The sequence below is a fragment of the Streptomyces sp. NPDC008139 genome, assembly GCF_042957025.1.
Classification (GTDB): domain Bacteria; phylum Actinomycetota; class Actinomycetes; order Streptomycetales; family Streptomycetaceae; genus Actinacidiphila.
On the sequence record NZ_JBIBHM010000007.1, the window covers coordinates 464820 to 507348 of the forward strand.

40 protein-coding genes (1 of these 40 running past the window's edge) are annotated in these 42529 nt (G+C 71.3%); 34 read left to right on the plus strand and 6 right to left on the minus strand.

Annotated features, from left to right (window positions below):
* From ACFZBB_RS17695 to ACFZBB_RS17710, 4 genes are all read left to right on the plus strand, one after another.
* Positions 1–255, plus strand: partial view of an acylphosphatase gene (locus tag ACFZBB_RS17695; RefSeq protein ID WP_391123091.1) — the 3' portion only. 27 nt of this gene lie to the left of the window's left edge; only the last 255 of its 282 coding nucleotides appear in the window; its start codon lies off the left edge, out of view; it ends in the stop codon at positions 253–255.
* 296 nt (positions 256–551) lie between these two features.
* Complete coding sequence (locus ACFZBB_RS17700) at positions 552–755, plus strand: hypothetical protein (protein ID WP_188281861.1); 204 nt, start codon at positions 552–554, stop codon at positions 753–755.
* A 211-nt stretch (positions 756–966) separates the two neighbouring features.
* Positions 967–4839, plus strand: a complete 3873-nt coding sequence (locus tag ACFZBB_RS17705; RefSeq protein ID WP_391123094.1) for an AAA family ATPase — start codon at positions 967–969, stop codon at positions 4837–4839.
* Positions 4840–4947: 108 nt separating this feature from the next.
* On the plus strand, positions 4948–6363 hold the full coding sequence (locus tag ACFZBB_RS17710) for a sugar porter family MFS transporter (RefSeq protein WP_391123097.1): 1416 nt from the start codon (positions 4948–4950) through the stop codon (positions 6361–6363).
* 97 nt (positions 6364–6460) lie between these two features.
* Here ACFZBB_RS17710 and ACFZBB_RS17715 read toward each other — a convergent pair whose 3' ends face one another.
* Positions 6461–7447, minus strand: coding sequence for an LLM class flavin-dependent oxidoreductase (locus ACFZBB_RS17715; RefSeq protein ID WP_391123100.1), 987 nt, complete (start codon positions 7445–7447; stop codon positions 6461–6463).
* 293 nt (positions 7448–7740) lie between these two features.
* Here ACFZBB_RS17715 and ftsY point away from each other — a divergent pair, with 293 nt between their 5' ends.
* Complete coding sequence (gene ftsY / locus ACFZBB_RS17720) at positions 7741–8949, plus strand: signal recognition particle-docking protein FtsY (RefSeq protein ID WP_391123103.1); 1209 nt, start codon at positions 7741–7743, stop codon at positions 8947–8949.
* Between the two features lie 140 nt (positions 8950–9089).
* Here the strand turns inward: ftsY and ACFZBB_RS17725 are convergent, their stop codons facing one another.
* Positions 9090–9788, minus strand: a complete 699-nt coding sequence (locus ACFZBB_RS17725; protein ID WP_391123106.1) for a bifunctional DNA primase/polymerase — start codon at positions 9786–9788, stop codon at positions 9090–9092.
* A gap of 310 nt (positions 9789–10098) precedes the next feature.
* Here ACFZBB_RS17725 and ACFZBB_RS17730 point away from each other — a divergent pair, with 310 nt between their 5' ends.
* From ACFZBB_RS17730 to ACFZBB_RS17755, 6 genes are all read left to right on the plus strand, one after another.
* The gene (locus tag ACFZBB_RS17730; RefSeq protein ID WP_391123110.1) at positions 10099–11583 is read left to right on the plus strand and encodes a hypothetical protein; all 1485 of its coding nucleotides are present in this window, start codon (positions 10099–10101) and stop codon (positions 11581–11583) included.
* A 393-nt stretch (positions 11584–11976) separates the two neighbouring features.
* Entirely contained in the window at positions 11977–13314 is a 1338-nt protein-coding gene (locus ACFZBB_RS17735) for an ammonium transporter (protein ID WP_391050352.1), read from the plus strand.
* Positions 13311–13649 carry a P-II family nitrogen regulator gene (locus ACFZBB_RS17740; RefSeq protein ID WP_355346362.1) on the plus strand — a complete coding sequence of 113 codons (339 nt, stop codon included), beginning with the start codon at positions 13311–13313 and terminating at the stop codon, positions 13647–13649. Before ACFZBB_RS17735 ends, ACFZBB_RS17740 begins: the two co-directional genes overlap by 4 nt.
* Before the next feature lie 70 nt (positions 13650–13719).
* The gene (locus tag ACFZBB_RS17745) at positions 13720–16155 is read left to right on the plus strand and encodes a [protein-PII] uridylyltransferase (RefSeq protein WP_391123113.1); all 2436 of its coding nucleotides are present in this window, start codon (positions 13720–13722) and stop codon (positions 16153–16155) included.
* Between the two features lie 132 nt (positions 16156–16287).
* On the plus strand, positions 16288–17847 hold the full coding sequence (gene ffh, locus ACFZBB_RS17750) for a signal recognition particle protein (protein ID WP_391050350.1): 1560 nt from the start codon (positions 16288–16290) through the stop codon (positions 17845–17847).
* A gap of 72 nt (positions 17848–17919) precedes the next feature.
* Positions 17920–18444 carry a GNAT family protein gene (locus tag ACFZBB_RS17755; protein ID WP_355346371.1) on the plus strand — a complete coding sequence of 175 codons (525 nt, stop codon included), beginning with the start codon at positions 17920–17922 and terminating at the stop codon, positions 18442–18444.
* A gap of 64 nt (positions 18445–18508) precedes the next feature.
* Here ACFZBB_RS17755 and ACFZBB_RS17760 read toward each other — a convergent pair whose 3' ends face one another.
* On the minus strand, positions 18509–19015 hold the full coding sequence (locus ACFZBB_RS17760; protein ID WP_391123116.1) for a DUF402 domain-containing protein: 507 nt from the start codon (positions 19013–19015) through the stop codon (positions 18509–18511).
* A gap of 216 nt (positions 19016–19231) precedes the next feature.
* A complete protein-coding gene (locus tag ACFZBB_RS17765) occupies positions 19232–20107 on the minus strand; it encodes an SAM-dependent methyltransferase (RefSeq protein WP_391123119.1) in 876 nt (291 codons plus the stop codon).
* Between the two features lie 212 nt (positions 20108–20319).
* Here ACFZBB_RS17765 and proS point away from each other — a divergent pair, with 212 nt between their 5' ends.
* The 18 genes from proS (at position 20320) to ACFZBB_RS17855 (ending at position 35322) form a co-directional block, all read left to right on the plus strand.
* Positions 20320–21732: a proline--tRNA ligase gene (gene proS, locus ACFZBB_RS17770; RefSeq protein WP_391123124.1), complete on the plus strand. Its 1413-nt coding sequence runs from the start codon at positions 20320–20322 to the stop codon at positions 21730–21732.
* A gap of 198 nt (positions 21733–21930) precedes the next feature.
* Complete coding sequence (locus ACFZBB_RS17775; RefSeq protein WP_188281222.1) at positions 21931–22521, plus strand: hypothetical protein; 591 nt, start codon at positions 21931–21933, stop codon at positions 22519–22521.
* Between the two features lie 149 nt (positions 22522–22670).
* Complete coding sequence (rpsP, locus tag ACFZBB_RS17780; RefSeq protein WP_391123128.1) at positions 22671–23123, plus strand: 30S ribosomal protein S16; 453 nt, start codon at positions 22671–22673, stop codon at positions 23121–23123.
* Between the two features lie 2 nt (positions 23124–23125).
* Positions 23126–23365 (plus strand): RNA-binding protein, encoded by a 240-nt coding sequence (locus ACFZBB_RS17785; RefSeq protein ID WP_355346386.1) that lies wholly within the window; start codon positions 23126–23128, stop codon positions 23363–23365.
* A gap of 114 nt (positions 23366–23479) precedes the next feature.
* Complete coding sequence (rimM, locus tag ACFZBB_RS17790; protein WP_391123131.1) at positions 23480–24091, plus strand: ribosome maturation factor RimM; 612 nt, start codon at positions 23480–23482, stop codon at positions 24089–24091.
* Position 24092: 1 nt separating this feature from the next.
* Entirely contained in the window at positions 24093–24914 is an 822-nt protein-coding gene (trmD, locus tag ACFZBB_RS17795) for a tRNA (guanosine(37)-N1)-methyltransferase TrmD (RefSeq protein WP_391123134.1), read from the plus strand.
* Positions 24915–25054: 140 nt separating this feature from the next.
* Positions 25055–25405, plus strand: coding sequence for a 50S ribosomal protein L19 (gene rplS, locus ACFZBB_RS17800; RefSeq protein ID WP_391123137.1), 351 nt, complete (start codon positions 25055–25057; stop codon positions 25403–25405).
* Positions 25406–25437: 32 nt separating this feature from the next.
* Positions 25438–26199, plus strand: coding sequence for a signal peptidase I (lepB, locus tag ACFZBB_RS17805; protein ID WP_391123139.1), 762 nt, complete (start codon positions 25438–25440; stop codon positions 26197–26199).
* A complete protein-coding gene (gene lepB / locus ACFZBB_RS17810; protein ID WP_391123142.1) occupies positions 26192–27478 on the plus strand; it encodes a signal peptidase I in 1287 nt (428 codons plus the stop codon). The genes lepB (ACFZBB_RS17805) and lepB (ACFZBB_RS17810) overlap by 8 nt, the downstream gene beginning before the upstream one ends.
* The gene (gene lepB, locus ACFZBB_RS17815; RefSeq protein WP_391123145.1) at positions 27423–28349 is read left to right on the plus strand and encodes a signal peptidase I; all 927 of its coding nucleotides are present in this window, start codon (positions 27423–27425) and stop codon (positions 28347–28349) included. The genes lepB (ACFZBB_RS17810) and lepB (ACFZBB_RS17815) overlap by 56 nt, the downstream gene beginning before the upstream one ends.
* Before the next feature lie 97 nt (positions 28350–28446).
* Positions 28447–29211 carry a signal peptidase I gene (gene lepB, locus ACFZBB_RS17820; protein ID WP_391123148.1) on the plus strand — a complete coding sequence of 255 codons (765 nt, stop codon included), beginning with the start codon at positions 28447–28449 and terminating at the stop codon, positions 29209–29211.
* A 5-nt stretch (positions 29212–29216) separates the two neighbouring features.
* Positions 29217–29696: an NUDIX domain-containing protein gene (locus ACFZBB_RS17825; RefSeq protein WP_391123151.1), complete on the plus strand. Its 480-nt coding sequence runs from the start codon at positions 29217–29219 to the stop codon at positions 29694–29696.
* A gap of 40 nt (positions 29697–29736) precedes the next feature.
* On the plus strand, positions 29737–30063 hold the full coding sequence (locus ACFZBB_RS17830) for a DUF2469 domain-containing protein (RefSeq protein WP_188281213.1): 327 nt from the start codon (positions 29737–29739) through the stop codon (positions 30061–30063).
* A 198-nt stretch (positions 30064–30261) separates the two neighbouring features.
* A complete protein-coding gene (locus ACFZBB_RS17835; RefSeq protein ID WP_391123154.1) occupies positions 30262–30624 on the plus strand; it encodes a YraN family protein in 363 nt (120 codons plus the stop codon).
* Positions 30624–32255 (plus strand): ATP-binding protein, encoded by a 1632-nt coding sequence (locus tag ACFZBB_RS17840; RefSeq protein WP_391123157.1) that lies wholly within the window; start codon positions 30624–30626, stop codon positions 32253–32255. The genes ACFZBB_RS17835 and ACFZBB_RS17840 overlap by 1 nt, the downstream gene beginning before the upstream one ends.
* Positions 32255–33586, plus strand: coding sequence for a DNA-processing protein DprA (gene dprA / locus ACFZBB_RS17845; RefSeq protein ID WP_391123160.1), 1332 nt, complete (start codon positions 32255–32257; stop codon positions 33584–33586). The genes ACFZBB_RS17840 and dprA overlap by 1 nt, the downstream gene beginning before the upstream one ends.
* Positions 33587–33867: 281 nt before the next feature.
* Positions 33868–34704, plus strand: a complete 837-nt coding sequence (gene whiG / locus ACFZBB_RS17850) for an RNA polymerase sigma factor WhiG (protein WP_391123163.1) — start codon at positions 33868–33870, stop codon at positions 34702–34704.
* A gap of 30 nt (positions 34705–34734) precedes the next feature.
* Positions 34735–35322, plus strand: a complete 588-nt coding sequence (locus tag ACFZBB_RS17855; protein WP_355346483.1) for a helix-turn-helix domain-containing protein — start codon at positions 34735–34737, stop codon at positions 35320–35322.
* On the opposite strand, the gene ACFZBB_RS17860 is transcribed toward ACFZBB_RS17855, so the two are convergent.
* Positions 35285–35938, minus strand: a complete 654-nt coding sequence (locus tag ACFZBB_RS17860; RefSeq protein WP_391123166.1) for a peptidoglycan DD-metalloendopeptidase family protein — start codon at positions 35936–35938, stop codon at positions 35285–35287. The genes ACFZBB_RS17855 and ACFZBB_RS17860 overlap by 38 nt on opposite strands.
* A 265-nt stretch (positions 35939–36203) precedes the next feature.
* Here ACFZBB_RS17860 and rpsB point away from each other — a divergent pair, with 265 nt between their 5' ends.
* The 5 genes from rpsB to ACFZBB_RS17885 all read left to right on the plus strand — a co-directional run bounded on the left by rpsB (position 36204) and on the right by ACFZBB_RS17885 (position 40994).
* Positions 36204–37154 carry a 30S ribosomal protein S2 gene (rpsB, locus tag ACFZBB_RS17865; RefSeq protein ID WP_391123169.1) on the plus strand — a complete coding sequence of 317 codons (951 nt, stop codon included), beginning with the start codon at positions 36204–36206 and terminating at the stop codon, positions 37152–37154.
* Between the two features lie 173 nt (positions 37155–37327).
* A complete protein-coding gene (tsf, locus tag ACFZBB_RS17870; protein ID WP_391050340.1) occupies positions 37328–38164 on the plus strand; it encodes a translation elongation factor Ts in 837 nt (278 codons plus the stop codon).
* A 166-nt stretch (positions 38165–38330) separates the two neighbouring features.
* Positions 38331–39089: a UMP kinase gene (pyrH, locus tag ACFZBB_RS17875; RefSeq protein WP_355346495.1), complete on the plus strand. Its 759-nt coding sequence runs from the start codon at positions 38331–38333 to the stop codon at positions 39087–39089.
* Between the two features lie 145 nt (positions 39090–39234).
* Complete coding sequence (gene frr / locus ACFZBB_RS17880) at positions 39235–39792, plus strand: ribosome recycling factor (RefSeq protein WP_188281238.1); 558 nt, start codon at positions 39235–39237, stop codon at positions 39790–39792.
* Positions 39793–39968: 176 nt separating this feature from the next.
* Positions 39969–40994, plus strand: a complete 1026-nt coding sequence (locus ACFZBB_RS17885) for a phosphatidate cytidylyltransferase (protein ID WP_391123172.1) — start codon at positions 39969–39971, stop codon at positions 40992–40994.
* A gap of 286 nt (positions 40995–41280) precedes the next feature.
* Here the strand turns inward: ACFZBB_RS17885 and ACFZBB_RS17890 are convergent, their stop codons facing one another.
* Positions 41281–41607 carry a hypothetical protein gene (locus ACFZBB_RS17890; RefSeq protein ID WP_391123175.1) on the minus strand — a complete coding sequence of 109 codons (327 nt, stop codon included), beginning with the start codon at positions 41605–41607 and terminating at the stop codon, positions 41281–41283.
* Positions 41608–42529: the final 922 nt, after the last annotated feature.

The window sequence follows — 42529 nt, forward strand, 5'->3', positions numbered from 1 at the left end:
TGGGTGCGCGGCCGCGTCCAGGGCGTCGGCTTCCGGTGGTGGACCCGGGCCACCGCCCTGGAACTGGGCGGCCTCGTCGGCTACGCGGGCAATCTGGGCGACGGCCGGGTCCAGGTCGTGGCCGAGGGCACGCGCGGACAGTGCGAGCGGCTGCTGGAGTGGCTGCGCCGCGGGGACACGCCCGGACGGGTCGACGGAGTGACCGAGATCTGGGGCCGGCCGCGGGGCGGATACGAAGGTTTCGAGATCCGCTGAGCAATTTGGTTGCCATACGACGATCGCCGTGTCAGGCTGCCCCCATCGAGCATGATCCCTATGCCACGCGGGCAGCCCGCGGCGCCGTCAGCGCCGTGTTTTCTGAGGCGGACCCGACGACTGGGCTGTGATCGTGTTGACCGTCCCGTTATTTGGTGAGACTCTGGAAGCCCCGCGCATCGTGACTCCAGGATTGTTCAGCGGCGGTCACGGCACTCACCCTGCGCGGGCGAGCAACCCTCACCCACGACCCAAACCGCATTCGGTCGGTCACTCAGCGTGGAGGACCATCCATCATGGCAAAGGCGCTTCTCGGTTACGTCGGCGGTCCCGACCCGCGACTTCTCGCCGAGATGCGAAGGCTCCAGCAGCGCGTTCAGGATCTGGAATCCGAGCTTGTCCGGATGCAGGCCGAGAACGACGCTCTGACTGTCGCATCGCACGAAGAGTCGCTGCTCAGCAGCATCGACGTATCTCGCGCGGAGCCCGTGCTCGCCTGAACCGGCCCTCGGCCCGGACAGGTGTCCCCGGACACCGCCTGAGAATCTGCAGAATCCGCGAGGGACGCTTCGGCGTCCCTTTCGTCATTCCGCGCGCTGTCCCCTCGCCCTGCTCCCCACCCGCTCCCCGCCTGGACGTTCGCTTCTTAACGCATGATGTGCCCTGCGCCTTCCTCGGTGAAACCGAGGACGACTAGTAGAGTCGACCGGCGTGCATCTCAAGAGCCTCACGCTGCGCGGTTTCAAGTCGTTCGCCTCGGCGACGACCCTGCGCTTCGAACCCGGAATCACCTGCGTCGTCGGCCCCAACGGGTCCGGCAAGTCCAATGTGGTGGACGCGCTGTCCTGGGTCATGGGCGAGCAGGGGGCCAAGTCGCTGCGCGGCGGCAAGATGGAGGACGTCATCTTCGCCGGCACCACGGGCCGCCCCCCGCTGGGCCGCGCCGAGGTGTCCCTGACCATCGACAACAGCGACGGCGTCCTGCCGATCGAGTACGCCGAGGTCACCATCACGCGGATCATGTTCCGCAACGGCGGCAGCGAGTACCAGCTCAACGGCGACACCTGCCGCCTGCTGGACATCCAGGAACTCCTCTCCGATTCCGGTATCGGCCGCGAGATGCACGTCATCGTCGGCCAGGGCCAGCTCGACTCCGTGCTGCACGCCGACCCGATGGGCCGCCGCGCCTTCATCGAGGAGGCCGCGGGTGTGCTCAAGCACCGCAAGCGCAAGGAGAAGGCGCTGCGGAAACTGGACGCGATGCAGGCCAATCTCGCCCGTGTGACGGACCTCACCGGTGAGCTGCGCCGCCAGCTCAAACCGCTCGGCCGCCAGGCCCAGGTCGCCCGCCGCGCCGCCGTCATCCAGGCCGACCTGCGCGACGCCCGGCTGCGGCTGCTCGCCGACGACCTGGTCACGCTGCGGGAGGCGCTGAGCGCCGAGGTCGCCGACGAGGCCGCGCTCAAGGAGCGCCGCGACGCCGTCGAGACGGAACTGGCCGCCGCCGTCCAGCGCGAGGCCCGCCTGGAGGAGCAGGTACGCGCCCTGTCGCCGCGCTTGGCCGACGCGCAGGCCACCTGGTACGCGCTGTCCCAGCTCGCCGAACGCGTACGTGGCACGATCGGCCTCGCCGAGCAGCGGCACCGGCACGCCACGTCCCAGCCCGCCGAGGAGCGGCGCGGCCGGGACCCGGAGGACATGGAACGCGAGGCCGCCCGCATCCGCGAGCAGGAGGCCGAGCTGTCCGAGGCGCTGGACGCGGCCCAGCGCGCCCTGGACGACACCGTCGACCACCGCGCCGAGTTGGAGCGCCGGCTCGCCGAGGAGGAGGCCCGGCTCAGGACCGCCGCCCGCGCCATCGCCGACCGCCGTGAGGGCCTGGCCCGGCTGCACGCCCAGGTCAACGCCGCCCGCTCCAAGGCCGCCTCCGCCGAGGCCGAGATCGGCCGCCTCGCCGCCGCCCGCGACGAGGCCCGCGACCGGGCGGAGTCCGCGCAGGGCGAGTACGAGGAACTGCGCGCGCAGGTCGACGGCCTGGACGCGGACGACTCGGAGCTGGAGGAGCGGTTCCAGGCCGCGCGCCGCGAACAGGCCGCGGCGGAGGAGGCGTTCAGCGCCGCGCGCGAGGCCGCCACCGCGGCGGAGCGCCGCCGCGCGGCCGTCGCCGCCCGCCGGGACGCGCTCGCGCCGTCGCTGCGGCGCAAGGACGGCACCGGCGCGCTGCTCAGCGCGGGCGAGGGGCGCGACGCCCTGCCCGGCATCCTGGGCTCGGCCGCCGCGCTGCTCCGCGTCACCCCCGGCTACGAGATCCCGCTCGCCGCCGCGCTCGGCGCCGCCGCGGACGCCGTCGCGGTCACCGGCCCCTCCGCCGCCGCGGACGCGCTGCGCCTGCTCCGCAAAGAGGACGCGGGCCGCGCGGCCCTTCTCCTCGCGGCCCCGGCCGCCGATCCTGTGGCGGCCCGCGACCACCGCCCGCCGACGGAGGCCGCTCGCGACGCGGCCGACGGGGACGGTCAGGGTCTCGCGAGCGGGGGCGTTTCCGGGGGCGGCGCGGGGTCCGGCGGGTCGGGCCGGGTCCCGGCAGACGCGGGCGCGTCCGACCCGGGGTCGGACGTGGCCGAAGCGGGCGGGCGGCGTGCCGCGCTGCCGGGGCAGGCGGGCGGCGGCTCCGCCGGGTCCGGTGACGGGGGTGGCCTTCCGGCGGCGACGGCGGGCGCCGGTGTGCCGGGGCCGAGGCCGGAGGCCGCAGGGCTGCCCGGGCAGGCGCGGTGGGCCGTGGAACTGGTCGCCGCGGACGGGGAGTTGCTGCCCGCGGTGCGGCGGCTGCTGGACGGGATCGTCGTCGTGGAGTCGCTGGAGGAGGCCGAGGCGCTGGTCGGGCGGCGTCCCGAGCTGACCGCGGTGACCTCGGAGGGCGATGTGCTGTCCGCGTATCTCGCCCAGGGCGGCTCGGCGAAGGCGCCCAGCCTGCTGGAAGTGCAGGCGCAGGTCGACGAGGCGACGGCCGAGCTGGAACAGCTCGACGCGCGCTGTGCGGCGCTGGCGACCGAGCAGCAGGACGCCAAGGAGCGCCGGGCGGTGGCGACGCGCGAGGTCGAGGCGCTGACGCAGCTGCGCCGCGCGGCGGAGAAGGAGAAGTCCTCGGTCGCGCAGCAGCTGGGCCGGTTCGGCGGCCAGGCCAGGGCGGCGGCGGGGGAGGCGGACCGGGCCGCCGCGGCCGTGGGCCGCTCCGAGGAGGCGCTGGCGGCGGCCCGCGAGGAGTTCGAGGAGCTGTCGTACCGGCTGAGCGAGGCCGAGGAGGAGCCCGGCGAGGAGGAGCCGGACACCTCCGTACGGGACCGGCTGTCCGCCGACGGCGCGAACGCCCGGCAGACCGAGATGGAGGCGCGGCTCCAGGTCCGTACGCACGAGGAGCGGGTCAAGGGTCTGGCGGGCCGGGCCGACGGCCTGGACCGGGCGGCGCGCGCCGAGCGCGAGACCCGGGCCCGCGCCGAGCAGCGCAGGGCTCGGCTGGCCTACGAGGCGTCCGTCGCGGCGGCCGTGGTGGAGGGCGCCCGCGCGCTGCTGGACTGCGTCCAGATCTCGCTGGGCCGCGCCGAGGAGGAGCGGGCCGCCGCCGAGCACGCGAGGGCGGAGCGCGAGGCGGAGCTGGGCCAGGAGCGGCGGCGCGGCCGGGACCTGAAGAGCGAGCTGGACCGGCTGACCGGCGACGTCCACAAGGGCGAGGTGCTGGGCGCGGAGAAGCGCATGCGGATCGAGCAGCTGGAGGCCAAGGCGCTGGAGGAGCACGGCATGGAGCCCGCGGGGCTCGTCGCCGAGTACGGCCCCGACCAGCTCGTGCCGCCGTCGCCGCCCGCCGAGGGCGAGATCCTGCCCGAGGACCCGGAGGACCCGCGCAACCAGCCGCGCCCGTACCACCGCCCCGAGCAGGAGAAGCGGCTGAAGGCGGCGGAGAAGGCGTACGCGCAGCTCGGCAAGGTCAACCCGCTGGCGCTTGAGGAGTTCGCGGCGCTGGAGGAGCGGCACAAATTCCTCACCGAGCAGCTGGAGGACCTGCGCAAGACGCGAGCCGACCTGCTCCAGGTGATCAAGGACGTGGACGAGCGGGTGGAGCAGGTCTTCACCGCCGCCTTCCATGACACCGCCCGCGAGTTCGAGGGCGTCTTCTCGCGGCTTTTCCCAGGTGGGGAGGGTCGGCTGCTGCTCACCGACCCGGACAACATGCTGACCACAGGTGTGGAGGTTGAGGCGCGTCCGCCCGGGAAGAAGGTCAAGCGGTTGTCGCTCCTGTCGGGCGGTGAGCGCTCGCTGACCGCGGTGGCGATGCTGGTGTCGATCTTCAAGGCACGGCCGAGTCCGTTCTATGTGATGGACGAGGTCGAGGCCGCGCTGGACGACACCAATCTCCAGCGGCTCATCCGGATCATGGAGGAGCTTCAGGAGAGTTCGCAGCTCATCGTGATCACGCACCAGAAGCGGACGATGGAGGTCGCTGATGCCCTGTACGGCGTATCGATGCAGGGCGACGGTGTCTCCAAGGTGATCAGCCAGCGGCTGCGGAACGGCAAGCAGCCGGCCGCGTAGGGCTCCGGGTCAGGCCCGGTTCCCGAGTGGTGGTGACCGACGCGTCGGCTGACACTCGAAGATCCAGACCCTCATGTGAGGGCTCACCGCCGAGCCCGAGGAGCCATCTTGACCAGCACCGCACGAGCCTCCGCGTCGGCAGATCACAACGCGCTGCCGGAGCACATCGGCCACATCATCTTCATCACGGCCGCCGCCGCCATGGGCGGCTTTCTCTTCGGCTACGACAGCTCCGTCATCAACGGCGCCGTCGAGGCCATCCGTGACAAGTACAACATCGGCTCCGGCACGCTCGCCCAGGTCATCGCCATCGCCCTGATCGGCTGTGCCATCGGCGCCGCGACCGCCGGCCGGATCGCCGACCGGATCGGCCGTATCCGCTGCATGCAGATCGCCGCCGTCATGTTCACCGTCAGCGCCGTCGGCTCGGCACTGCCCTTCGCGCTGTGGGACCTGGCCCTGTGGCGGATCATCGGCGGCTTCGCGATCGGCATGGCCTCGGTCATCGGCCCGGCCTACATCGCCGAGGTCTCGCCGCCCGCCTACCGCGGCAGGCTCGCCTCGTTCCAGCAGGCCGCCATCGTGCTCGGCATCGCCGTCTCGCAGCTCGTCAACTACGCCATCCTCAAGGGCGCCCACGGCGACCAGCGCGGCCACATCGTCGGCCTGGAGGCGTGGCAGGTCATGCTCGGTGTGATGGTCATCCCCGCGGTGGTCTACGGGCTGCTGTCGTTCGCGATCCCCGAGTCGCCGCGCTTCCTGATCTCCGTGGGCCGCGAGCAGGACGCCAAGGCCGTACTCGCCGATGTCGAGGGCTCGGACACCGACCTGGACGCCCGTGTCGCCGAGATCGAGACCGCCATGCGGCGCGAGCACAAGTCGACCTTCAAGGACCTGCTCGGCTCCCGCGGCGGTTTCCTGCCGATCGTCTGGATCGGTATCGGCCTGTCGGTCTTCCAGCAGCTCGTCGGCATCAACGTGGCCTTCTACTACTCGTCCACGCTCTGGCAGTCGGTCGGCATCAACCCCAGCAGCTCGTTCTTCTACTCCTTCACCACGTCGATCGTGAACATCATCGGCACGGTGATCGCGATGATCTTCGTGGACCGGATCGGCCGCAAGCCGCTGGCGCTGATCGGCTCCACCGGCATGGCCGTCGCGCTCGCCCTGGAGGCGTGGGCCTTCTCGTCCAAGTCCGGTGCCACCCTGCCGAACACCGAGGGCACGGTCGCCCTGATCGCCGCCCACTGCTTCGTGCTCTTCTTCGCCCTGTCGTGGGGCGTCATCGTCTGGGTCTTCCTCGGCGAGATGTTCCCCAACAAGATCCGGGCCGCGGCCCTCGGCGTCGCCGCCTCCGCGCAGTGGATCGCCAACTGGGCCATCACCGCGAGCTTCCCGAGCCTGGCGGACTGGAATCTGTCGGGCACGTACGTCATCTACGCGTGCTTCGCGACGCTCTCCATCCCGTTCGTGCTGGTGTTCGTGAAGGAGACGAAGGGCAAGACGCTGGAGGAGATGGGATAGCCGGACGCCAAGCTCGCCGGACGCCAAGCTCGCCGGACGCCAAGCTCGCCGGGCGCCGGGCGCCGGGCGCGGGGCGCGGGGCGCGGGGCGCCGGAGGCTACGCGGCGAGCTTGGGGAGCACCTGCTCCGCGAGCAGCCGCAGGCTCCGCCAGCCCTCGTCGAGGGGCATGCCCCCGCACAGCGGGTGCAGCACCAGGCTCGCCTGGTCACCGCCCGCCTCGGCGAGGGCGACGCACTGCGCCGGTGTGACGATCCGGTAGACGCCCTCCGCGCGCAGTTCCGCCACGCCCGACGCGGCCGAACGGACCGCCGAGTGGATGTCGCCCGACTGCCAGGACGCGTAGGTACGCGCCTCGTGCAGCAGGTGCCCGCCGTACTCGGCCCAGGCCCGGTCCGGGTCCTCCGCGATGTGCAGCAGCGGCACCTCGGCCGGGGGCATCAGGCACCAGCCCTGCGTGCCGTACGCGGCCAGCCGCTCCTCGTAGTACGCCGCCAGCTCCGGCAGGTGCGCGCTGGGGAAGAACGGCAGGCCGAGCCGGGCCGCCCTGCGGGCCGCGGCCCGCGAGCTGCCGCCGATCAGCAGCGGCGGATGCGGCCGGGAGTACGGGCGGGGCGTGACCCGTACGGTACGGCCGCGGTAGTCGAAGGGCTCGCCGGTCCAGGCCGCGATCAGCGTGTCGAGCACCTCGTCCTGGAGGACGCCGCGCCGGTGCCAGTCCTGGCCGAAGGCCGCGTACTCCTCCGGGCGGTAGCCGATCCCGGCCACCGTGACCAGCCGCCCGCCGCTGACCAGGTCCAGTACGGCCAGGTCCTCTGCCAGCCGCAGCGGGTCGTGCAGCGGCCCGATCAGCGCGGACACGGTCACCGAGATCCGGCTGGTGGCGCCGAGCACGGCCCCCGCGAAGGCCAGCGGCGCCGAGAGCCAGTTGTTCTCCGCGCCGTGGTGCTCCTCGGTCTGCACGGTGGTGACACCGTGCTCGTCGGCGTACCTGGCCATCTCCAGGGCCGCCCGGTACCGGGCGCCGAGCGCCTTCGGCTCGGCCCCCGGATCGATCAGATTCATGCGCACGACGGTCACGGTCATGGCGGACGGCCCCCTTCGCCGGATGCGGGCGACCGGAGATTAGCTGACGCGGCGTCAGATTCACAGGGCCGTGTCGGGCCGGGCCGGCTGGGGCGGGCCGGGAAGGGCGCGGTCCGCCGCTCGCTCGCCGCCCGCGCGGCGCGGATACGGGCGCGGGTCCTGGGCGGGCGGGGGGTTTCCCGTACGGTTGACGTGCGCGTGTGCCTGACCGAGCCGTGACGCCTCGGTGGTCCCGAGCGTCGGTGGGCTAGCATGCACACGCCCTGACCTGGTGAAAGGCTCCGAAAGAAACCATGGAAATCGTCGTCCTTGCCGTAGTCATCGCCCTGGTCGTGATCCTCGGCGCCGGTGGACTGGTCGTCGGCAGCCGCCGCAAGAAGCGGCAGCTCCCGCCGACGCCGCCGAGCAGCCCGTCCGTCACCGCGCCTCCCGCGGAACCGCACGTCGGTGACGAGGCCGAGGCCCCGCGGGAGGAGCCCCGCAGGACCATCGAAGAGGTCGCCCTGCCCGGCGCGACCGCCGCGCCCGACGCCGTGGAGGAGGTGCAGGTCCCCCAGGCGCCGGTGCTCGAACAGCCGGAGCCCACGGCGGGACGCCTCGTCCGGCTGCGCTCGCGGCTGTCGCGCTCGCAGAACTCGCTGGGCAAGGGCCTGCTCACGCTGCTCTCCCGCGAACGCCTCGACGATGACACGTGGGAGGAGATCGAGGAGATCCTGCTCACCGCGGACGTCGGCGTCGCGCCCACCCAGGAGCTGGTCGAGCGGCTGCGCACCCGCGTGCGGGTGCTCGGCACCCGGACCCCGGACGAGCTGCGCGGGCTGCTCCGCGAGGAGCTGATCACGCTCCTCGACCCGGAGCTGGACCGCACCCTGCACACCGAGAGCCACGAGGCGTCCCCGGCCGTCCTGATGGTCGTCGGCGTCAACGGCACCGGCAAGACCACCACCACGGGCAAGCTCGCCCGTGTGCTCGTCGCCGACGGCCACAGCGTCGTGCTCGGCGCGGCCGACACCTTCCGTGCCGCCGCCGCCGACCAGCTCCAGACCTGGGGCGAGCGCGTCGGCGCGCGTACGGTACGCGGCCCCGAGGGCGGCGACCCCGCCTCCATCGCCTTCGACGCGGTCAAGGAAGGCATCGCCGAGGGCGCCGACGCGGTGCTCATCGACACCGCGGGCCGCCTGCACACCAAGACCGGCCTGATGGACGAGCTGGGCAAGGTCAAGCGCGTCGTGGAGAAGCACGGCCCGGTCGACGAGGTGCTGCTCGTCCTCGACGCCACCACCGGCCAGAACGGCCTCGTCCAGGCCCGCGTCTTCGCCGAGGTCGTCGACATCACCGGCATCGTCCTCACCAAGCTCGACGGCACCGCCAAGGGCGGCATCGTCGTCGCCGTCCAGCGCGAGCTGGGCGTCCCGGTCAAGCTCATCGGCCTCGGCGAGGGCGCCGACGACCTGGCCCCGTTCGAGCCGGGCGCCTTCGTGGACGCGCTCATCGGGGACTAGACCCTGTCGTACGGCTGCGGTAAGGGGCGCTCACCCAGGTGGGCGTCCCTTACTCGTACCTGGTTGTGTACGGCAGGCGGCAGGCGGCAGGCGGCAGGCGGCGAGGAGCGAGCAGCAAGCGGCGAGCGGGACGGCAGGGCTCAGGCGAAGGCGCTGTCGCGGTGGCTGACGTACGCCAGAGTGCCGAGCAGGAGGCGGGCCTCGGGGGGCTGGGCGGCCGAGTCGAGGACCGGCTCGCGGAGCCAGCGGACCGGGCCGTGGCCGCCGAGGTCGGACGGGGGAGCCGTCACATGGTTGCCGGGGCCCAGGCAGCGCAGGTCGAGGCGCGCGTCGTCCCAGCCCATCCGGTAGAGCAGGTGAGGCAGCTCGGCGGCGGCGCCCGGCGCGACGAAGAACTGCGCGCGCCCCGTCGGGGTCAGCAGGACCGGACCGAGCCGCAGCCCCATCCGCTCCAGCCGTACCAGCGCCCGGCGCCCGGACGCCTCGGCCACGTCGAGCACGTCGAAGGTCCGCCCCGCGGGCAGCAGCACCGCGGCCCCCGGCACCTGTGACCAGGCATGGGCGGCCCGCTCAAGCGTGGTCCCCGCCGGGATCTCGTCGGCGAAGGGCAGCGGATGCGCGCCCGGCTCCTTGCAGTCGTCCGCGCCGCACGAGCACGAGCCGCCGCCGCGCGAGGCCCGCGCGCCGGGCACCACGGCCCAGCCGCACAACCCCGTGTACTCCGCGACAGTGGTGCACACGGCGGCGCGCGTTCGCCGGCGCGCGCCGGGCCGAACCCCGGACCGCCCTCCGGTCCGCTGCTGCCGGATCTCCCGCATGCTGCCGATCGTGAACACCATGACACCTCCAACGGATCGCCGCGCCCGATGGTTACGCACCCGCCTGACCTCGTCCGACCGGCATGTGTCAAGTGAATCGCCTGTCGCCATAGTCGAGTTCATTCGAAGGGGTGGCGAATGGTGGCGTTTCCGCAACAACGGTCGCGGACCGGTGATCGTAGGATTACTTTCGGTTCGTAGGCCGACGAGGGCCGTCCGCACGCCTGCTCGTTATGCCGCAGGCATGCCTACGGCGGTGCGTGCGGTGTCGACAGGACTCAACCAGCTCTGGTATCCAAAGGGTTGAGCTGGTTCGGATGGGGGCTTGACCGTGGGCGGCACACAAGAGAAGCAGCCCAACGCGCAGTTGACCTCTTGGTTCGTGCGCAGCGGCTGGTCCAAGGGCGAGCTGGCCCGTCAGGTGAACCGCAGGGCACGCCAGTTGGGCGCCCACCACGTCAGCACCGACACCTCACGCGTGCGCCGCTGGCTCGACGGCGAGCAGCCCCGCGAGCCCATCCCGCGCATCCTGTCCGAGCTGTTCTCCGAGCGCTTCGGCTGCGTGGTGCCCGTCGAGGACCTGGGGCTGCGCTCCGCGCACCAGCCCGCCGCGGGCGGCGACGTCGACCTGCCGTGGGCGGGCCCGCAGACCGTCCAGTTGATCAACGAGTTCTCCCGCAGCGACCTGATGCTCGGCCGCCGCGGCTTCCTCGGCGCCTCGCTCGCGCTGTCCGCGGGCCCCGCGCTCATCGAGCCCATGCAGCGCTGGCTGGTGCCCACCGGCTCCGCCGCGGGCGGCCCGCAGGGCCCTTCGGGGGCCGACGGACCGCTGCTCACCGCGCCCCGCGACACCGCGGGGCGCCCCTCAAGGCTGTCGGAACAGGAGTTGCAGCTCCTGGAGTCGACCACCGTGATGTTCCGCGAGTGGGACAACCAGTGCGGCGGCGGCCTGCGCCGCAAAGCCGTCGTCGGCCAGCTCCACGAGGTCACCGACCTGCTCCAGGAACCGCAGCCCGAGGCCGTGGCCCGCAGGCTGTACCGGATCACCGCCGACCTCGCCGCGCTCGCCGGATGGATGAGCTACGACGTCGGACTCCAGCCCGCCGCCCAGAAGTACCTGGTCCTCGCGCTGCACGCGGCCAAGGAAGCGGGCGACCGGCCGCTCGGCGCCTTCATCCTGTCCTCGATGAGCCGTCAGATGATCCACCTGGACCGGCCGGACGACGCCCTGGAGCTCATCCACCTCGCCCAGTACGGCAGTCGGGATTCGGCCACCGCCACCACCCAGGCGATGCTGCACTCGCTGGAAGCCCGCGCGTACGCCAACATGGGCCAGGTCAACAAGTGCCACCGCGCCGTCCGGATGGCCGAAGACACCTGGAGCGACTCCCGCTCGGCCGAGGACCCGTCCTGGATCAGCTTCTTCAACGAGGCCGAACTGAACGCGGAGAACGCGCACTCCTACCGCGACCTCGCCTACATCGCGGGCCGCAGCCCCACGTACGCCTCCCTCGCGCACCCCGTCATGGAGCGCGCCGTCGAGCTGTTCAGCGACGACCCGGTGCACCAACGCGCGTACGCGCTCAATCTGGTGGGCATGGCCACCGTGCACCTGCTCCAGCAGAACCCCGAGCAGGCCGCGCACTTCACCGAGCACGCCATCACCGTCGCCAAGCGGGTCCGCTCCGAGCGCGTCAACACCCGTATCCGCAAGACCACCCAGTCCGCGGTACGCGACTACGGCGGTGTCGCCGAGGTCGTCGCGCTCTCCGACCGGCTCTCGGTGGAACTCCCGGAAGTCGCCGCGTCCGCGTAAACGTCCGCGTCCGCGTGAACGTCGAGGCATCCGCGTAAACGTCGCCGCGTCCGCGTGAACGTCGAGGCGTCCGCCTGAGCGCGGCCGTTCGCGTAACGCGGCATTACTGTCACGCCTGTCCCGGCCGTCCCGTATACCGACGGGTATCCGACCGGCTTCCCCGACTCGTGGCCGGTCCGTATCCGCTTCGTATCCCATCCCACGTCACACGCGTATACAGCCTTCCTGTCACGTACGGCCGGTTCACCTTCACGTAACACGCGCGACTTCTTCGTCACGGCGCCGAAACACCGTGCGGCATCGTCGGAAACCCGCCTGAGCGAATCTCTTGGCGAAAACCGGCCCAACCCTTGCACCGCCCGCACGGGCCGTTCGGATGACGAGGAGACGCCGATGGCACCAGCCATCATCACGCTGGCCGCGGATGCGCCCAAGCTCGATACCGGAAGTACGGCGTTCATGCTGATCAGCGCCGCCCTAGTGATGGTGATGACCCCAGGTCTCGCCTTCTTCTACGGCGGCATGGTGCGCGTCAAGAGCGCCCTGAACATGTTGATGATGAGTTTTATCAGTCTGGGCATCATCACCATTCTCTGGACGCTGTACGGATTCAGTTTCGCTTTCGACAGCGGTAGCGGCTTCATGGGCGGCACCGACTGGCTGGGCATGCGCGGTATCGGTATCTCGGAGCTCTGGCCCGGATACGGCATCCCGGTCTATGTCTTCGCCGTCTTCCAGCTCATGTTCGCGATCATCACACCGGCGCTTATCAGCGGCGCCCTCGCCGACCGCGTCAAGTTCACCGCCTGGGCGCTGTTCATCACCCTGTGGGCCACGGTCGTCTACTTCCCGGTCGCGCACTGGGTGTGGGCCTCCGACGGCTGGCTGTTCAAGAAGGGTGTCATCGACTTCGCCGGTGGTACCGCGGTGCACATCAACGCCGGCGCCGCGGCCCTCGGAGTCATCCTCGTGATCGGCAAGCGCAACGGGTTCAAGAAGGACCCGATGCGCCCGCACAGCCTCCCGCTGGTCATGCTCGGCTGCGGCCTGCTGTGGTTCGGCTGGTTCGGCTTCAACGCGGGCTCCTGGCTCGGCTCCGACGGCGTCGCCGCCGTGGCCTTCACCAACACCCAGGTCGCCACCGCCGCCGCGATGCTCGGCTGGCTGATCTACGAGCGGATCAGGCACGGCTCCTTCACCACCCTGGGCGCCGCGTCCGGCGCGGTCTCCGGTCTGGTCGCCATCACCCCGGCCTGCGGCTCGGTCTCCCCGCTCGGCGCCATCGCCGTCGGTCTGATCGCCGGTGTCGCCTGCGCCGCGGCCGTCGGCCTGAAGTACCGCTTCAACTACGACGACTCGCTCGACGTCGTCGGCGTCCACATGGTCGGCGGCATCGTCGGCTCCCTGCTCATCGGCTTCTTCGCCACCGGCGGCGTCGGCCAGACCGCCAAGGGCGTCTTCTACGGGGGCGGCTGGCACCAGCTCGGCCTCCAGTTCATCGGTGTCGGCGCGGTCCTCGGCTACTCCCTGGTGTGCGCCGCGATCCTCGCCAAGCTCATCGATGTCACCATGGGCTTCCGGGTCACCGACGACGAAGAGGTCACCGGCGTCGACCAGGTCCTGCACGCCGAGACCGCGTACGACTTCGCGGGTGTCGGCGGCCGGTCCTCCGTCCCCGTGCCCGGTGCGAACAGCGAGGCGGACGCCTCCAGCAAGAAGGTGGACGCGTGAAGCTCATCACCGCCGTCGTGAAGCCCCACCGGCTCGACGAGATCAAGGAAGCACTCCAGGCGTTCGGCGTCCACGGCCTCACGGTCACCGAGGCCAGCGGCTACGGTCGGCAGCGTGGACACACCGAGGTCTACCGGGGCGCGGAGTACACCGTCGACCTGGTGCCGAAGATCCGCATAGAGGTGCTGGCGGAGGACGCGGACGCCGAACAGCTCATCGAAGTGATCGTGAAAGCGGCCAGAACCGGCAAGATCGGTGACGGCAAGGTGTGGAGTCTGCCGGTCGACACGGCCGTCAGAGTCCGCACCGGCGAGCGCGGCCCCGACGCGCTCTAGTGCCGTGACCGGCGGTGTTCGCCGGGAGGGGCACCAGGACCACACCATTGGCCCCCAGCGTGGAGAACGAGTGACCGACAGCGTCGAAGCGCAGGACAGCAGTTACGCGGCGGCCCGGCTGCGTCTCCTCAACGAGGAGGCGCGGTCCGGGCCGCCGCGCCGCGCGGCCCTGGCCGCCCTCACCGACCAGTGGCTCGCGCAGCTCGCCGGCGAGGCCGCGGCGGCCACCGGCACCACGGGCTTCGCCCTGCTGGCCGTCGGCGGCTACGGACGCGGCGAGCTGTCACCGCGCAGCGATCTCGACCTGGTGCTGCTGCACGACTCGCAGAAGACCGTCGCGGCCCTCGCCGACCGCATCTGGTACCCGGTGTGGGACCTCGGCCTGGCCCTGGACCACTCGGTACGCACCCCGGCGGAGGCCCGGCAGACCGCGGGGGAGGACCTCAAAGTCCAGCTCGGCCTGCTCGACGCCCGGCACATCGCGGGCGACTCCGCGCTCACCGCGGCCCTGCGCAGCAGCGTCCTGACCGACTGGCGCAATCAGGCACCCAAGCGGCTGCCCGCGCTGCACGAGATGTGCCAGGAGCGCGCCGAACGCCAGGGCGAGCTGTCATACCTGCTGGAACCCGACCTCAAGGAGGCCCGCGGCGGCCTGCGCGACGCCACCGCCCTGCGGGCCGTCGCCGCCTCCTGGCTCGCCGACGCGCCCCGCGAGGGCCTCGAAGAGGCCCGCACCACCCTGCTGGACGCCCGCGACGCCCTGCACCTGGCCACCGGCCGCGCCACCGACCGGCTCGCCCTCCAGGAGCAGGACCAGGTCGCCGACGCGCTCGGCCTGCTCGACGCCGACGCGCTGCTGCGCCAGGTCTACGAGGCCGCCCGGCGGATCGCGTACGCCTCCGACGTCACCTGGCGCGAGGTCGGCCGCGTCCTGCGCTCACGCCAGCAGCGGCCCCGCCGCCGCGGACTGCTCGGCCGCGGCCGAACGACCCCCGCCGCCGTCCACACCCCCGAGCGCGTACCGCTGGCCGACGGCGTCGTGGAGCAGGAGGGCGAGGCCGTGCTGGCGCTGGCCGCCAGACCCGACCGCGACCCCGTACTGGCCCTGCGCGCCGCGGCGGCCGCGGCCCAGGCCGGGCTGCCGCTGTCGCTGCACGCCGTCCGCAGGCTCGCCGCGTCGGCCAAGCCGCTGCCCGTGCCGTGGCCGGGGGAGGCCCGCGAACAGCTCGTGACGCTGCTGGGCGCCGGTGAGTCCACCGTCCAGGTCTGGGAGGCGCTGGAGGCCGAAGGGCTGATCACCCGGCTGCTGCCCGACTGGGAGCGGGTCCGCTGCCGCCCGCAGCGCAACGCCGTACACCGCTTCACCGTCGACCGGCACCTGGTGGAGACCGCCGTACAGGCCGCCGAGCTGACCCGCCGCGTCGGCCGCCCCGACCTGCTGCTGACCGCCGCGCTGCTGCACGACATCGGCAAGGGCTGGCCCGGCGACCACAGCGAGGCGGGCGAGGTCATCGCCCGCGACGTCGCCACCCGGATCGGCTTCCACGAGGCCGACGTCGACACCCTCGCCCTGCTGGTCCGCCACCACCTGCTGCTCATCGACACCGCGACCCGCCGCGACCTCGACGACCCCGAGACCATCCGGTCGGTCGCCGAGACCGTACGGGACACCTCCACGCTGGAACTGCTCGCCGCCCTCACCGAGGCCGACGCGCTGGCCACCGGGCCCGCCGCCTGGAGCACCTGGCGGGCCTCGCTCCTGGCCGACCTGGTCGACCGGGTCGCCGGGGCGCTCGACAGCGGCGCGCTGCCGCAGGTCGCCGAGCGCGAGCCCACCGCCGAGGAGGAACGCCTGGCCATCGAGGCCGCCCGCACCGGCGGCCCGGTGCTGGCGCTGCACGCCCACACCGAGCCCGAGGCCGAGGGGGACGCCCAGGACGAGGCGCTGGGCGTGGAACTCGTCCTCGCCGTTCCCGACCGGCCCGGCCTGGTCGCCCAGGCCGCGGGCGTCCTCGCGCTGCACCGGCTCACCGTCAGGGCCGCCGACCTGCGCGCCGTCGACCCCCTCGGCGAGGGTCCGATCGCGCTGCTGACGTGGCGGGTCTCCGCCGAGTACGGCGCGCTGCCCGAGGCCGCCAGGCTCCGCGCCGACCTCGCCCGCGCCTTCGAGGGCACCCTGGACATCGAGGCCCGGCTCGCCGAGCGGGAGGCCGCCTATCCGCGGCGGCGCGGCATCACCCCGCCGCCGCCCCGCGTCAGCGTCGCCCCCGGCGGCACCTCGCAGACCGCCACCGTCCTCGAAGTCCGCGCCCACGACGCCCCCGGCCTGCTGCACCGCATCGGCCTCGCCCTGACCGCCACCGCCGTCACCGTCCGCTCCGCGCGCATCTCCACCCTGGGCGCCAACGCGGTCGACGCCTTCTACGTCGTCGGCAAGGACGGCGAGCCGCTGCCGCCCGCCCGCGCGGCCGAGGTGGCCCGCCAGGTCGAGAAGGCACTGCGGTGAGGGGGCGGCCGCGGCGGCGATGAATCGCGGCCCCGGCGGCGACAATGAATCCGGGGCGAACCGAACGGGGGTCGGCCAAGTACCCTTGAGGACGACCACCGCCCACCCCCGACGCGAGGATCCACGACCGACGTGTTCGATACCCTCTCCGACCGCCTTGCAGCAACCTTCAAAAACCTCCGGGGCAAAGGCCGTCTGTCCGAGGCGGATATCGATGCCACCGCGCGCGAGATCCGGATCGCGCTGCTCGAAGCCGACGTCGCCCTCCCCGCGGTGCGCTCCTTCATCGCGAACGTCAAGGAGCGCGCCCTGGGCGCGGAGGTCTCCAAGGCGCTCAATCCCGCGCAGCAGATCGTCAAGATCGTCAACGAGGAACTGGTCGGCATCCTGGGCGGCGAGACCCGCCGCCTGAGGTTCGCCAAGCAGCCGCCGACCGTGATCATGCTCGCGGGCCTCCAGGGCGCCGGTAAGACGACGCTCGCCGGAAAGCTCGGCAAGTGGCTTCAGGGCCAGGGACACACCCCGCTGCTGGTCGCCTGCGACCTCCAGCGCCCCAACGCCGTCAACCAGCTCAGCGTCGTCGCCGAGCGCGCGGGCGTCGCCGTCTACGCGCCCGAGCCGGGCAACGGGGTGGGCGACCCCGTCAAGGTCGCCGGGGACTCCATCGAGTTCGCGAAGACCCAGCAGTACGACATCGTCGTAATCGACACCGCGGGCCGCCTCGGTGTCGACGAGGAGCTGATGCGGCAGGCCGCGGACATCCGCGACGCCGTACGCCCCGACGAGATCCTCTTCGTCGTCGACGCGATGATCGGCCAGGACGCGGTCAACACCGCGGAGGCGTTCCGCGACGGCGTCGGCTTCGACGGCGTGGTGCTGTCCAAGCTGGACGGCGACGCCCGAGGCGGCGCCGCGCTGTCGATCGCGCACGTCACCGGCAAGCAGATCATGTTCGCGTCGAACGGCGAGAAGCTGGACGACTTCGACGCGTTCCACCCGGACCGGATGGCCTCCCGGATCCTGGGCATGGGCGACATGCTGTCGCTGATCGAGAAGGCCGAGCAGACCTTCAGCCAGGCCGAGGCCGAGAAGATGGCCGCCAAGCTGCAGAGCAGCAAGGGCGGCAAGGACTTCACGCTCGACGACTTCCTGGCCCAGATGGAGCAGGTCCGCAAGATGGGCTCCATCTCCAAGCTGCTCGGCATGCTGCCGGGCATGGGCCAGATCAAGGACCAGATCAACAATCTGGACGAGAAGGACGTCGACCGCACCGCCGCGATCATCAAGTCGATGACGCCCGGCGAGCGGCAGGACCCGCACATCATCAACGGCTCGCGCCGCGCCCGTATCGCCAAGGGTTCCGGCGTCGAGGTCAGCGCGGTCAAGGGCCTGGTGGAGCGGTTCTTCGAGGCGCGCAAGATGATGTCGCGGATGGCCCAGGGCGGCGGCATGCCCGGAATGCCGGGGATGCCGGGCATGGGCGGCGGTCCGGGGCGGCAGAAGAAGCAGCAGAAGCAGGCCAAGGGCAAGCGGCAGTCGGGCAACCCGATGAAGCGCAAGGCGGAGGCCGCGGCTGCCGCCGCCCGCCGCGAGCAGCAGGGCCAGGGGCAGGAGGGCGACAGCCCGTTCGGTCTGCCCCCGGGCGGCGAGAACTTCGAACTGCCCGACGAGTTCAAGAAGTTCATGGGCTGAGCCCGGCGACGGGACCCGGCGGCGTGCGCATCCCGGAGGCGCGCACGCCGTACGGGAGGCGATGATGGGCCCATGCGCGTTTCCATTCGAGAGCCCAGGCCCGCAGACGCCGAAGCCCACCGCGCGGCGGTGCTGCGCTCAGCGGAACACCTCAGGCCGTGGAATCCGGTGGACCCGGACGGCTTCCACGAGTTGCTGCGGCAGCAGGGCGGCGAGCTGCGGACCTTCCTCATCTTCAACGACGAGGACGGGGGCCTGGTCGGCAAGTGCAATGTCGCCAACATCGTGCGGGCCCGCTTCCGCAACGCCGCGCTGGGCTACGACAGTTACCTGCCGTACAACGGCACCGGCCGGATGAGCGAGGGGCTGCGGCTGGTGGTGGACCGCTGCTTCACCAGTTATCCGAACGGCCTCGGGCTGCACCGCCTGGAGATCAACGTCCAGCCGGACAACAGCCGTTCGGTCGCGATGGCCAAGCGGCTCGGCTTCCGCCACGAGGGCTTCTCGCCGCGCATGCTCTTCATCAACGACGCGTGGCGCGACCACGAGCGGTTCGCGCTCACCGCCGAGGAGTGGCCGGGCCTGCCGTCCGACTGACGACCGGCCGCCGTACGCGCGCCCGTATCCGTATCCGCAGGGGGCGATCGCAGGGCCCCGGCGCTCAGGCCAGCAGCCCGCGCAGCCCTCCGGCCCGTGCCAGCGCCTCCAGCTCATCCAGCGCGCGGACGGCCCGCCCGGCGGCCTCGGGGTCGGTGCCCGGCAGGCCGCTCGCCGCGAACTCGTCCTCGTCCAGGCGCAGTACGGCCGTGCCGTCGGCGGACACCCACAGGTCGAGGTCCAGATCCTCGACGGTGAGGCCGTCGGCCGCCACGAGCGCGGGCCTGGCGATGTCGCAGTACCAGCCCTTGAGCGAGCCGTCCCTGTCGCGCACCTCCTTCACGGCGTACCAGCGGTCGCGCCAGTAGGTCTCGGTGAACACGTCGCCGGGTTCGAAGCGGACGAAGCCGAAGTCCCTGGCCTCGGGCGCCGCCCAGTCGGCGCGTACGGTCACGCGTACGCCGTCGTCGTGCAGCACGGTCGCGGGATAGCGGCGCTTCTCGCGGCCGGCCTTCGTCAGGCGGACGGTGGTCGGGGCGGCGGCCGGGAGCGGCGGGGGAGTGTCGGGCATGCCGCCGACCCTGTCCGACGCGCGGCGGGGCGGGCCACCGAATTTCCGCGGACCGCCTGGTTCTCCGCGAGCCACCGGATGCCCGCGCACCACCGGATTCCTACGCCCCCGCGAGGTTTCGGCGGGTGGGCGGACCGGACCGCGTGAGCCGCTTCGTATACGGCGCCGACGCGGGTTCGGATGCGGACCCGTTATCGGAGCGGGGCAAGATTTTACCTACGCCCGCCTCCGCGCGGCCTGCCCGCCGGGCCGGTTTCCGCCGGGATCACCCGCGTCCGGCGTGCGGACGATCAGATACCGGAAGACGTTCTCCATCCGCACCGAGCCGTCCGGCCGCCGGTACGGGTGCAGCGCCTCGGCGATCTCCTTGTCGACCTGCTGCCGGTCGGTGGCCTCGACCGCCGCGTCGAAGAGCCCGGTGGAGAGCAGACCGCGCACCGCGCTCGGCAGATCCGGGTAGCCGAAGGGGCAGGACACCCGCCCCGAGCCGTCAGGGCGCAGCCCCGCGGCGAGCGCCAGATTCTCCAGGTCGTCCCGGCCGCTGAGCCGCACCTCCCGGGCGGCGGGCCCGCGCGGCTCCGCCAGCCGGGTCGCCACCCGCAGGACCCGCGAGGTCGCGCACCGCTCGGGCGGACCCCAGCCCGCCAGGACGATCGCGGTGTCCGGGTCCGCCGTGGCCGCCGCGGCGCACAGCGACGGCAGCAACTCGGCCGCGGGAGCCGCCGGGTCGAAGGCCGTGACCAGGTCGAAGCCGCCGGTGAGTCGGTGCGGAACACCCGCCGTCAGCCGCGTCCTGCCCCGGGCGCGGGCCGGTCCGCCCCAGGGATGCGCGGGAAGCAGCCGATCGCGGGCCAGCGCCAGCCGCTGCTCGTCCGTCTCGAAGCCGGTGACGGCCGCGCCCCGGTCCGCCGCCAGCAGCAGCGCGAGCCCCGCGCCGCAGCCGAGGCCCAGTAACCGGGTGTCCGCGCCGACCTCCAGCCGGTCGTACACGCTCTCGTACAGCGGGACGAGCATCCGTTCCTGGATCTCCGCCCAGTCCCGCGCCCTGCTCTCCGCGTCGGACCTGGTTCCGCGATAGAGCGTAGAAGCCATCGACCGCCCCAATCAGATGTGCGCCGTCGTTTTGCCCCCGTGGTGCCGTACCTGCCGCTTGCGTCCCCGAAAGCCAGACAACTGCTGAATCCCGACGCCGTCCAGGGTCCGGAGTGCCCATTTTTGGAACCACCCGCCCAGGCGCCGCACCGGTCCCGGGCCCGACCGGACCGATTCACGCTCGGGGCGGGCGGGGCCGTAACATCTGCGTCATGGCAAAGGCTCCCGTTCTCACCCCCCAGGCGGACGATTTCCCGCGCTGGTACCAGGACCTGATCAGCAAGGCCGAGTTGGCCGACAACGGCCCGGTGCGCGGCACCATGGTCATCCGGCCTTACGGCTACGGCCTGTGGGAGCGGATGCAGCAGGACATGGACGCGCGGATCAAGGAAGCGGGCGCGCAGAACGCGTACTTCCCGCTCTTCATCCCGCAGTCGTACCTGACGCGTGAGGCCGAGCACGTCGAGGGCTTCGCGCCCGAGCTTGCGGTCGTCACGCACGGCGGCGGCAAAGAGCTGGAAGAGCCGATCGTCGTCCGGCCCACGTCCGAGACGATCATCAACGAGTACTTCTCCAAGTGGGTGCAGAGCTACCGCGACCTGCCGCTGCTGATCAACCAGTGGGCGAACGTGGTCCGTTGGGAGCTGCGCCCGCGGCTGTTCCTGCGCACCACCGAATTCCTCTGGCAGGAGGGCCACACCGCCCACGCCACGTACGAGGACGCGCGCGCCTACGCCGCCCGGATCCAGAAGGACGTCTACGCGGACTTCATGGAGAACGTGCTGGCGATGGACGTCGTCCTCGGCCGCAAGACCGCCAAGGAGCGGTTCGCGGGCGCGATCAACACCCTCACCCTGGAAGGGATGATGGGCGACGGCAAGGCGCTCCAGCTCGGCACCAGCCACGAACTGGGGCAGAACTTCGCCAAGGCGTTCCACACGCAGTACCTGTCGAAGGACGGCACGCAGGAGCACGTCTGGCAGACATCCTGGGGCAGCACGACGCGGATGATCGGCGCCCTGGTGATGATGCACGGCGACGACAACGGGCTGCGGGTGCCGCCGAGGCTGGCGCAGACCCAGGTCGTGGTGCTGGCGATCAAGGGCGACGAGGCGGTCGTCGCCAAGGTGCGCGAGATCGGCGAGACGCTGCGCGCGGCCGGGCTGCGCGTGCACGTGGACGACCGCACCGACACCCCCTTCGGCCGCCGCGCGGTCGACTGGGAGCTGAAGGGCGTGCCCGTCCGCGTCGAGATCGGGCCGCGCGACCTGGAGGCGGGCACCGCGATGCTGGCCCGCCGGATTCCCGGCGGCAAGGAGCCGGTCGCGCTCGACACCCTGGCCGACCTGCTGCCCAAGGTGCTCGAAGAGGACCAGGCGACGCTGCTGCGCGAGTCCCGCGAGCGCCGGACGTCCCGCACCGTGGACGTCGCGACGATCGAGGAGGCCGCCGAGGCCGCCGCCACCGGCTGGGCCCGCATCCCCTGGGCCGACCTCGGTCCCGAGGGCGAGGCCAAGCTGGCTGAGCAGGGCGTTTCCGTACGCTGCCTGGTCGCGCCCGACGGTTCGGTGCCGGACGCCGACGACACTCCGGGCACGCTGGCGATCGTCGCGCGCGCCTACTGAGGCCGCTCGCGTCCGCTGACCGAAAAGCGGCGTGCGTTATATGTGAATCGTCCGTCGATGGGGCGGGTGCGCGGGTTCTCCACAGACCTGCACACCCGCCCTTCGTCATGCGCATCATCCGGAACTGACCGATCAGTGCAAATTATTTACGGTAGCCCGGTATCGGAACACCGGGAGCGCCCGGCTCGTTGTCACGGCGTGAGCACGACACCACCTGTTCTCGCCGCCGAGCTGGCAGTCGCCTGGGCCGATATTCAACGGCACCATCCCGAGCTGCCCGACCTGGCCGCGCCCGAGTCCCTGATCGGAGAGTCGTCGTCCGCCTGCGGCAACGAGCTCTCCTTCGAAAGGCTGCTGCACGAGGCCGTGCACGGGATCGCCGCTGCCCGCGGAATCCGTGACACCTCGCGTGCTGGCCGCTACCACAACCGCCGATTCCTGGCCATCGCCGACGAAATGGGCCTCGATCACGCGGAGGAGCCGCACCCGAGCAGCGGCTTCTCCCTCGTGGTGATGCGCCCGGACACCCGGAAGCGTTACCGGGTCACCATCGACCGGCTACAGCGCGCTCTCAAGGCGCACACCGTGGCCACCACCGCCGACACCGCACGCTCCTTCCGCGGGCCGGCCGCCAGGCACGGCTCGTCGGGCGGCGGGGTACGGGTCAAGGCCGTGTGCGACTGCGGGCGCAATGTCCGGGTCGTCCCGTCGGTGCTGGCCCAGGCGCCCATCATGTGCGGGGCCTGCGGGCAGCCGTTCCGGATCCCGGAGGTCGTCGGGGTCGGCTGAGTGTGGCAGAATGTCCAGTCGAGAACTCGACAGCCGTGCAGGAACCCTCTCTCCTTCGGCTGACGCGTCCACCGGGCGCGACGACTCCCACAACCCCACGTGGAAGTCCGCTGTGCCCAAACACGTCAATTCCAGGAGAACCCACTCCCGTGGCAGTCAAGATCAAGCTGAAGCGTCTGGGCAAGATCCGTTCGCCTCACTACCGCATCGTCGTCGCCGACTCCCGTACCCGCCGTGACGGCCGGGCCATCGAGGAGATCGGCCTGTACCACCCGGTGCAGAACCCCTCGCGCATCGAGGTCGACTCGGACCGCGCGCAGTACTGGCTCTCCGTCGGCGCCCAGCCGACCGAGCCCGTGCTCGCCATCCTGAAGCTCACCGGCGACTGGCAGAAGTACAAGGGCCTTGAGGCCCCGGCACCGCTGCTCGTCGCCGAGCCGAAGGCCGACAAGCGCGCCCTCTTCGAGGCCGCCGCCAAGGACAGCGCGGACGAGCCCAAGGGTGAGGCGATCACCCCGAAGGCCAAGAAGTCCGAGAAGTCCGAGAAGAAGGCCGATGACACCGCCGAGGCTCCGGCCGCGGCCGAGTCGACCGAGGCCTGAGCATGCTCGAGGAGGCCCTTGAGCACCTCGTGAAGGGCATCGTCGACAATCCTGACGATGTGCACGTGGGTATGCGCACCCTGCGTCGCGGCAGCGTGCTCGAGGTCCGGGTGCACCCCGACGACCTCGGCAAGGTGATCGGCCGCAACGGCCGTACCGCCCGCGCGCTGCGTACCGTCGTGGGCGCCCTCGGCGGCCGTGGTGTCCGCGTCGACCTCGTCGACGTGGACCAGGTTCGCTGAGCGGGCCGACACAGAGAACACCGGCGCGGGCCGGGGGTGGCAGTCGCCGCTCCCGGCCCGCGCCGCGTTCGTACCCTTTTCATCCCTGTTCCGGAGTCGGAGAGTGAGCCGTACATGCAGTTGGTAGTCGGCAGGATCGGCCGCGCCCACGGCATCAAGGGCGAGGTCAGCGTCGAGGTGCGGACCGACGAGCCGGAGCTGCGGCTCGCGCCCGGGGCCGTCCTCGCCACCGACCCGGCCGCCACGGGCCCGCTGACCATCGCCACCGGACGCGTGCACAGCGGCCGGCTGATGCTGCGCTTCGAGGGCGTCGCCGACCGCACCGCCGCCGAAGCGCTGCGCAATACGCTGCTGATCGCCGAGGTCGACCCGGAGCAGACGCCGGAGGACCCCGAGGAGTTCTACGACCATCAGCTCATCGACCTCGACGTGGTGACGGTCGACGGGCGCGAGGTCGGCCGGATCGCCGAGATCAGCCATCTCCCGTATCAGGACCTGCTGATCGTCCGGCGGCCTGACGGCACCGAAGTGCTCATCCCGTTCGTCGGCGAGATCGTGCCGGAGATCGACCTGGAGGAGCAGCGCGCGGTGATCGACCCGCCGCCGGGGCTGCTGGACGAGGCCGACGCGGAAGTGGCCACGTCCGGCGAGCACGCCGGTGACGCCACGGATGACGGCGCCACTGATGCCGACGCCACGTCCGGCGACGACGCGGACGGCGTCTGACATGCGGATCGACGTCGTCACGATCTTCCCCGAGTACCTGGAGCCGCTGAACGTCTCGCTGGTCGGCAAGGCGCGGGCGAGCGGGCGGCTGGACGTGCGGGTGCACGACCTGCGCGGGTGGGCGTACGACCGGCACAACACGGTGGACGACACCCCGTACGGCGGCGGACCCGGCATGGTCATGAAGACCGGCCCCTGGGGCGAGGCGCTCGACCAGACCCTCGCCGACGGCTACGAGGCGGGCGCCCACCGCCCGGCGCTCGTCGTCCCCACCCCCAGCGGCCGGCCCTTCAGCCAGGCGCTCGCCGTGGAACTCTCCGCCAGCCCCTGGCTGATCTTCACACCCGCCCGCTACGAGGGCATCGACACCCGGGTCACCGACGAGTACGCGACCCGGCTGCCGGTCCACGAGGTCTCCATCGGCGACTACGTGCTGGCCGGCGGCGAGGCGGCGGTCCTGGTGATCACCGAGGCGGTGGCCCGGCTGCTGCCCGGCGTCCTCGGCAACGCCGAGTCGCACCGCGACGACTCCTTCGCGCCGGGACCGATGGCCAATCTGCTGGAGGGCCCGGTCTACACCAAGCCGCCGCAGTGGCGCGGGCGTGGCATCCCCGACGTGCTGCTCAGCGGCCACCATGGCAAGGTCGCGCGCTGGCGGCGGGACGAGGCGCTGCGCCGTACCGTCGCCAACCGGCCCGACCTGGTGGAGCGTTGCGACCCCGCGGCCTTCGACAAGAAGGACCGGGAGATGCTCTCCATCCTCGGCTGGGGCCCCGGCCCCGACGGCCGATTTGGGCCCAGCCCGGAGGCCGTGGAAGAATGAGCCGCTGCTGTCCGTCCGGCGCGCGCCCCTGCCACAGGGGGAACGACGTCCGTCCGACGCGGTGGCACCCCATTTTTTGGCAAATCCGCATCGCGACATTCCGTCGATGACCTGTGGCATCGGCGAGGAAGCAGAATCTCATGCCCAACCTGATCGACAGCGTCAACAGCGCTTCGCTGCGCACCGACATCCCGGCCTTCCGCCCCGGCGACACCGTCAACGTCCACGTGCGCGTCATCGAGGGCAACCGCTCCCGTGTGCAGCAGTTCAAGGGTGTTGTCATCCGCCGCCAGGGCGCGGGCATCAGCGAGACCTTCACGGTCCGCAAGGTCAGCTTCTCCGTCGGCGTCGAGCGCACGTTCCCCGTGCACACCCCGATCGTCGAGAAGATCGAGGTCGTCACCCGCGGTGACGTCCGTCGCGCGAAGCTATACTACCTCCGTGAGCTGCGCGGCAAGGCCGCGAAGATCAAGGAGAAGCGCGACAACTGATCCATGGGAAGGCCGGATAAGCTCTGGCCTCGATGGACAGCGAAGCGACACTTCCGGAACGCGACCGTTCCTCTCCCGCCGACGAGGCGGATACGGAGGAGCGGTCGCGTTTCGTCGTGTCAGGACGCGATGCGGCGGGTCCCGTATCCCGGTCCCCGATGCGGGTCTTCGTGCACGAGGCCGTGCCGCGCTGGTGGGCGGAGTGGCGGCGCACGGTGCTGCTCGCGGTCGGCTGCGTCGTCGCGCTGCTGCTGGTGAGCACGTATGTCGTGCAGCCCTTCCAAGTGCCCAGCGGCTCCATGGAGAACACGCTGCGGGTCGGCGACCGGGTGCTGGTCAACAAGCTGGCGTACCGTTTCGGCGGCCATCCACGGCGCGGGGACGTGATCGTCTTCGACGGCGACGGATCGTTCACTCAGCAGGGTGGAACGGACTACGTGAAGCGCGTCATCGGCGTCGGCGGCGACCGCGTCACCTGCTGCGACAAGCAGGGCAGGCTGCTGGTCAACGGCCGCCCGCTGGACGAGGGCTATCTCTTCCCCGGCGACGTGCCCTCGCGGGTGCCTTTCGACATCGTGGTGCCGGACGGAAGGCTGTGGGTGATGGGCGACCACCGCGACGACTCCCGCGACTCACGGGACCACCTCGGGGAACCGGGCGGCGGCACCGTACCGCTCGGCAAGGTCATCGGCCGCGCCGAGTGGATCGGCTGGCCGTTCGGCCACTGGACCCGGCTCAACCGCCCCGCGACCTTCGCCGCCGTCCCCGCACCCGCCGCGGGTCACCATGGGTAACCGCGGGCGGCCCCGCTACGGCCACCACCGCGCCGCCCCGGTGACGGGCGCGGCGGGCTCCGGCACGGGCGGCGCCCCGGGAAACGGTACGGGCGACGGCGCGTACGGCGGACCGCCCGGCGGCGGCAGCACCCGTATCGAGCGCCGCAAACTGGCCCGCAAGGTCAAGCGCAAGCGCCGCCGCTCGCTCGCCAGGGAGGTGCCGCTGCTGGTCATGGTGGCCCTGCTGATCGCGCTGGTGCTCAAGACGTTCCTGCTCCAGGCGTTCGTCATCCCCTCCGGGTCGATGGAGCAGACCATCAAGATCGGCGACCGGGTGCTGGTCGACAAGCTCACCCCGTGGTTCGGCGCCGAGCCGCACCGCGGTGACGTCGTGGTCTTCAAGGACCCCGGCGGCTGGCTGCCGCCCGAGGAGCAGAAGAAGCCCGACCCCGTGGTGATCAAGCAGGTGAAACAGTTCTTCACCTACATCGGCCTGCTGCCGTCCGCCGACGAGCAGGACCTGATCAAGCGGGTCATCGGCGTCGGCGGCGACACCGTGAAGTGCTGCGACGCCGACGGGCGCATCACCGTCAACGGCGTGCCCCTCAGTGAGCCGTATCTTTACGCCGGTAATCCACCCTCAATGATGAAATTCACCGTGCACGTACCGCAGGGCAGGCTGTGGGTGATGGGCGACCACCGGTCGGATTCGGCCGACTCGCGGTACCACACGGACAAGCCCGGAGGCGGCACGATTCCGCTGAATCTGGTGGTGGGAAGGGCCTTCGTCATCGCCTGGCCGTTCGGTCACTGGGAGCGACTGAAGGAACCCGGTACGTTCGCTTCCGTCCCCGACGCGCAGGTGGCGGCGACCGCGGCCACAGCCGGGACGGCTAGGGTGGCCCAGGCCAACAACGGTCAAGGAACGAGCCAGACACCGACTCCTGCGGAACTCCCGCTCGTTATGGGAGTGGCGGGCCTGCGCCGGAAACGGGGCAGGCGGCGGACTGGAGTGAGGAGTGGATGTGGGGGACCTGGTGGTCGGCGCACGGTCTGGATCCGGCGAGCCCGAAAAAGGGGATGTCACGGTGCCGTCTGTCGACAAGTCGGAGGCCGATGGCCGAGTCCCCGAGCCCGCGGACAGTACGGAGTACGGCGGCGGGCAGTACCCGGGCGGCGGGTCGTACCCCGGCAGCCACGCCGATGCGGGTCAGGTTCCCGGCCAGGCTCCGGAGGCCCCCGTGGGGCCGGCGGACGGCACGGACCCGCGGGACCCCGCGGCGGCCGGTCCCGCTGACCGCCCGCAGGGCCCCGGCGGCCCCGGGGACCCCGGCTCGGGTGACGAGCCGCCGTCCCGCTCCTCGGGCGGCTCCGCGAGCAAGAACCGGTCGTTCTGGAAGGAACTGCCGCTCCTGATCGGCATCGCGCTGGTCCTGGCGCTGCTGATCAAGACCTTCCTGGTGCAGGCGTTCTCCATCCCGTCCGACTCCATGCAGCACACGCTGGAGCGCGGCGACCGCGTCCTGGTCGACAAGCTCACCCCCTGGTTCGGCTCCAAGCCGAGCCGCGGCGAGGTCGTCGTCTTCCACGACCCGGGCGGCTGGCTCGGCGAGAATCCGCCCGCCGGCGGCAACGCGGTGACCAGGGGCGTGCAAAAGGGCCTCAGCTTCATCGGCCTGATGCCGTCCGCCGAGGAGAAGGACCTGATCAAGCGGGTCATCGGCGTCGGCGGCGACACGGTCGAGTGCAACGGCACGGGACCGGTGAAGGTCAACGGCAAGGCGCTGGACGAGCCGTACGTCTTCGCGGGCAACACCCCCTGCACCCCCGACCGGCCGTTCAAGGTCACCGTGCCCAAGGGCCGGATCTGGGTCATGGGCGACCACCGCCAGGACTCCCTCGACTCCCGCTACCACATGACGCTGCCCGGCGGCGGCACCGTGTCCGACAACGAGGTCGTCGGCCGCGCCGTGACGGTGGCCTGGCCGGTCAACCGCTGGGACTGGCTCTCCATCCCCAGCACCTTCAGCCAGCCGGGCATCAACGCGGCGGGCACCGCGGGCCCGGCCGCGGTGGGCCTCCTCGGTGCGGCGCCGCTGGTGCTGATGCGCCGCCGCAGGCTGCTGCGCGCACAGCCGCCGGTCACTCCGGAGACGGAAGAGGACTGACGGACGTACCCGGCCCACGGCGGCGGGCGCCCGATCGAGCACCGACGGGCGTCCGGGCCTACGGTCCGGGGCGTACCGCCGGGTAGGGTTCCGGTCCATGAGCAGCAGCAGTGCGATACGCAAGGGTGAGGGCCGGTTCGGACGTACGGTGTCCGGGCTGGCCATCGCTCTTGGCTGTGCCCTGTTCCTCGGCGGCTTCGCCTGGGGAGCGGTCGAGTACCGGCCGTACACAGTGCCCACCAATTCCATGCAGCCGACCGTGCACCCGGGGGACCGGGTGCTGGCCCAGAAGGTCTCGGGCTCCGATGTGCGCCGCGGCGACGTGGTGGTCTTCCAGGACAAGCTCTGGGGCGACCTTCCCGAGGTCAAGCGGGTCGTCGGCGTCGGCGGCGACGTCGTCAAGTGCTGCGACACCCAGAGCCGCCTCACGGTGAACGGCACGGCGGTCGACGAAGAGGGCTATCTCGACGGCTCCGACGCCTCCGCCGCGCCCGGTGGCTCCGGCCTTCCCGGCGTTCCCGCCTCCGTGACGAAGTTCAGCACCACGGTGCCGCGCGGCTCACTCTTCCTGCTCGGTGACAACCGCGCGGTCTCCCAGGACTCCCGTATCCGCCTCACCGACGCCCAGCACGGCGCGGTCCCCGTGAGCGCCGTGAAGGGCCGCGTGGACGGCACGGTGTGGCCCATGGGGCGGATGGGAACGCTGTCGCCCACGACCGCCTTCAAGGCCGTGCCGGGCGGCGGTACGTCCGCCGAGGGGCCGCTGCGCTGGATCGTCGTCATGGTGGTCGTGGGCGCCCTGCTGATTCTCGGCGGCGCGGCGTACGGACCGGTGGCCGGGCTGCTGAGGCGGCGCAGGTGACCGTGGTGCGTCGACGCGTCGCCCGTGTGGTGCTGCTCGACCCGGCGGACCGGATCCTGCTGCTGAACGGCGTCGATCCGGCCGATCCGGCGGTGGGCTCGTGGTTCACGCCGGGCGGCGGGGTCGAGGGCGGTGAGAGCCTGGAGGAGACGGCGCTGCGCGAGCTCGCCGAGGAGACCGGCATCACCGATGTACGGCTCGGTCCCGTGCTGTGGGAGCGGACCAGCTCCTTCAGCTTCGACGGGCGGCGCTGGGAGCAGGACGAGTGGTACCACCTGGGCCGTACCGACACCGTCGACATCGACACCAGCGGCCAGACGGACCTGGAACGCAGAAGTGTCTCGTCGTTGCGCTGGTGGACCTGCGAGGAACTTTTGCGCACTCGTGAGACGGTGTACCCCATCAGACTCGCTGAGCTGCTGCGTACGCTGCTCGACGAAGGCCCCCCGCAATCCCCGATCCCCCTGGGGACGGAGCGCGACTGACGCACAATGGGGGGCACGTACGGCTGAAGGGGAACATGCCATGAGCGCCGAGGACCTCGAAAAGTACGAGACCGAGATGGAGCTGAAGCTCTACCGGGAGTACCGCGATGTCGTTGGCCTGTTCAAGTACGTGATCGAGACCGAGCGGCGCTTCTACCTCACCAACGACTACGAGATGCAGGTGCACTCGGTCCAGGGCGAGGTCTTCTTCGAGGTCTCGATGGCCGACGCCTGGGTCTGGGACATGTACAGGCCCGCCCGCTTCGTCAAGCAGGTCCGTGTCCTCACGTTCAAGGACGTGAACATCGAGGAGCTGAACAAGGCGGATCTGGATCTGCCGTCGGACGAATCGGGCTTCAATAGTTGAAGCTGAGGCCCTTTTTTGAGGGGGCTCCGGGGGTGCCGGTGCGCTCTTGGTGGGGCGCGACCCGGGCGCCGGTGCGGGCCCCGGCGCAGGGGCGCGGCGCGGGTTACGGTGCGGGGCGCGGGGAGTTATCCACAGGCTGGGACCAAGATCATCTTCGGCGGTCGAACTCTGTCACAGTGAGTGACGGAGGTGGTACGCATGAACGCACGAGGCGCGCTGGGGCGGTACGGCGAGGGGCTGGCGGCCCGCACGCTGGAGGCCGCGGGACTGACCGTGCTCGACCGGAATTGGCGGTGCGGGCGCGACGGGGAGATCGACGTTGTGGCGTCCGAGGGGGACGCCCTCGTGGTGTGCGAGGTGAAGACCCGCCGTGACGGCGGCTTCCAGCACCCCATGGCGGCGCTCGGGGCGCGGCAGATCCACCGGCTGCGGTCGCTCGCCGACCGCTGGGCGGCGGAACACGGCGGCGCGCCACCGGGCGGCGTGAGAATCGACCTGGTCGGCGTCCTGCTGCCCGCCCGCGGCGCGGCCCGCGTCGAGCATGTGCGGGGGGTGGCGTGATGGGCTTCGCCCGTACGTGCTCGGTCGCGCTGATCGGCGTCGAAGGCGTCGTGGTCGAGGTCCAGGCGGACCTCGAACCCGGCGTGGCGGCCTTCGCCCTGGTCGGCCTGCCCGACAAGAGCCTCACCGAGAGCCGCGACCGGGTGCGCGCCGCGATCGTGAACAGCGGCGAGGTCTGGCCGCAGAAGAAGCTCACCGTCGGCCTCAGCCCGGCCTCGGTGCCCAAGGGCGGTTCGGGGTTCGATCTCGCCGTGGCGTGTGCGATCCTCGCCGCCGACGACCGCATCGCCCCCGGATCCATCGCCGACCTCATGATGATCGGCGAACTGGGACTCGACGGACGGGTCCGCCCGGTCCGCGGGGTGCTGCCCGCCGTCCTCGCGGCGGCCGACGCCGGATACCGGCACGTCGTGGTGCCCGAGCGCACCACGGCCGAGGCATCCCTGGTCCCCGGCGTCTCCGTCCTCGGCATCCGCACCCTGCGGCAGCTCGTCGCCCTCCTCAACGACGAGCCGGCCCCCGAGGAGGACCAGGACCCGGCGCGGGCGGACGGCCGCCCCGACCCGATGCTCGCCGGACTGACCGTGCCGGGCGGCGGCGTCGGGACCGGACTGGCCGGCAGCCTCGGCGACGCCTCGCTCACTGGGCACGGCCCCGACCTGGCCGACGTCGCCGGACAGCGGACCGCCCGCACCGCCCTGGAGGTCGCCGCGGCCGGCGGACACCATCTGTATCTGAAGGGCCCGCCGGGCGCTGGCAAGACGATGCTCGCGGAGCGCCTGCCCGGCATCCTGCCGCCGCTCACCCGCCAGGAGTCCCTGGAGGTCACCGCCGTCCACTCGGTGGCGGGCATCCTTCCGCCAGGACGGCCCATGGTCGACGCCCCGCCGTACTGCGCGCCGCACCACTCGGCCACCATGCCCTCGCTCGTCGGCGGCGGCAGCGGACTGCCCCGACCGGGCGCGGTCTCGCTCGCTCATCGTGGGGTTCTCTTTTTGGACGAGGCTCCGGAATTCAGCGTGCGGGCGCTGGAGGCGCTGCGGCAACCGCTCGAATCGGGCCATGTCGTGGTCGCCCGCGCGGCGGGCGTGATGCGGCTCCCGGCCCGCTTCATGCTGGTCCTCGCCGCCAACCCCTGCCCTTGCGGGCGCTACTCGATGCTGGGTGAGGGCTGCGACTGCTCGCCCACCGCCGTCCGTCGCTACCAGGGCAGGCTTTCGGGGCCGCTGCTGGACCGCGTCGACCTGCGCGTCGAAGTCGAATCCGTCAGCCGATCCGACCTCCTCGGCCAGGGCCCCGGCGAATCGACCGCCACCGTCGCCGCACGGGTCGTCGCCGCCCGCGAGCGTGCCGCGACCCGCTACCGGGACACCCCCTGGAAGCTGAACAGCGAGATCCCCGGCCACGAGATGCGCACCCGTTGGCACGTCGCCCCCGGCGCCCTGCACCCCGCCGAGCGTGACATGGAGCGCGGCCTGCTCACCGCCCGCGGCCTCGACCGCGTCCTGCGCGTCGCCTGGTCCCTCGCCGACCTCGCGGGCCACGACCGCCCCGATGTCGACGACGTCTTCCAGGCGCTCCACCTCAGGACCGGTGTCAGCCGCGGCGTGCCCGTACCGGGAGGTGTGTGATGCGGCGGCGGAGCGGGTCACCGGGCCCCGATGGGGCCGGGCCGCCGGGGGAGGAGACGGCCACCGGATCAGCCGCCGAGGTTGGCGCAGCGACGGTTCGGTGTTCGCAGGCCGCCGATGGCTCTCAGACCGGCGCCGCGTCCGGTGGGGCCGGGCCACCGGCGCTGGCGGTGCCTGCTTTGGCGGCTGCCGTGCCGGAGGCAGAGCGGTTGGCGCGGGTGGCGATCACGCGGATCGCCGATCCCGGGGACGAGGTGGTGGGGCGGGCGCTGCGGGAGAGGGGAGCGGAAGAGGTACTGCGCGCGCTACGGGAGGGGGAGGCGCTGCCCGGAGCCGGTCCGCGGCGGACCGACGGATACCGGACGCGGTCGGCTCGGGCCGACCCCGAGGGGGATCTGGAGGCCGCACGCCGGGCGGGAGGGCGGTTCGTCTGCCCCGAGGACGCCGACTGGCCGGGGCAGTTGGACGACCTCGGGCCGCAGCGCCCGTACGGCCTGTGGGTACGCGGGCAGCCGTCGCTACGGCTGTGGGCGCTGCGCTCGGTGGCCGTGGTCGGCGCACGGGCCTGCACCGACTACGGCGCCCACATGGCGGCGCGGCTCGGCGGGGGACTGGCGCGGGCGGGCTGGGTGGTGGTCTCGGGAGCCGCCTACGGGGTGGACGGTGTGGTGCACCGGGGTGTGCTGCGGGCGGGCGGCGCCACCATCGGCGTGGTGGCCAGCGGCGTCGATGTGCCGTACCCGCCGGGCAACGCCCAGTTGATCGGCGAGATCGCCGAACGCGGCCTGCTCGTCGGTGAACTGCCGCCGGGCGACCACCCCACCCGCAGCAGATTCGTGCTGCGGAACCGGGTGATCGCCGCCCTGACCCGCGGCACGGTGGTGGTCGAGGCGCGCTACCGCAGTGGTTCCCTGGTCACCGCGCGGCGGGCCGCCCAGTTGGGGCGGGTGACGATGGGGGTGCCGGGACCCTGTACGAGCGGTCTGTCGGAAGGGGTGCACGAACTGCTGCGCGGGGACGCGGTGGTGGTGACCGACGCGGCCGAAGTCATCGAGATGGTGGGGGAGATCGGCGCCGACCTCGCGCCCGCCCGCCGCGGACCCGTACTGCCGCGCGATCTGCTCGACCCGGCGGCGGCCCGCGTGCTGGAAGCGCTCCCCGGTCAAGGGGACTCCTGCGAAGGGGAGATCGCCCTCGCCGTGGGGTCCACCAGCGACGACACGCTGAGACGGCTCTACGAATTGCAGGCCCTCGGCTTCGTCGAACGGGACGACGGGCGGTGGAAGTTGGTCCGTACCGCGCACGACGGCGCGCCGCGTCGGGAGGGTTGACGCCATCGACACACCATCAGGTGACAGGAAAACGCCGTGACCTGGGACGATCGTAGGACCGGCCGTGGGCGGCCCGGCGGGCCCCCATGATGGCCCGAGGGGCTCCCGCGCGGGCCCCGTACCGGGCGGTATAGCCGGTCCGGTGAGCGCGCACCGGTAGAGGAACGTATCTGCGCATGTCCCATACGGATGATGTAGCAATAAGCGACACTATGGTCACGCTACGCTCGCGGAGGCTCGATTTCCCGCCCACGTCTCGGCAGAACGGCTCAAAACGGCACATGCCCCAGCACACCCCCGGGTCCGAGCGGGCGACGGCGGCGACCGCCCCCCGCACCTCTCCTCGGCCAGCCGCCCCCACGTCGCTCGACGAACTGTGGCGGACCTATAAGTCCACGGGGGACGCCCGGCTGCGGGAGCAGTTGATCCTGCACTACTCGCCGCTGGTGAAGTACGTGGCGGGCCGGGTCAGCGTCGGACTCCCGGCCAACGTCGAGCAGGCCGACTTTGTCTCCTCCGGGGTGTTCGGACTCATCGACGCGATCGAGAAGTTCGACCCGGAACGCGCGATCAAATTCGAGACCTACGCGATCACCCGTATCCGCGGCGCCATGATCGACGAACTGCGCGCGCTCGACTGGATCCCGCGCTCCGTCCGGCAGAAGGCGCGCGCCGTCGAACGCGCCTACGCCACCCTTGAGGCCAAGCTGCGCCGCACCCCGAGCGAGCCCGAGGTGGCGGCGGAGATGGGCGTCGGGCTCGAAGACCTGCACGCGGTGTTCAGCGCGCTGTCCCTGGCCAACGTCGTCGCGCTGGAGGACCTCCTGCACGCGGGCGGCGAGGGCGGCGACCGGCTCAGCCTCGTCGACACCCTGGAGGACACCGGCGCCGACAACCCCGTCGAGGTCGCCGAGGACCGTGAGCTGCGCCGACTGCTCGCCCGCGCGGTCAACACCCTTCCCGAGCGCGAGAAGACCGTCGTCACCCTCTACTACTACGAGGGCCTGACACTCGCCGAGATCGGCCAGGTACTCGGCGTCACCGAAAGCAGGGTCAGCCAGATCCACACCAAGTCCGTCCTCCAACTACGGGCAAAGCTGGCCGACGTCGGGCGGTGACAGGCGCGGCACAGTGTCTACAGTGGTGGGATGCCCAGGATTCGAGCGGCCTCGGTGGCCGAACACCGGACGATGCAGCGCCAGGCCCTGCTGGACGCCGCGCGTTCGCTGCTGTCCGAGGGCGGCACGGAGGCGCTGACCTTCCCCGCCCTGGCCGAGCGCACCGGACTGGCGCGCTCCTCGGTCTACGAGTACTTCCGCTCCCGCGCCGCGGTGGTCGAAGAGCTGTGCGCCGTGGACTTCCCCGTCTGGGCCGCCGAGGTCGAGGCCGCCATGCAGGCCGCCGACACCGCCGAGGGCCAGATCGAGGCCTACGTGCGCAGCCAGCTCGCGCTGGTCGGCGACCGCCGCCACCGCGCCGTCGTCGCGATCTCCGCCGGTGAACTGGACGCGGGCGCCCGCGAGAAGATCCGCGCCGCCCACGGCGGCCTGGTCACGATGGTCGGCGCCGCCCTCGCGGCCCTCGGCCACGCCGAGCCCCGCCTGACCGCCATGCTCCTGCAAGGCGTGGTCGACGCCGCGGTCCGCCGGATCGAACTCGGCGCCGCCGAAGACCCCGTCCACATCACCGAGTCGGCCGTCACGATGGCGCTGCACGGGGTGACCGGCCGCCCCTGACCCGGGCTGCCGCCTCCGCCTTCCGTTCCGTCCCGCCCGCCGCCGCGCCGAACACCGGCAGCAGCCGGGAGGGCCCCGCGCGCAGCAGCCACGGCGGCAGCAGCGTCAACGGATCGAGGTAGACGTCACCCCGCAGGAGGCCCCAGTGGAGGCAACCGGGTGAGCGATGGACGGCGGAGTCGGTCACCACTCCCAGCGGCCCGCCCGCGGCGAGCCGCGTGCCGACCGCGACCGTCCCCCGTACCGGCTCATAGGTGACGCGCAGGCTCGCGTCCGGCCGGTCGAGCCGCAGCACGACGACATCGGTGCCCGCCACCTTCCCCGCGAAGGTCACCTCGCCGGGTGCCGCCGCCCGCACCACGCTCCCCGGCCCCGCGCGTAAGTCGACCCCGCGGTGTCCTGCGGCATAGGGCGTCGCGGGCGGCTCGAAGGCGCGCAGCACCGCCGGCCGCCCCCGTACTCCCGGCCCTGCCACAGGCCAGCAGCGCGCGTCCGAGCCGGCGCCCGCGCACCCCGCGCCGCCCGCCGTGCCCGCACTGCCGGCCGTCCCCGTGCCGCCCGGGAGGGCCGTCAGCAGGGCCGTCATCACCACCGTCAACCACATGTGAAGTGCCATGGCACGAGCATCCCGGATCCGGGCGGCGAAAGATGATCATGGTCCTGGCCTGTGGATAACTCGGGTGTCGCCCGGCACTCCACCGGTCCCGTACACTTTCTCTGGCGATCCGGGTCACCGGGTCGACTTCGCACGCCCCGCCACTCACTCCCCTCATCGGGACGGTGGCCGCGCCCCTCGGTCCCTCGTGGCACGGCGCGTCGGGACGTCAGGCGCGACCGTCGTCCGGCGGTCGCGATAACCGAGTACCTCAAGGAGTACGGCCATGGCCGTCGTCACGATGCGGGAGCTGCTGGAGAGCGGCGTCCACTTCGGGCACCAGACCCGTCGCTGGAACCCGAAGATGAAGCGCTTCATCTTCACCGAGCGCAATGGCATCTACATCATCGACCTGCTCCAGTCGCTGTCGTACATCGACCGCGCCTACGAGTTCGTCAAGGAGACCGTCGCGCACGGCGGCTCCATCATGTTCGTCGGCACCAAGAAGCAGGCGCAGGAAGCCATCGCGGAGCAGGCCTCCCGCGTCGGCATGCCCTACGTCAACCAGCGCTGGCTGGGCGGCATGCTCACCAACTTCTCGACCGTCTACAAGCGCCTCCAGCGCCTGAAGGAGCTCGAGGAGATCGACTTCGACGACGTGGCCGCGTCCGGCCTCACGAAGAAGGAGCTGCTGGTCCTCTCCCGCGAGAAGGACAAGCTGGAGAAGACCCTCGGCGGCATCCGCGAGATGCAGAAGGTGCCGAGCGCCGTCTGGATCGTCGACACCAAGAAGGAGCACATCGCCGTCGGTGAGGCGCGCAAGCTCCGCATCCCGGTCGTCGCGATCCTCGACACCAACTGCGACCCCGACGAGGTCGACTACAAGATCCCGGGCAACGACGACGCGATCCGTTCCGTCACGCTGCTCACCCGTGTGATCGCCGACGCCGTCGCCGAGGGCCTCATCGCCCGCTCCGGTGCCGCCACCGGTGACAAGAAGGCCGAAGGCGTCGCCGAGCCGCTCGCCGAGTGGGAGCGTGACCTGCTCGAGGGCGAGAAGAAGGCCGACGAGGCGCCCGCCGCCGACGCGACCGCCGCCGCTGCCGAGGCGCCCGCCGCCGAGGCCGAGGCTCCGGCCGACGCCGCTCCGGCCGAGACCGCCGAGACCGCCGAGACCGCCGAGGCTCCGGCCGACGCCGCCCCGGCCGCCACGGAGGGCGAGTCCGAGCAGGCCTGAGCCTGTTCCGACCCGTACCGACGGCGCACCGGCACCACCGGTTAACCGCACAGCAGCAGGACGCGTATCGCGTACGACGCGTACGACGTGAACCACGCGTGACGACGGCGGGGGCCCATGCCCCCGCCGTCCACCCGTAGATCCACCGACCATTCGGGAAGAGACTCAAACCCATGGCGAACTTCACCGCCGCTGACGTCAAGAAGCTCCGTGAGCTGACCGCCGCGGGCATGATGGACTGCAAGAACGCCCTTGTGGAGGCCGAAGGCGACCTGGACAAGGCCGTCGAGATCCTTCGGGTCAAGGGCCAGAAGGGCGTCACCAAGCGCGAGGGCCGCTCGGCCTCCAACGGTGCGGTCGTCTCCCTGATCGCCGCCGACAACTCCGAGGGCGTCCTCGTCGAGCTGAAGTGCGAGACGGACTTCGTCGCCAAGGGCGACAAGTTCGTCGCCGTGGCCGACGCCATCGCCGCCCACGTCGCCGCCAGCAAGCCGGCCGACATCACGGCGCTGCTCGGCTCCGAGATCAAGGACGGCCAGACCGTCCAGGCGTACGTGGACGAGGCGAACGCCACCCTCGGCGAGAAGATCGTGCTCGACCGCTTCGCCCAGTTCTCCGGCACCTACGTGACCTCCTACCTGCACCGCACCAGCCCCGACCTGCCCCCGCAGGTCGGCGTCCTGGTCGAGCTGGACAAGGCCGACGCGCAGGTCGCCAAGGATGTCGCCCAGCACATCGCCGCCTTCGCGCCGACCGCCCTGTCCCGCGACGAGATCCCGGCCGAGACGGTCGAGAACGAGCGTCGCGTCGCCGAGGCCACCGCCCGCGAGGAGGGCAAGCCCGAGGCCGCCCTGGCGCGCATCGTCGAGGGCCGGGTGAACGGCTTCTTCAAGGAGAACGTCGTCCTGGAGCAGGCCTTCGCGAAGGACTCCAAGAAGACCGTCCAGAAGGTGCTGGACGAGGCCGGCGTCACGCTGAAGCGTTTCGCGCGTTTCCGCGTCGGCGTCTGATCGCGCTGGACACGAAAGCAGCGAATGACCGACGGCCCGGCTAGGGTCGTACGCGGTCGGCCGCCCGCCGACCGGCCGCAGATGTGACGAGGAGGCCATTGCCGTACAGGGAACCCACGAGGACCCGCGGCAATGGCCTCCTTCGTACGTGCACGAGGAGAGCTCCATGGACAAAGGCGCCGATACGGCCCACCACACCACCGCCCACCGCCGCTATCTGCTGAAGCTGTCCGGCGAGGCGTTCGCCGGGGGAGGCGGTCTCGGAGTCGATCCCGACGTCGTGCACGCCATCGCCCGCGAGATCGCCGCGGTCGTCGCGGACGGCTACGAGATCGCCCTCGTCGTCGGCGGCGGCAACTTCTTCCGCGGCGCCGAACTCCAGCAGCGCGGCATGGACCGGGCCCGCTCGGACTACATGGGCATGCTCGGCACGGTCATGAACTGCCTGGCCCTCCAGGACTTCCTGGAGAAGGAGGGCGTCGAGACCCGCGTGCAGACCGCGATCACCATGGGCCAGGTCGCCGAGCCGTACATCCCGCTGCGGGCCGTACGGCACCTGGAGAAGGGCCGCGTCGTCATCTTCGGCGCCGGTATGGGCATGCCGTACTTCTCCACCGACACCACCGCCGCCCAGCGGGCCCTGGAGATCGACGCGGCGGCCATGCTGATGGGCAAGAACGGGGTCGACGGGGTCTACGACTCCGACCCCAAGCTGAACCCGGACGCGGTGAAGTTCGACGCCCTGGAGTACGGCGAGGTCATCACCCGCGACCTGCGGGTCGCCGACCTCACCGCGATCACCCTCTGCCAGGACAACAAGCTGCCGATCCTCGTCTTCGAGCTGCTCGCCGAAGGGAACATCGCGCGGGCCGTGAAGGGTGAGAAGATCGGCACGCTGGTCAACGACCGGGGCTCCAGGGCTTAATGACCGCCCGAGCGCCGGGTGGTGACACGTCCCGGTTCGCCCGGTCCGGGGATGGACAACAGGCTGCCGGTCGGACACCGTGCAGGAAAGACGCGCGCAGGGGCCCGACCGTCAGGCTCCGCCTTCTGAATACCAGGAGCACATGGTGATTGAAGAGACCCTCCTCGAGGCCGAGGAGAAGATGGAGAAGGCCGTCGTCGTCGCCAAGGAGGACTTCGCGGCGATCCGTACCGGCCGGGCGCACCCCGCGATGTTCAACAAGATCGTGGCCGAGTACTACGGCGCGCCCACCCCGATCAACCAGCTCGCCTCGTTCGCGGTGCCCGAGCCGCGGATGGCGGTGATCACTCCCTTCGACAGCAGCAGTCTGCGCAACATCGAGGAGGCGATCCGCAACTCCGACCTCGGCGTCAACCCGAGCAACGACGGCCGGATCATCCGGGTGGCGTTCCCGCAGCTCACCGAGGAGCGGCGCCGGGAGTACATCAAGGTCGCCAAGACCAAGGGCGAGGACGCCAAGATCTCGATCCGCAGCGTCCGCCGCAAGGCCAAGGAGACCCTCGACAAGCTCGTCAAGGACGGCGAGTCGGGCGAGGACGAGGTGCGCCGCGCGGAGAAGGAGCTGGACGACACGACGTCGAAGTACGTCGCCCAGGTCGACGAGCTGCTCAAGCACAAGGAAGCCGAGCTGCTGGAGGTCTGACCGGGCGGGCCCGAGGGCCCGCCCCGGAAACACCGCCCCGGACATCTCAGTCCGTCCGGACACGCCCCTCCTGGCGCCGTTCCTGACGCCCGTCCGGACACCAGCAGTACGACCGTATGCACGATCCCGCCCTCAGCCCTTCCCGGCCGACACACGACGACGCGAGGCGAAGCTCAGTGAACGACTCTTCCTGGGGCGCTTCGCCACGCGCCGGTCACTGGGGAGCGCCCGAGGACACGGTCACCAACGGCGCGGCCGACGGCTCGATGGTGGATGACACGATCATCTATCCGGCGGGTTCCGCACGCGATTCCGGGCGCGGCGGGAAGACTCTTCCTATGCCAACCGCCCCGGAGCCGACACCGCCGCCGCAGCCCCCCGCGAAGAAGTCCGCAGGGCGCAATCTGCGCGCGGCGATAGGGGTCGGCCTCGGCCTCGGCGCGGTCATCGTCGCCTCGCTCTTCATCGTGAAGGCGGTGTTCGTCGGCGTCGTGGTCGTCGCCGCCGCCGTCGGCGTCTGGGAGCTGACCTCGCGTCTGGCGGAGCGCAAGGGCATCCGCGCCCCGCTGATCCCGATCGCGGCCGGCGGTACGGCGATGATCATCGCCGGGTATCTGCGCGGCGCGGACGGCGCCTGGGTGGCGATGGCCCTCACCGCGCTCGCCATCCTCGTGTGGCGCATGACGGAGCCGCCCGAGAACTACCTGCGCGACGTCACCGCCGGCGTCTTCGCCGCCTTCTACGTGCCCTTCCTGGCCACCTTCGTGGTCATGATGCTCGCCGCCGACGACGGCCCGCGCCGCGTCCTGGTCTTCCTGCTGCTCACCGTGATCAGCGACACCGGCGCCTACGCCGTCGGCTGGCGCTACGGCAAGCACAAGCTCGCGCCCCGCATCAGCCCCGGCAAGACCCGCGAGGGCCTGATCGGCGCGATCTCCTTCGCCATGGTCGCGGGCGCCCTGCTCATGCAGTACGTCATCGACGACGGCCGCTGGTGGCAGGGGCTCCTCCTCGGCCTCGCCGCTGCCGTCAGCGCCACCCTCGGCGACCTCGGCGAATCCATGATCAAGCGCGACCTCGGCATCAAGGACATGGGCACCCTCCTGCCGGGCCACGGCGGCATCATGGACCGCCTCGACTCCCTGCTCCCCACCGCCCCCGTCGTCTGGCTCCTCCTGGCCGTCTTCGTCGGCACCGACTGACCCCGACGGCCCCGCCGCCCGAGCGGCAGTTCCCGACCAGCGGGCGACCGGCCGACCCGTTTCGATCTGCGACACTTGTCAGATCATGCCTGTACCCGGAGAACTCAGTTCGGGCAGCTGATGATGTGGCACTGACCTCTGCTTTTGGTCCAGTACCTGCCGTTGGGAGTAGGTCACGGGCCGTCTGTGGGCCGTGACCTGAGAACCGCGGATGTCCGCAGCGCCACAAGCCCAGAGCCCATCCTCAGATGAGGATGGGCTCTCGTGGGTGCATCTTGTTGAATCTCTACTTGCCGCGCTGAGCCAGCCAGTAGAAGGTCAACGGCAGGAGCGCCACGGTCATGATGCAGAACCCCTTGATCAGCGGGTGCCCAGGCCCGAGCATGCTGAGCGCCCTGGCCATGCCGTACGGGGCGGCGATGGAGCCGCCGATGCCGACGAGCAGATCAAGAGATCCCATCATCCGCGCCGACTCCTTCGAGGGCACCGAGGCCTTGAAGGTGGGTCCGGTCGGCGTCGTCGTGATCATCACGAACGCCGCGGAGGAGGGTTCTTCCAATTCGCCGAGCGAGTCGACGGTTCCGATGATGCTGATGGTCTGGTCGTTGGTCACTGGGGCCTCTATCTGACCGGTTCAGCCCCCTAGGTCTGTCCTAGGTGGGCACCGGTAGCCGCCACTGCATAGGCGTGCCTCCTCCCTTGTCTGGCCAGCGGGTGACCTCAGCCTCCCCTACTCAGGCTGGGGTCGGGTGGACTACCTCTCTGGGAGGTCGCGCAAGCCGTCATCAATCACATTGATCTCCTCTCCTAGACCAGTGGTCGGCGCTTTTTGCCGACCACGTAGCCATACTTTAGCACCTAGAAAGTGCTCTCATGGCGCGATGCAGGTGCGTTGTTGCACCTGCAGGGTGGAAGCGTGATGCATCTAGTGGCACACTGTCGAGAGGCAGGCGTGTGAGCTGGTGCAATACGCCGCCGATAAGATCGCCACCTACGAGCGACCGGAGGAGAGGGATGCAGACGTCCGCGGACCAGGTACGTCCTCAAGCGAACGAGCGCTATTCGGTGACTCTGGTGCCGCCAGCTGTTGAGGCCATCAGCGAACTCACGCAGCACACTGGGTTGAGCAAGACGGACGTAATCAACCGAGCCGTGCAGATCTATGCCTTCCTGGAGGCTCAGAGGCGGGCAGGTAGCCATGTACTTCTTGAACGGCCAGAGGGCGGGACGGAGCGCGTGCACATCGTGTAGTCCCAGCAGTGCCTCGATCGATGGCGTGACGAAGCGGGTGGCGGTCCGGTTGGACCGCCACCCGCTTCTTGCTGAGGACTAGGAAGCAGGTGCGCTGGCCGTGAGGCTACGAGACGTCAAGACCCCGTCGACGGCCTTGCGCGCGCGTTCCTGGCTGCTGGGCATTAGGTGGGCGTACACCCGGAGGGTGGGTCTGCCGCACGATCGGGTGACATCTGAACTGGCTTGCCCTGTATGGCAGGTGGGAAGGATGTCGCTGTGCCCAAGCCCTATCCGGAAGAGTT

What these genes read in the sequence shown, in the direction of transcription:
- ACFZBB_RS17760 (WP_391123116.1), bottom strand. Translation starts at nt 19,015, where the DNA reads ATGCCCGACACTCCCCCGCCGCTCCCGGCCGCCGCCCCGACCACCGTC.
- ACFZBB_RS17755 (WP_355346371.1), top strand. Translation starts at nt 17,920, where the DNA reads ATGCGCGTTTCCATTCGAGAGCCCAGGCCCGCAGACGCCGAAGCCCAC.
- ftsY (WP_391123103.1), top strand. Translation starts at nt 7,741, where the DNA reads ATGGAAATCGTCGTCCTTGCCGTAGTCATCGCCCTGGTCGTGATCCTC.
- ACFZBB_RS17735 (WP_391050352.1), top strand. Translation starts at nt 11,977, where the DNA reads ATGGCACCAGCCATCATCACGCTGGCCGCGGATGCGCCCAAGCTCGAT.
- rimM (WP_391123131.1), top strand. Translation starts at nt 23,480, where the DNA reads ATGCAGTTGGTAGTCGGCAGGATCGGCCGCGCCCACGGCATCAAGGGC.
- lepB (WP_391123148.1), top strand. Translation starts at nt 28,447, where the DNA reads ATGAGCAGCAGCAGTGCGATACGCAAGGGTGAGGGCCGGTTCGGACGT.
- dprA (WP_391123160.1), top strand. Translation starts at nt 32,255, where the DNA reads ATGCGGCGGCGGAGCGGGTCACCGGGCCCCGATGGGGCCGGGCCGCCG.
- rpsB (WP_391123169.1), top strand. Translation starts at nt 36,204, where the DNA reads ATGGCCGTCGTCACGATGCGGGAGCTGCTGGAGAGCGGCGTCCACTTC.
- ACFZBB_RS17835 (WP_391123154.1), top strand. Translation starts at nt 30,262, where the DNA reads ATGAACGCACGAGGCGCGCTGGGGCGGTACGGCGAGGGGCTGGCGGCC.
- trmD (WP_391123134.1), top strand. Translation starts at nt 24,093, where the DNA reads ATGCGGATCGACGTCGTCACGATCTTCCCCGAGTACCTGGAGCCGCTG.
- ACFZBB_RS17860 (WP_391123166.1), bottom strand. Translation starts at nt 35,938, where the DNA reads ATGGCACTTCACATGTGGTTGACGGTGGTGATGACGGCCCTGCTGACG.
- ACFZBB_RS17840 (WP_391123157.1), top strand. Translation starts at nt 30,624, where the DNA reads ATGGGCTTCGCCCGTACGTGCTCGGTCGCGCTGATCGGCGTCGAAGGC.
- ACFZBB_RS17700 (WP_188281861.1), top strand. Translation starts at nt 552, where the DNA reads ATGGCAAAGGCGCTTCTCGGTTACGTCGGCGGTCCCGACCCGCGACTT.
- whiG (WP_391123163.1), top strand. Translation starts at nt 33,868, where the DNA reads ATGCCCCAGCACACCCCCGGGTCCGAGCGGGCGACGGCGGCGACCGCC.
- proS (WP_391123124.1), top strand. Translation starts at nt 20,320, where the DNA reads ATGGCAAAGGCTCCCGTTCTCACCCCCCAGGCGGACGATTTCCCGCGC.
- ACFZBB_RS17855 (WP_355346483.1), top strand. Translation starts at nt 34,735, where the DNA reads ATGCCCAGGATTCGAGCGGCCTCGGTGGCCGAACACCGGACGATGCAG.
- ACFZBB_RS17725 (WP_391123106.1), bottom strand. Translation starts at nt 9,788, where the DNA reads ATGGTGTTCACGATCGGCAGCATGCGGGAGATCCGGCAGCAGCGGACC.
- ACFZBB_RS17785 (WP_355346386.1), top strand. Translation starts at nt 23,126, where the DNA reads ATGCTCGAGGAGGCCCTTGAGCACCTCGTGAAGGGCATCGTCGACAAT.
- ACFZBB_RS17830 (WP_188281213.1), top strand. Translation starts at nt 29,737, where the DNA reads ATGAGCGCCGAGGACCTCGAAAAGTACGAGACCGAGATGGAGCTGAAG.
- ACFZBB_RS17765 (WP_391123119.1), bottom strand. Translation starts at nt 20,107, where the DNA reads ATGGCTTCTACGCTCTATCGCGGAACCAGGTCCGACGCGGAGAGCAGG.
- tsf (WP_391050340.1), top strand. Translation starts at nt 37,328, where the DNA reads ATGGCGAACTTCACCGCCGCTGACGTCAAGAAGCTCCGTGAGCTGACC.
- rplS (WP_391123137.1), top strand. Translation starts at nt 25,055, where the DNA reads ATGCCCAACCTGATCGACAGCGTCAACAGCGCTTCGCTGCGCACCGAC.
- lepB (WP_391123142.1), top strand. Translation starts at nt 26,192, where the DNA reads ATGGGTAACCGCGGGCGGCCCCGCTACGGCCACCACCGCGCCGCCCCG.
- lepB (WP_391123139.1), top strand. Translation starts at nt 25,438, where the DNA reads ATGGACAGCGAAGCGACACTTCCGGAACGCGACCGTTCCTCTCCCGCC.
- pyrH (WP_355346495.1), top strand. Translation starts at nt 38,331, where the DNA reads ATGGACAAAGGCGCCGATACGGCCCACCACACCACCGCCCACCGCCGC.
- ACFZBB_RS17715 (WP_391123100.1), bottom strand. Translation starts at nt 7,447, where the DNA reads ATGACCGTGACCGTCGTGCGCATGAATCTGATCGATCCGGGGGCCGAG.